This window comes from Nonomuraea sp. B19D2 (assembly GCF_040137845.1).
Classification (GTDB): domain Bacteria; phylum Actinomycetota; class Actinomycetes; order Streptosporangiales; family Streptosporangiaceae; genus Nonomuraea.
Map to the genome: position 1 here is coordinate 56,620 of NZ_JBEFAK010000029.1, position 54,612 is coordinate 111,231.

A 54,612-nucleotide genomic window follows, 5' to 3' on the forward strand; every position below is an offset into this window, starting at 1 on the left:
GTCGCCTTCGCAATCTTGATGATCCGGTCCTGCGCCAGCTCACCCTCGAGCCGGATGCCGCTCAGCTTCGCGTCGAAGGCCTGGTTCGCCAGTTCCTTCGACACTCTTTCCAGGGTCGCGGTGGATTCGCCGATGAGTCTTCGGGCTTCGTCGATCTGTTGGTCGATGTCCTGAAGATCAACATCGTCCCGGCCCATCCACGCGCCCACGACCTCCGAGACCACCTTGTGCAGGTCGTCCCGGACACCGTCGAAGCTGCGGTCGAGCTCGTACTTCTTCGCGGTTTCGTACTGAGCGCGGGCCAGTCTCAGGTACAGGTCCGAGGTGAGAACCGGAAGGCTGTGGGTGGTGTGGCCGTCCCGAGTGACGGGAAGCAACCGGCTCAGCGTGTCGGCGTCCTGGAAAAGCCGGGTCAGGTACGGCGACGGATACGCGGCCCAGCGGACGATCCAGCTCAGGATGGAACGCGCGAGTTCCTGTTCCTCCGCTCGCGGCACGTGTGCGCGCATGAGCCCCGCGGCCAGGTCGAAGCTCGCCGTGAGCACCTGACGGAGCGGGCTGGAGACGTCGAGCAGGTCGATCGCCAGCCTTCCCTGCCGCTCCACCAGGCCGTCGGCGTCGCCGGTGTACGACCGGTAGCGAAGCGGCTCCTCCCTCGGGGGTGCGATCAGGCGCTTTTCGTCCTGCGTCCCGTATGCCCGTACCGTAAACGTCCCCGTGACCTCGTGGGCGAGAATGCGGAGCACAGGTTGCCGGGCCTTTTCCTTGTCGTACTTCAGGATCAGACCGGCGCTGTCTCCCTCGATCTCGATGGACCTGGCCACGATGCTGAGCAGGCCGAGGTCCTTACCCAGTAGGCGCTTTTTGAACGACGCGGGGATCCGGACGATGTCGGCGAAGACGACGAGCGCGGTGGCCTTTTTCTCCTGGGCCTCCGCATAGACGGTCTCGAGATCGACGCACAGGTTTGCGGCTGTCAAGCGGCCGACGACTTTCGAATAACCCGGGCTTGTGATCGGGAACAACCGGTTCTCGTTCTCGAGCATCGACGTCACCCGGGCGTGGACGTCCGATGCGGTGGTGGATGCCGCCATGCTTCCCCTCCTACGCCGCGACCTTGACGCCCGAGGACAGTTCCTCTGCGGTCTCCACCGACTTGGCGACAGCGAAGTTGCGGTAGCGGTCGGCCTGCTGCTCCAGTGCGCGCCACGTCTTCCGGGCGGTCTCCAGGTCCAGCGAAGCGAGGTCCCATTCCTCGGCCAGCGCGTTGTCCTCCGCGTCCTTGAGCAGCTCCTGCCTCAGGTCCTTCAGGTCGCTGGTGAGCGCGTTCCACGCTGCGGCGATCTTCGCGACGAGCGGCTGCACAATGGTGAGGTCCTCCTTGGTCTTCTGGGTCAGGTCCATCCCTGTCTTGTACTCGGCGAAGAACTTCTGCTCGATGCCGAGCTTGCTCCGCACGGCCTCGAGTTTTTTGACCTTCTCCTTGATTCTTTCGACCTGGAGGCCCAGATCGATTCCGACTCCGATCAGTACCCCGGCCATGATGAACGGGCCGAAAACGGGAATGACGAGATACACAGGAGCCGTGGCCAGGACAATGCGCTCGTCCTTGTCCTTCTTCCGCGCGCCGGTCAGGTCCTGGTCGAGCAGCGCGATCTCGCCCTTGATCCTCTCGACTTCCTTCTCGGCGCCGCCGTATCTCTGCCGGTACCGAGTCACGTGAGCTTCGAACTCCCCGGAAGAACGTTCGAGGGCGGCCTTGAAGACTTTCATCTTCTCGTTGAGCTCCAGGGCCCTCTTGGCCCTCTCTTCGGCATCCTTGAGCAGCCGTTCCACGTATTTCTGGAACTTCACCTTGATTTCCGCCGACTCTACAGACGGTGCACCTGTGCCCCATTGCTTCGCCAGCTCGACCAGTTTCGCAGCGATGTCGCGGCCCGGCTCGTGCTCCTCGAGGAGCCGGATGAGACGCTCGTACACCGTGTCCACCCGGCGCTGGTACTGGACGATGTCGCTGGCCAGCTCCACGGTTTTCGGCTGGATCTCGTCCTTGAAGACGGCGCAGTCGGCCTTCAGGGAGGCGTAGATCCCGACCGTGTCCTTGAAGTCCTGCTTCAGCTCGTCGCCGGACTGGAGAGCCAGCGTCGTCCGCATGGCCTCTTCGGTCGCCGGGTTCTTGTTGACGGCCATGTCCGCGAACGCCTGCAACTTGCGCCATTCATCGGTGTTCAGAACACTGATTCCCGCATCGAGCTCTTTCCGCGCGGACAAGGTACTGTTGATGTCCCTTACCGTCTCGTTACCCATGAGCCGCTCCCTTCCGGTAGGCACGCCGAATCAGACGTATCGGCAAACCGGGCCACCGGTTTATGGATACGTCATTACTCAGCGCTGTTTGGGATCTCCCCTCCGCATCTCCCCGTCTGGAGCATGCACCGAGAAAACATCGTCAACAAGGGCAAGAGACCAAGAAAATCCACCCCGGCCAAAATGAGTAGATTTATCACGAAATCAGGGAATTGACCGGATAAGTCCGTCCTACCGCGCCGTAACGCGCACACCTTCTCGGTGGGCTCCCTCTGGCACGCCTGCTCCAGGGCGCAGGCACCGGGGACCACAAGCGCTCCACCCGCCACGGCACCCACTACAATCCGGACAAATCGGACAGTCATGGGGGTAGGCCCAACGCAGTGACGAGCTTACACACGGTTGACTATCGTGACTAAACGGGAATACTGGATTTCCCGTTTGGCCGTCGTTCCATTGAGACCGAGGATGCCCATGTCGCTTGGCCCCGCCGTGCCTCAGGCAGAACCGCACCAGGCACGCAGCTGTGCCGGCGTCGCGGAAGGGCGCGTGCCACGCCGACGCGGTCCCCACCAGCCGCCATGTGAGAACGGCGCGCGCCGATAGCGGGCTCTTCGGCGGTCGACATCTCCCCCGCCGGCTCCCCCCGACCCCAGGACTGTCATGCCGCCAGACTCCTTCAGTGTCCCGATAATGATCGGCGCCGCCGTTCTCGCTCTCGCCCTCGCGGGCGTCCTGATCCTCCACTCGCGCGTACGCCGCGACCTCGCCCAGGTCCGTGGGCAGCTCGTTCAGGCCCGTCAGGCGCACGAGCACCTGACGCGCGAGACCAGCGCCAGGAACCAGCGGCAGATGCAGGTGGAGCGCCAGGCCCAGGAGGGCGCGGAGCTGCTGCGCGAGGCGCGCGCCCAGCAGGACGTCCTGCGGGCCGAGACCGAGCACCTGATCTCGAAGCGGATCCCCGCCCTGCTGTCCCACCTGCGCGCCCCGCACGTGATCGTGCCCGGCGTGCAGAACCCGGCGCTCGCCGGCACGGACATCGACAGGCAGCACCGCGCCATCCTCGAGGCGCTCACCCGCGGCGTCCGCGAGGAAGGCGAGCGCATCGACGAGGCGGCCCAGGCAGTCGTCAGGGGCGCGATGTCCCGCGTTCAGACCCAGGCACTGCGCGCCCAGGACCTGCTCGCCGGCGTGCAGCAGCGCTACAGCGGCGACGAGCACACGGCGCTGCTGCGCGAGGTGCTCGGACTCGACATGTTCAACGAACTGATCATCCGCCGCATGCAGGTCACCGGCATCGCCTGCGGCGCCACGCCCGGCCTGTCGCGTGACGACACCTATCTGGTGGACCTGGTGGTGGGCGCCATCTCCCGGGTGGAGAACTTCGAGCATCGCGTCGAGGGCCCGGCCAACCACCTGCGCCGCCGGATCGGGGTCGCGGCCCGCGCCGCGGAGTCGATCCTGTTCATCACCGCCGAGCTGCTGGCCAACGCGGTCCACCACTCGCACGGCACGCTCAAGGTGACCATCGCGGTGCACGAGACCAACAACGGCGCCGCCATCGTCATCGACGACGCCGGTGTCGGCCTCAACGAGGACCAGTACGCCCGCGCGACCCGCCTGCTGAGCGGCACCCACCCGGTCCGCCTGATCGACCTGGGCAACCCGCCCCACACCGGCTGGGCCGCGATCGGCCGCCAGGCCGCGCACTACGGCATGCAGGTCACGGTCAAGAAGAGCGCCTTCGGCGGCGTCCAGGCCGTGCTGAGCATCCCCACCGCCCTGCTGGTGGAGATGCCGGAGGACAGCCGTCCGTCGGTGCTGGCGCCCGAGCCGGTCCGCGCCGCCGTCCCGGTCTCTGGCGGGTCCCTCCGGCCGGCGCCCGTGGCCGCCGTCCCCACCTCCGGCATGTCTCTCCGGGCGGAGCCCGTGGCCGCCGTCCCGACCGCCTCCGGCATGCCCCTCGGGTCGGAGCCGGTCGCCTCCTCCGTACGGCCCGAGCCTGCGGCGGAGCTCCGCGCTGAACCCGCGACGGCCCCCGAGCAGCGGCGTGTCCCCGCGGAGGAGCTCGCGCCGCTGCCGCAGCGCCGCCGCCAGCCGTCGTCTGCCGCGTCCGGCACCAGGCCCAACCGCGTACCGGGCGGCTCCGGCAGCCCTGACGGATCAGGTGACAAGTTGCTCACCACCCCGGAGGAGGCCCAGAAGCGGTGGGGCGACTTCCAGGTCGGAGCCGAAGCGGGCCGCCGCGAAGCGCTCCCGCCGCAGCAGCACGACATCACCGAAGGGAATTGACCGTTCCATGGACACTCACAGCGCTGCAGGCCGTGTTCAGACCAAAGGTCGCCCGTTGTCCCTCGACGTGTCCTGGGTCCTGTCGCCCCTGCTGGCACTTCCCGGTGTCGCCCGCGGCGTGGTGCTGAGCCGTGACGGGCTCATCCTCGGTGGTTCGGCCGACGTGACCGCCGAGAGCGGCGAGCGCGCCGCCGCGATGACGAGCTCGGTGCTGGGGGCCGCCCGCGCCCTGTGCGACGGCCTCAGCAACGGCGCCGACGGCGAAGTGGTGGACATCGTCATCTCCGCCGGCAGCGGCTACTACTACATCGCCCCGGCCGGCGACCGCGCCGCCATCGTCGTCGCCGCCACCGGGTCGGTCAACATCGGCGCGCTGGCCTACGAGGTGCAGCTCCAGGTGCAGAAGCTGATCAAGACTCTCGACGAGGCCAGCGCGGCCAGGGTGCCGGGCGTCCGGACATGACCTCCGGACGGCAGCGGCGGCGGGTCGTCCCGGACTACATGGCCGCCGCGAGGTTGACCGTGCCCGAGCACATCAACGTCGAGCGCACGACCCTGGTCTACATCGCACCTGACGCCGCCACCAACGGGCTGGACCCTCCGGGGTCGCATCTGCTGGCGCTGCTGCAGGACGGGCCGTTGTCGGTGTACGAGTGCGCCGCGCACCTGGGCCTGCCGTACTGCGTGGTGCGGTTGCTGGTCGCCGGACTGGTCGGCGGCGGAACGCTGCTGACCCGCGATCCGCCGGCCGCCGACCTGCCCGACATCGAGATCTTGGAGTTGGTGCTCAGTGGCCTCCGCGCTCTCTGACAGCCGAATCAGTACGGAACACATCCCGGTCAAGCTGGTCATCGCCGGGCCGTTCGGCGTGGGCAAGACGACCATCGTGAGCGCCCTCTCGGAGATCAAGCCCCTCAACACCGAGGAGGTGCTCACCCAGGCGGGCACGCTGGTCGACGACCTCACCGGCGTGAACGAGAAGACGACCACGACCACCGCCATCGACTTCGGCCGCCTCACCCTGCCGGGCGTGGTGCTCTACCTGTTCGGGGCGCCTGGGCAGACCCGGTTCCAGGTCCTGTGGAACGAGCTCGTCCGCGGCGCGCTGGGAGTGCTGGTGCTGGCCGACACCCGCCGCATCGACGACAGCTTCGCCGTCCTCGACCTGGTGGAGAACGCCGGCATCCGGTACGCGGTGGCCGTCAACCACTTCCCCGACTCGCCGGACTATCCGCCCGATGCCCTGCGCAAGGCGCTCGACCTGGACCCGCGCACGCCGCTGGTGGTGTGCGACGCCCGCGACCCCGCCTCCGCCCGTGCCTCGCTGATCGCGCTGGTGGAGCACATCAGAGAGCTGGTGCTGTCATGACCATGCGCTATCTGCCCGACGCCGGGCGCCTGTACGGGCCGGAGTACGCCAGGGACCCGCAGGCGATCTACGCGGAGCTGCGCCGGCGGCACGGCGCGGTCGCGCCCGTGGAGATCGCCCCGGGCATCGAGGCCCACCTGGTGATCGGCTACCAGGCCGCCGTGGACGTGCTCACCAACGCCGGCGGCGTCTGGCGCAAGAACCCCAGCGACTGGGAGACGCGGCTCCCCGACACCCCGGAGGCGGCGGGGATGATCGCCATGCTCGGCCACCGGCCCAACGCGCTGTTCTCCGACGGCGCCGATCACGCCCGTTACCGGAAGGTGATCTCCGACTGCTTCCAGCTGGTCCAGCCGCACAAGCTGCGCCAGATGGTGAGCGAGGTGTCCGACTCGCTCATCGCTCAGTTCGCCGCGAAGGGCGAGGCTGACCTGGTCGCCGAGTTCGCCGGGCAGATCCCGGCGCGCGTCTTCAACCTGCTCTTCGGGCGGCCCGACGCCGACAGCGCCGGCCTGATCCAGGCCCTGGCGGACCTGATGGAGGCTGACGGCGAGACGGCCGCGCGGGGCAGCGACGCGTTCGTCCGTTACATCGGCGAGCTGATCCAGGCCAAGTACGCCCAGCGGGGCGACGACCTGACCTCCTGGTTCATCGACCATCCGGCCGCGCTGCAGCCCGACGAGCTGGCGCAGAACATCGTGCTCGTGATGGCCGCCAGCTACGAGCCCACGGCCAACCTGATCTCCAACACGATCTCGCGGATGGTCAGCGACGACCGCTACTACAGCTCGCTCACCAACGGCGCGCTCAGCACGTACGACGCCCTGATGGAAGCCCTGCGCGCCGAACCCGCCATGTCGAACTACGGCCCGTACTTCGTGCGCCAGCCCGTGCACTTCCACGGCACCTGGATCCAGCCGGCCGAGCTGGTCCTCGTCTCCTACGCCGCGGCCAACACCGAGCCCACCAACGTGCCCGAGGAGATGCGCTCCGACGGCGGCGCGTACCTGGGCTTCGGCGCCGGGCCGCACCGCTGCCCGGCCAGCGACCCGGCCGTGCTCATCGCCATGACCGCGATCGAGCGCCTGACCTCTCACCTGTGCGACCTGGAACTGACCGTGCCGCGCGACGAGCTCCTGTGGCGGCCCGGCCCGTTCCACCGTGCGCTGGCACACCTGCCGGTGCGCTTCACCCCCATCCGCCCCGATCAGCCGGGAGAATCCCCTTGGGCAGTCCAGCCCCCGTCGCCCTCGACCCCTTCGGAGCGGACCTCCCCGGTGAGGTCCGCCGGCTACGTGACCTCGGCCCCCTGGTCCTCGTAGAGCTCGCGGGAGGCATCCCGGCCTGGGCCGTCACCCGGCACGACCTGCTCAAGCAGCTGATCCTCGACCCGATGGTGAGCAAGGACAAGCGGCACTGGCGGCTGCTGCCCCAGGCGCTCACCGAGCCCGGCTGGACCTGGATCATGACCTGGATCGGCGTGTCGAACATGCTCAGCGCCTATGGCGAGGAGCACCGTCGGCTGCGCAAGCTGATCGCCCCGAGCTTCACCGCGCGCCGCACCAAGGCCATGCAGCCGATCGTCGAGGAGATCGTCGCGGAGCTGCTGGACGCCATGGCCGCGGTGCCGCCGGGCCAGGTCGTCGACCTGCGCAGCGCCTACGCCCACCCGCTGCCGATGCGGGTGATCTGTGAGCTGTTCGGCGTCCCCGCGGACATGCGGGTGGAGATGGCCCAGATGATGGAGGCCATCATGGACACCACCGCCACCCCCGAGCAGGCGGCGGCCACTGCGGCCCAGATCGCCACCGTGCTGCCCGCCTTCGTCGCCTACAAGCGCGAGCACCCGGACGACGACCTGACCACTGAGCTGATCAACGTCCGTGACGGCGGCGACTCCCTCAGCGACGACGAGCTCCGCGACACCCTGCTGCTCCTCATCGCGGCCGGGCACGAGACCACCGTCAACCTGATCGGCAACACCGTGCAAGCCCTGCTCACGCATCCGGACCACCTCCGGCATGTCCTCGCGGGAGAGATCTCCTGGGAGGCGGTGACCGAGGAGACGCTGCGCTGGGCGCCGTCGATCGCCAACCTGCCGCTGCGGTTCGCCATCGAGCCGATCGAGATCGCCGGCGTACGGATCGAGGCGGGCGACGCGATCATCGCCAGCTACCTGGCGGCCGGGCACGACCCGGACCAGCACGGCCAGGACGCCGACCGGTTCGACCCGACCCAGCAACGCGACGAGCACCTGGCCTTCGGCATCGGCGTGCACCGCTGCATCGGGGCTCCGCTCGCCCGCCAGGAGGCGCTCACCGCCCTGCCCGCGCTGTTCGCCCGGTTCCCGGACCTCCGGCTGGCCGTGGACGAGACCGACCTGCCGCATGTCCCGTCCTTCATCGCGCACGGCTGGAGCCGGCTGCCGCTCCTGCTGCACCGCTGACCCGTACGCCACTGTCAGTCCGGGCTTGTCCACCATCACCGCCTGCACCCGGGGAACCGCACGTCACGCAGGTCCTCCGGGACCAGAGCGGGCCACGGGCTCGCCTTGCGGTGGGTGGCCTGGAAGGAGGCGGTGCACACTGCGGTGTCGCCGACGACGGTCCTCACAACCAGCCACGCCCCTTCGCAAGGAGTGCGGCCTGGAAGCGGGTGGCGGCGCCCAGGCGGGCCATCAGGTCGGCGATGTGGGCGCGGAACTTGCGGACGGAGATGTTGAGGGAGCGGGCTGCGGCCTCGTCGGTGTCGTGGCGGGTGAGGGCGTGCAGGACCTGCTGTTCGATCGGGGACAGGGGCAGGTCGTCTAGGTCGCGGGCGCGTTCCCACATGCCGTCGAAGACGTCGGCGAGCATGGCGACCACGCCGGGCTGGCGGATCTGCAGGGCTCCGGCCTTCGGGTCGGCCGGGTCGGCCTGGATGAAGGCGACGGCGCGGTTGACGATGGCCAGGTGCCGGATCGGCTCGGTGGTGGCCCGGTGCAGATCGCCCAGGGCACCCATGCTCCGGGCGAAGAGTTCCTGGGCGGGGTCGTCCAGGGCGCGGGCGGAGAAGAGGGTGCGGCTGCGCAGGCCGCGCCCGAGGAAGCCCTTGAAGGTTGGGGTGGCGTAGCCGGTCTCCGCGTAGAACGCGCGTTCCTTCAGGTGGGCGAACTCGCCGGGATCCTCGTTCATCAGGGTGTGCATGCGCCGGGTGACGGCCTGCCCGTCCGGCAGGTGCTCGACCAGTTGCACGGACCGGCCGCTGCGGTGCTCCTCGGACAGTTCGGTGAGCACGTCCCAGGCCAGGCACATTTCGGCGAGCTGGCGCTGAGTCTGCTGCATACGCCGCCGTACCAGCAGATCCACGGCAGCGACCGGAGGAACCGCGGTGAGCAGGTCGTCGACCAGCTCGAGGGCTTCGAGCTCGGCGAGCACGGCGCGGGCAGCCGGCATGCGCAGGTCGATGGCGGCGCGGTCCATGTCAGAGCGCGGCTCTCGGAGCAGGAAACGGTAGAGCCGCTCCTGCTCAGCGGTCAGCCCCAGGCTGGTCAGGGTCATCGTCGCCGCCCAGGTGGTGCGGGTTCATCGGAGAAGTGCCGCCACGGTGCGGCGGGCGCGTCGTACGCCCCGTAGCAGCCCCGGTCACGCGGGTGATCTTCCGGGGGCGCGGGCTGGACCAGCACGATCGTTCAGTTCGCGTCGAGGAACGCGGCGATGTCGGCGGCGAGCTCGCCGGGGTGTTCGCCGTTGATCGCGTGCGAGGCGCCGGGGTAGACCTTCACCGTCCCCGTGCGAAGCACGCGCTCGGCGACCCGGCGGGAGGCGGCGACCTCGTGCATCACCGAATCGCCCGCCAGGATCGCCAGCACCGGGATCTTCAGGCCGCCCAGCGCGTCTTCGCTGATACGGGTGGGTTGCGGCAGGTGCAGGGTGTAGTTCTTCATCCCGGACTCGATCATGTCCGCCACCGGCACGTTCGCCACCGGCGCGCCTCCGGCGGTATAGGAGTTGAACGAGTCGCGCCAGGACCTGGGCAGCCACGGCACGGAGGCGGGGATGGCGCGGATAGCCGTGCCGGCCGGGATGTCGGAGAAGGTGTACACCGGGTCGATCAGCGTCAGCGTGGCCACGTGTCGTGGCCGGTGGACGGCCAGGTTCGCCGCCGTCCACCCGCCGATCGACAGGCCGACCACGTGGAAGGACTCCTCCGGCAGGTGCGCGAGCACCTGGTCCAGCCACGCCGCCTGGTCCGCGTCGGAGGTGATCGGCACCTCCTGCACGCTCTTGCCCGGCTCGCCCAGCAGGTCGATCGTGTAGACGTCACCGGCCTTCAGCAGGGAGGGCAGGTTGCCGGCCCAGACCGGCGACGCCGACGCCCTGCCGGGCAGGAGCACCAGCGGCTCGGCGCGATCCGGGGAACCTTCGTACCGGTAGGCGCGCACGACGCCGAAGTCGGTGCGCACGTCGATCGACTGGGCGGCCTGTGGCATGGCCGTCATCGCCTTGCCGTAGGCCGCCAGGTAGTCCGCGTGGCCCTGGGCGCTGTTCCAGTGCCCCACCGGTGACGGCGTTCGCAGGGCGAAGGCCAGCGCCACGACCGCGACGGCGACGACGACGCCCGTGATCTTCAGCGCCCGGCGACGGCGGGCCTTGCGGCGGCGCTTGGTGTCTCCCTGCTCGATGTCACCACTCATCGGAACCCCGCTTCTGAACATCGGTCAATTTTTTGACCGTTGTTCAGAAGCATACGTCCGGATGCGATACCGTCGAGCCATGGCAGCAAGGCGCACGGCACCCGGCACCGAGGACAGGCAGCTCAGCCTCATCGAGCAGGCCCGGCGCGATCAGCTCATCCAGATCACCATCGACCTGGTGGCCGAGCATGGATACGCCGCCACGTCGCTGACACGGATCGCGCAGACCGCCGGGATCACCAAGGGCGCCGTGCTGTACCACTTCGCCGCCAAGGACGCGGTCGTGGCGGCGGCGTACGAACGCGTCCTCGGCGAGCTTGTGGCCGAGGTCAAGGCGGCGGTCGACGCGGCGCCGGCTGACCAGGCGCCGGCCGCCTACGTGCGGCGGATGGTCGGGCACCTCGCCGACCGTCCGGACCACACCCGCATGATCGTGGGGGCGATGATCAACGGCGACCCTCCCGATCCGTCGGCCCGCTGGAAACCCCTCGCGTCCCTCCTCCAGGACGCCCGCCAGGCCCGCGGCCTGGCCCCGGGCCCTGACCCGCGCACGCTCGCCGTCATCGTCGGCGGAGCGATCGACGGGATCATCGGCGAGCGGCTGCAGGACGGCGACTACGACGCCCAGGCCGCGGCCGAAGCGCTCATCGCGATGCTGGAAACCGCGCTCTTCGCATGATTCGAGGCTGTGGCCGCTGAAGCGGCACGGGATCACGGTTCGGGCAGTCGCCACCGGCGTCGCGCGCGGGCTCCTTCACGTGCCGTCTGTGCAGGTCATGGCTGCGCTCGCGGTACGGCTCAGCGCAGCTCCTGGATGCGGACCTGGTTGCCCGCGGGATCGCGGAAGGCGCAGTCGCGAACCCCGTACGGCTGCTCGATCGGCTCCTGCATGACCTCGGCGCCGCTGGCCTGCACCCGCTCGAAGGTGCCGTCGAGGTCGGCGGTGGCCAGGAGAATGCCGGCGTAGGTGCCCTTGGCCATCATCTCGGCGATGGTGTGGCGCTCGTCCTCGGTGACGCCGGGGTCGGCCGCCGGCGGCTGCAGGACGATGGACGTGCCGGGCTGGTCAGCGGGGCCGACCGTGATCCAGCGCATCCCGCCGTACCCCACGTCGTCGCGGACCTCGAACCCGAGGGTGTCGCGGTAGAAGGCCAGGGCGGCGTCCGGGTCGTCATGCGGGAGGAAGCACGAGCGAATGGTGATGTCCATGCCGGTCAGGCTAGGGGCGGCTCACTGAGCGGCGCTTCTCGATTCCTGATCGGTCTGGTCACCTGCTTCGCCACGCACGACGGCATCCCCGCCGTCGCCCGCGCCGCCTCGCGCCGATAGACGCTGGGCGGCACGCCGACCAACTCGGTGAAGCGAGTGCTGAAGGTGCCCAGCGACGAGCAACCGACCGCGAAACAGACCTCGGTGACGCTGAGGTCGCCACGACGCAGCAGCGCCATCGCGCGCTCGATCCGCCGCGTCATCAGGTAGCCGTACGGCGACTCGCCATAGGCGAGCCGGAACTGGCGGCTGAGGTGCCCGGCGGACATGTTCACGCCGCGGGCGAGTGCCTCGACGTCCAGCGGCTGCTCGTACTCCCGGTCGATCCGGTCGCGAACACGGCGCAGCCGCGCGAGGTCGCGCAGGTGCTGCGCCTTGGCGGGACTGCTGGTCACCTGCGAAATCGTGCCACGTCGCACCACAGTTGCCAAGCGCGCCGGCGTCCCACCCCTTCCAGCCCCACCTGCGAACTCAGCCGACGGCGGCGCCGAACCACCGAGGCAGCTGGTTGAGCAGATCCTGCTGATCGTCACCGACCCACGCCACGTGGCCGTCCGGCCGCAGCAGCACGGCGGGCACGTCCAGTTCCTCGCTGACGTCGACGACATGGTCGACCCGATCCGCCCATCCCGCGACCGAGAGCCGGCCGCTCTGGTCGAGCAGTAGCCCGCGGCCGCCGTGCATCCGCTCGTAGAGGCGCCCCCGCTTCAGCCCCACGTCCCGCAGCCGCCGGCCGAGCAGTTCATGCCCGTCACCGAAGTCGTAGCGGACCCCGATCGCAGTGAGCTTCTCGATCAGGTACCGGTTCACGTCCTCGAAGTCCATCAGTTCTGACACCAGCCGGCGCACTGACTGGGGCCCCGGCTCGGTGGACAGCAGCTCCATCTGCGCGCGGGTGTTGTCCAGCACGGCGGCGGCCACCGGGTGCCGTTCGGTGTGGTAGCTGTCCAGCAGCCCCTCCGGTGCCCAGCCGTGGACCTCGGCGGCCAGTTTCCAGCCAAGGTTGAACGCGTCCTGGATGCCGAGGTTGAGTCCCTGCCCGCCGGTCGGCGGGTGGATGTGCGCCGCGTCGCCGGCCAGCAGCACCCGGCCGACCCGGTAGCGCTCGGCCAGGCGGGTGCCGTCGCCGAACCGGGAGAGCCAGCGCGGTGAGTGCGCGCCGAAGTCGGTGCCGGCGAACACCCGCAGCTGCTGCTTGAACTCCTCGAGGGTCGGCGGGACCGTGCGATCCTCGGCCACCCCCTCGGCGGGCACGCCGACGCGGTACACCCCGTCCTCGAGGGGCATGGCACCGAACCGCAGTTGGGTCTTGCGCACTTCCGCGACGATGGCGGCAACCGTCGCCGGATCCTCGGTCACCTCCATCTCGCCCAGCAGCGTCTCGACCTTGGAGGGCTCACCGGGGAAGCCGACGCCGAGCAGCTTGCGCACCGTGCTGCGGCCGCCGTCGCAGCCGACGAGGTAGCGCGAGCGCAGCGCTGGTCCATCACCTCGATGCTGCGCACGTGCAGGCCGAGCCCGCGGACCACCCTGGTCGGCTCCGCGTCCTTCTCCAGCACGAGCACGTGCACATCGTGCAGCCGCAACTCGCCGGCCAGCATCAAGCCGGTCGGTCCGCCCCCTGCAATGATCACGTCAAACATGAGCCGCCCATTCACTGAGGTTGCATTTCGGCCAGCTGCTCCGCGCGGTCCTGCGGCGCACACCCGCGAGCACACGTACGTCGCGATCCCTGATTTCCGCAGATTCTGGCTCCGGCCGTAGATTCTGCGGCACGACCCGGATCTTGCCGCAAGGCCCCCAGCGCGCTATAGGTTGAAAGTGGCAGGCGGTTACCATTCTTCTTGTCATTTGCGAGCGGGCTCTTCTCGAAGTGGTGACGCACCACGCACGGCGATGCCGGCGACCAGGAGAACTTCACGAGCCTTCGGGTGAAGGCGCGGAACGAGAGATTCCCCGTGCCAGCCGTGGTTACCGTCCTAGCCCCACCGGGCCACTAGCCAATCTCGCCACCCTTGCAGGCCTGGGCCTCCGTGGCGCCGCGCGTGCCGACCGTATCCCGTCCAGGAACACCCTGCTCGGCTGATCGAGACCATGGTCAGACGCATTCCTCGGTGATGTCGGCCGCGGCTGACCAGTGGGCGGCAGACATCACCGAGGGCGTTCCGCTTGTTCAGACGGTGTTTGAATGGGTTCAGCTACCGCAGTAGTACATCGCCCATTGCCCCTTGTAGCCGTTTGTGCACCGAAGCTGCCGGAACTGCGTCAGCACCGAATTGCTCGATAGAGTGGGCTTGCACTTCGTCTTCCAGCACTTCTACGCGTAACCGCACTCCGCCGCGGTGGCGTTCCGCTCAGGCGTGACGAGCGACAGAATGCGGTCGGAAAGTGTCCCGACGGCTGGCATTTTTCCCTTTCGTTATGCGCTGGAACCTGTGTTTCAGCAGCACCTGGAGCCGATGGCTCGTACCCAGCAATAGGGGACGCCGACCTTGCAAACGCAGGTGACCATGTTCCGGACCTTCCCGCTGGCACACCTGGAACTGGGCCGGCACGTGCCGTCCGGCCAGACCCTGCCGCGCATGCCCGAAGGGCATTTTCTGACGGCATGGGCCGTGTCCTCGGGAAGAGCCAGGCCGAGCATGCCGTCGGCCGCTTTTTCGATCAGTTGGAGCAGCATTTACTTACACCCACTCTCGACTCAGAAAAACCGGACTCGGCACTTTTTCTTCTTGTAGAGCCAGCAGTCTCTGCCCTGGCCGTCGTTGCAGCACCGGTAGACGAGGCGAGTCGTCCCATAGCATGGGGACTGGACGTACCAGCAGGTGCCGGAGGCGCTTGCCTTCTCCTCGGGGAGAATTCGGCCGAGTGCGTGGTCGGCCAGCATTCCGATTAATTTCATCTACCCCTCCTATTCTTTTCCGGGCATCATTTTTCTGATGGTGATGGCGTGGATATCGGACATCTGGAAAAAGCCGTGGTCGCGGGAGTCGAAGCTGGCGTTCGTGTTGTCGCCGAGCAGGACCAGGCGGCCGGCGGGCACCCGGTCCACCGCGCTGGCGGCCCTCGCCGCCTCGGGCACGAGATCTCCGGGGAGCGCGGCGATGCGTTTGATGAGGAACCGTTCGCCGATCTCCAAGGGGTTGGTGACGACCGCTATCTGGCCGCGCCGCAGGTCAGACGGGGAGGCCTTGCGGGCCAGGAGGCGGTCGCCGTCGACCAGGGTGGGCGCCATGCTGTAGCCGTCGACGCGGATGATCGAGTATGTACGGCGCAGCCATACGACCAGGGCGGGGAGCAGTCCGGCGGCGAGCAGCCAGAACCTCATGCGACCACCGCCTCGTCGGGATCCACATAGCCCTTGGCCTGCATGCGGAAGAGCCGGGCGTAGCGGCCGCGGGTTGCCATGAGTTCGGGGTGTGTCCCTGCCTCCACGATGACCCCGTTCTCCAGCACGACGATGCGGTCGGCGTCGCGCACGGTGTTGAGCCGGTGGGAGATGAGCACGCTGGTGGCGCCCTCGCGCTGGTGGCGCGTCCTGGCGTGCACGTCTGCCTCGGCTTCGGGATCCAGCCCCGCCGAGGGTTCGTCGAGGATCATGAGGTCGCGGTAGCCGCGGAACATGGCCCTTGCCAGGGCGGTTCGCTGCCACTGACCGCCGGAGAGCAGCACGCCGGTCTCGGGGTCGTCCTTTTCGTCCTCGTCGAAGAACATGCGGGTCAGAAGGGTGTCGTAACCCCGGGGAAGTGAGGAGAACTTGTCATCGACGCCTGCCCGCTGGGCCGCGGCCCGGATCCGGGCTCGGTCTTCCCTGGCGGCGACGAAGCCGATGGAGACGTTGTCGGCCGCCGACATGTCGTAGGCCATGTAGTCCTGGAAGAGTCCGGTGATGCGATTGCGCAGGTCCTCGGGGCGCACGGCGCGGATGTCGACGCCGTCCCAAGTGATGGACCCGTGCTGCGGGTCATAGAACCTGCACAGCAGCTTGACGAGCGTGCTCTTGCCCGCGCCGTTCAGGCCGACGACCGCGATCGCCTCGCCGGCGGGAATGAACAGGTCCACGCCGCGCAGGATCCAGGGATGGTCGTCGCTGTAGCGAAACCAGACGTTCCTGAACTGGATGCCGTGCCGCAGGCTGGCAAGAGGGACGGGGTTAGCCGGAACCGGCAGGTCGGGCTCGGCGCGGGTAACCGCCACATAGTGGCCGAACATGATCAGGTCCTGGTGCAGGGACGCGATGGCCTGGATCAGTCCGGTGAGCGCGCCCTGGACGGCGGCGACGGCCGCGACCAGCAAGGACACATCGCCCACGCTCAACATGCCCGACCGGGCGGCGAGCACGGCCCAGATCAGCCCGCCTCCGGCGACCACGGCTCCCAGCAAGGTGAGCGCGCCTTCGACGGAAAGCTCCTTCAGATCCATCCGGCGGTGCGCCGCGTTGGAGATCTGGAGCTCCGCCATCATGCGTCCGCGCAGGAACTTGCCGCTGTTGAAGAGCCGGATCTCCTTGGCCGCCTCGACCGTGCCCAGGAGGCTGCCGTAGAACAGCTGACGCCGTTCCGCCGGGCCGATCTCCCACAGCATCGACGCCCGCCGCTGCGACAGGCGGAGCTGGGCGATCAGCGCGGGTACCCCGGTCACCAGGACGATCGCCGTCAGAACCGGACTGATCACCAGGAGCGAGCCCACCATGCCCAGAAGGGTGATCGCCGACTGGACCGCCCCGAACGAGCCGGTGACGACCGCCTGGCCGGTCTGCAGGCTGCTCTGCGCCAGCCGCAGCCGGTCGTGGAAGTCCGGATCCTCGAAGTACCGCAATCCAGCGAAACGCAAGGTCGCCGTGAAGAGCCGAGCCGTGGTCCGCGCCGTGAACACTCGGCCCATCTGGTTCCCGAGATACTGGCTGACCTGCGGCAGCGCCGCGATCGTCACCCCTGCGGCTGCCAGTGCCACCGCCATCGTGACCAGGTCGGCCCCCGGCTTTCCGGCGGCCAGGTCGTCCACTACCAGCTTGGTCAACCAGGCGACCGCGACCGGTGCCACCGCCTCGACCAGCATCACCAGGATGTAGACGACCATCAGGCCGGGCGACGTCCGTAAGGCGATTCCCGCCGCCAAGCGTGCCGTACCGATCATGCGTGGACCGTGTCCGGAAGGTCGACGTCGCTGCTGATCACCATGCCCGCCGCATCGGTCGTGATCACGGTCGGGTACCCGTTGACGTTGAGCGCTGTCTGGATCGGCCCCAGGGGTTCCTCCCGTACGACACGCGCCACCTTCGCCAGGCGAGCAACGTCCATGGCGGCCTCCTCCGCCGAATCGGAGACGACCACGGCCAGCACGGGATCCGAGAGCCGACTGGCCCGCTCGGCGAACTTCGGCAGCAGATCCCGGCAGGGTTCGCAGGTCGGGGAAAAGACCCCGATCAGGGCCGGACCGCCCAGCAGTTCCGCGGAGATCGGTTCACCGTCGATGGTCGTGGCGACGAACTCGGGAAGTCTCTCCCCGACCGCGGGACCGTCCAGCATCGCTGGCGGAACGGACGGGTGCGCGGCCTGCCTGCGCAGTCGGCGGATCACACCGATGATCAGCAGCAGGTTGAGCAGGCCCAGCAGGCCGACCAGCACGACAGCGGCAATCAGATACGGCATCACACGCCCCCTGAGGGTTCCATGAACAAGCTGACGATGTCGTCGAAAGCGATCATGATGATCGCGCCGACCAGCCCGGCCGAGACGGCCAGCGTCATTCCGGCGGCCGACGGCGGGTCCGCCGGACCGATGTCGGCAGCCGCCCAACCGAATACGGCGAAAGCCAGCAGAAGGCTGTTGCGCGCCAGGTGCACGGGCCCGAGCGTGGACGCGGCGAAGCCGAAACACCGGCAGGTCAACCGCAGGCCTCGCCGGATCGAGACGGCGATCACAACGCTGAACACACCCAGCAGGACCCCGCCCAGCGGCAGCCCCACCTGCGGTATCACCACAAGGACGGCCACCGCCGCCTCCGCGGCGGCCACAGAGACGGCGGCGGGAAAGCGGACGCGCGCCGGCAGCATCGCCAGGGACGATGCGAACGAACGCAGAGCCGTACGGCTGCGCAGCTTGGTGAACGCGGACACCGCGAACACCACTCCAATCAGCACCTGGCATCCGGCGAGCAGCAATTCCATGCCAGGCTATGTTGCACAGCCCCGCTAGCCCACCGCTAGCGCGCTCTTAGCGCAGGTCTGCTGTAGGGGTTGCTGTCTAGACCGAACATGAGTATGAGTCGCTTGCGCACGTGGCTACCGTACGCACCCTTCGAGTAGGGCCTGCCACGTGGCATGCCCCTCTCGCGTGCTCATACGGTGGGTCTCGAAGGCCTTTCCGGAGTCTGGGTCGGTACGCCTAAGGAACGCTTGGCCACCACTGGCGCACAGTTCGTAGATGACGCCATCGCAGTGGCAGGTCCAGAGGAGTGTCCTGCGCCGTGGCTCTTTGCGGACGGTGAGCCATACGAGCCGTGTGCAGTTCGGTTGCGGCTCGGGCAGGTGGGAAGACAGGCAGTCGTTCATGCGGCTTGGCCAGCGAGGGCGAGCGGGATGAGGGCCCAGACGGTGCGGCCGGCTGCGTCTCCATGAACGCCCCAACGCGTGGTCAGGGTCTCCACCAGGTGGAGGCCGCGTCCGCTCCGGTCGTCGTTTTCGGCTTGGCGTAGATGCGGGGCGGTGGGGCCGCCTTCGTCGAGGACGGCGGCGATCAGCAGAGTGCTGCCTGCGTGGAGGGTGACGCCGAATCGGCCACCGGGAAGTCCACTTCGGGTGTGGCGGATGGCATTGGTGGCCAGCTCGGACACGACCAGTTGGGCGGTGTCGGTCTCGGGGCGGTCTCCCAGGTAGCTCGTGACGAACTGGCGTGCCTCGCGGATCTGGGCTCTGGTGCCGGGGAAGTTGCGACACCACCGGTGGATCTCTTTGGGGCTGTTCAGCGCTGGGGACATCGCCGTTTCCTTGCGTTCATGCAGGTCGAAGCACTGCCGTCGCTTATCCGCACTTAAAGTACTAGTGCTATACTTCAAGTACAAGAGACTTGATGTACTTGCGCCGCACAATAAGTACTGGTCGAGTAGAGACATCGAGATCCCAGACCGTGACGGCGAGCCAGGAGGGCGTACATGTTCGGACTAATGGTTCGATTCACCTGCAAGGACGAGGACAGCGCGGCGGCGTTCGACACCCTCGTCGGTGAGACAATCGAGGCGATCCGCCAGCACGAGCCGGGAACGATCGTGTACGCCTCGCACCAGGTGGACGGCCAGCCGCTCCAGCGGATCTTCTACGAGCTGTACCGAGACCGGGACGCCTTCGACGCCCACGAGCAGACCGAGCACACCAGGCGTTTCCTGGCGGCCCGGGAGCAGCTGTTGGCCTCGGTCGAGGTCGACTGGCTGAGACTGCAGAGCGGGAAGGGCACGACATCGTGAGCATGGAGTATCAGCGGGCGCTCGGACGGCGTATCGCCCAGGAACGCAAACGGCGTGGCCTGTCGCAGGCCGAGCTGGCCCGGCTGGTGGATCGGTCGGTGGCGTGGATCTCGCAGGTGGAGCGGGGCGTGCGCAAGGTCGATCGCATGTCCGTACTGGAGAAGGTCGCCGAGACGCTGGATGTGCCGCTGTCAGAGCTGGCCGCCGAAGCGCCCGTGGTCGCCGCCACCAATGAGGAGATGCCTGGGACGGCGGGGTTGCGGCTGGTGTTGTCGGGCGCCCATTCGCTGCAGGCCATGTTGCACGCCACGCCGGTGCCTGCCACCGATCAGCTCAAGCCGCGGGTGGATCACGCGTGGGAGCTGGCGCATGAGAGCCGCTACGTCGAGCTGACGGAGCTGTTGCGCGGGCTCGTGCCGACCCTGGAGAGCGCGGCGCGGTCCGCACCCGCAGACCGGCAGGCTGAGCTGTTCGAGCTACTGGCGGTGACCTATCAGGCGTGCTCGGCGTCGCTGGCCAAGCTGGGCGAACCGGAAGCAGCGTGGATCGCGGCCGATCGGGCTATCGGTGCGGCCGAGCGGGCAGGCAATCCGTTGATGATGGCGGCCGGGGCGTTCCGGCTGGGCTTCGTCTTCTTGGGAGCGCGTCACTTCGATCAGGTTGAGGAGACGGCGCGCACGGCCGCTGAGGCGCTGTGGTTCCTGACCGATCAGGGCAATGTGGAGGCGATGTCGCTGTGGGGTGGGCTCACCTTGCAGCGGGCGGTGGCGGCCTCGCGACTGAATCAGGCCGACGTGGCGTACGAGCACCTGTCGCGGGCCGGTGAGATGGCGGCGCGGGTTGGCGACGGGCGCAACGACTACAACACCGAGTTCGGGCCGGCCAACGTGGCGCTGCATGAGGTGGCCGTGGCGGTGGAAGTCGGCGACGCCGGACATGCGCTGCGCGTCGGTGCCGCAGTGGACACCTCGACGCTGTCGTCGGAACGGCGGGCGCGGCTGGCGGTGGATCTCGCACGGGCACATGCGCAGCGCCGTCAGGTGGATGAGGCGATGGCTCAGCTGCTGGAGGCCGAGAGCATCACGCCTGAGCAGGTTCGCAACCATCGGGTTGTGCGGCAGCTCGTGTCCGACCTGCTGTCGATGCAGGATCCGACGTCGTCTGAGCTGCGGGAACTGGCCGATCGAGTGGGGGCGTAGAAAAAGTACGTCTACACGTACTCTAAGTACTAGCGATTACTCTCAGTATCAGGTAGCGTTCGTGTTGTAGCTGGAACTCTCTGTAGTCGGAGGGTGGCGGCCCGGCACGAACGCTCTTCGCGTTTCAGGGGTAGATCACGGAGGTCCGCTCACGGAAGCCGGACAACCTACGGCGAAGCTGGGGAACCATCCGCAAGGCCGCCGGCCTCGGCGAGATGCGCTTGTACTTCGGTCACACCTGCGTGACACTCCTGCTCAACCTCGGCGTCCCGCCCCAGGTCGTCCGCGACATTGTCGGCCACAGCGAAGTGACCATGACCATCTACGCCCACGCCTCTCTCGACGACAAGCGCAATGCTCTGCGCAAGCTGGGGGATGCTCTCGGCTAACGCGCGTTTAAGTCACGAGGGCAGTCGGCCTGAACCGGCTGCCCTCCTGTCTTACCCCTACGCAGCTGATCGAAGGCTGAGACCACCGGCGGTTCCATCAGGGCGGCAATGATCAGCTTGGCGACATCCGCAGGTTTCTGGACGGAAGTGTCCACCTCCAGGTCATAGCAGCCATGCGTATGGACCGGCTCATCGAGTTGCGGCGCCGACGTCATCCTGTCGGGTCGCCCTCTCTCACGCCGTTCTACCTCCTCCAGAGGACATCGAATTCCGACGAACAGCACCGGAATCCCCTCGAACAGAGCGAGGTAGTGATCCAACATCTGCGGTGTGATCACCGCCTCCGAGATCACGTCATGGCCAAGCAGTGTGAGACTGCGCAGCATGTGCAGGTAGCCATCGAGCACTCTACGGAAAAGCACGCCTCCGTAGTCCTGCCGCCAGTATCGACCCTGGTAACCACCGCGCAACTCGTCCAATGAATGGTGAAAGAACGGCTCAGCCAACTCCTCTTGCAGTGCCTTCGCCACGGTTGTCTTCCCTGAGCTTGGAGTCCCGTTGAGGAAGACCAGTCGCCCGACTCGCTCGGGGACGGGACCAAGAAGGCTGCCCGGGTGAAAGTCCATGACTCACGGTAGGACGGCAGCGCCCACGTGATCCACTGGATTGATGCGCGACGTTGCTATCAGCGTTGCTGTCACAGACACGAAAACGCCCCGGAGCAGTCTTCTTCGCTTCGGGGCATCTTGGCTGTTCAATGCTGGTGGTCAGGGGCAGGGTCGAACTGCCGACCTTCCGCTTTTCAGGCAAGCCGAGCACCCGTTCCCGCCAGGCTCATGACGGCGCTGACCAGGCCCCGACCATCCCCAAGCGTCCGTCAACGTCCGTGATCGTCTGCCGCGGTTGTCACTCAGTTTGTCACTCAGTCACTCCACCAAAGAGGGTAAGCATTCACCGCCTGACGTTCCGGAGCCGGTCGTACCGTTGCACACCTCTGATCGATCACACAGCGCGATCAACAGAACCCGAAACGTACAGGCCGTGAATGCTGCCCCATGGTGACCAGCTTGCCGTGTCACCGCGACACCCTCGCCTCTATTTTATCGTTTCGTAAATCCCCTTCGCCGTCATAGACGGCACCGGCCGACCGGACGCCGCCTCAGCGGCGAAATCAAACCTGCTCAGCTCCGCAGTTCCCGTCCCCGCCTGGTAAGACAGCAGATAACACTTACCGTACAGCTCGAACGGAGCCAGCGTCGTCCACCCCGTCGCCCAGTTCTGCTGCCACACATTGCTGTACGAGCCGTCCTGGTCGAACTTGTCAAGACTCGCTTCGCCCGACCCGTTCTTGTACGACAGGAGGTAATACTCGCCGTACGCCTTGAAGGGGACGAGTGTCGTCCACCCCGTCGTCCACCCCTGCTGCCATATCCCGCCGTATGAGCCGTCCTTATGGAATTTACTGAGGTCCGCGTTTCCCGACCCGTTCTTGTACGACAGGAGGTACGGCTCGCCGTATAGCTCGAACGGAGTGAGTGTCGTCCACCCCGTCGTCCACCCCTGCTGCCACACCCCGCTGTATGAGCCGTCCTTGTGGAATTTACTGAGGTCCGCGTTTCCCGACCCGTTCTTGTACGACAGGAGGTACGGCTCGCCGTATAGCTCGAACGGAGTGAGCGTTGTCCAGCCTATCGTCCACTGTTCTTCCCAAACTTGGGTTATTTGCATAATGGGAGTCTTACTTGATGGTCGGACGGGTGTCAACCGGCATGAGCGATCGGCATGGTCCGCCTTTCCCGGTCGACGGCATGGTCCGCCTTTCCCGGTCGAGTGAATCCGATGTAAGCATTCACGTCGTGCACAGGCCCGCGGAGGAGGTCTGTGACTCCCCAACGCCACCCGGCCGTGCTCACCAGTTGTGATCACGACCGGGTGGCCTGACCGTATTTGTCATCGTCTAGTAGCACGAACACGTGATCAATGCCCTCCGCTCGGGCCAGTGCGATGAGCCGCACTGCGTCGAGCAGCAAAGCGCGTCTCGTGACACTGCGGACTGTCCGGGTGTAAACCTGCTGCAACACCGGGGGACCCCCCGGGGTGTTACAGCCGGTCTCCCGCGCGTAGCGCACTCAGAAAGGCGTGCGAAGCACCATTGACTGGTCGGAGCATGGTTGAGAGCGGCTGTTCTGGTTGAGGTCGTCACCATCTCATGGACAGCAGGGACGGCCTTCCCAAGAGGCCTGTCCCTCGCCTTGGACTGCGTTAGTGCTGGTCGCAGCAGGCTCAGGGACAGTAGGGACGGCAGGGACACTGACTGTCGACGTCGCATGTGACCCATCTAGGGGCCCACGGGCTTCATGCCATGGAGTTCCAGCACCTGGGCGACGGCCAGCGTGCGAGGGTGGTACCGGGGCGCGTCCCATGGAACGAAGACGCTCCGAATGCCAGTACTGCCGAAACGGTTGGGATGCCTCCCGCGAGAAGCCGGCGTGCTGCGCTCTGAGGAGCGGGCAGTGTTGCGAGTCCCGCCTGTCCACCCGCATGGTCCAGTCCATACATGCGGTCCTGCAGAACGCTCTGGAGTGCGCCGTACGAGAGGAGATCATCGCTCGCAACGTCGCGAAGCTCGTCAAGGTCCCGGTGCCCAAATACAAGGTCAATCGCGGCCTGACCGTCCCGCAGGCCCGTGCCGTCCTCAAGGCCGCTCGCGACCATCGCCTATACGCGCTGTACGTCCTTGCGCTCTGCCTCGGCCTGCGCCGTGGGGAGCTCCTCGGGCTCCGCTGGACAGACGTCGACCTTGAGGCCGGCAAGCTGGAAGTGGTCCAGAGCCTCCAGCGGGTCGCGGGCCGTCTCCAGTTCGTCCGCCCCAAGACCTCAGACTCCGAACGAACCGTCCCGCTACCGCCCATCTGCGTAGAGGCCCTGCGAGAGCACCGAAGGAAGCAGTTCGCTGAACGCTCGGACCGCTGGGAGGAGTGGACGGAACGCGGCCGCGTCTTCCCCTCGCGCTGTGGGACCCCCATGGAGCCGGACAACCTACGGAGAAGCTGGGGAGCGATCCGCAAGGCCGCTGGCCTCGGCGGGATGAGGTTCCACGACCTCCGCCACACCTGCGTGACGCTCCTGCTCAACCTCGGCGTCCCGCCCCAGGTCGTCCGCGACATCGTAGGCCACAGCGACATCGAGGTCACCATGACGATCTACGCCCACGCCTCCCTCGACGACAAGCGCACCGCCCTGCGCAAGCTGGGCGATGCCCTCGGATAGCCAACCCCTTTCACGGCTGGGTCAGCACGCTCGGTGACGCCGTTATCGGGCGTGCTTCCATTTGGTCCGATCTCGGAGAACACGAACATAGTCGAACCCCTGATCTTCTAGCTGCCGCACGACCCACTGAGCAGCACGATCGTCGGGATCAAGTTCCCGCAAGTGGAATCGGAGGCTCTCGATAGCGTGCCGCTCACGAGTCTTGCGCCTCTTGGGGGAGAGATCCTGCGGAAGGTTGTGGCACACGTCCGCGATCATGCGCATGTGCTCCAGTTGCGTCAGTGCCGTGTCCGTTTCCCCCGCGGCCAACGCGCGCTTCACGAAGTGAGTGCCGGCTCGCAGCTCAATGAACCCCATGGCCATCAATACTCTGATGGCCTCCTGCGCCGACCCGCGTTCCAATCCGGCCGGCCGGTCACGTGCTGTCCGCATGTCTTCCAGAAAAGTGAAGCAGGAGCAATGGCCTTCACGTTTTTCGATGCAGTGTGGGTGCTGGCAACTGTGGTCGTGCCGGTGATCACGGGACCACACATGGAAGTCCCGCCTTATGTTCCTGGCGCGCCGCGCTGTCTGATACTCCTCCCATCGTGACAGCGTCTTGGGAAGCTGCTGGAAACGCGGCATCGGTACAGACCTGTTAAGACCGCTCTTGATGAGCGCACCGTCGTTCATTCTGAGCACCATGGCCGCAGAGATGCAGCCTTCTACGGGCACATCCCACGACCTACATGGCCAAGGAATCACATAGTGGGTTCCATCCGGAGCAAGGTGAGCAGCCAGAAGCTCGATGGCCTGCGGCTTGGCAGAGCGTGAGGTCTCACGCAGCAATTCGATCATCGTGGCAGTGTCGACGGCACGAACTGTCCGAAGCGCCCTGGGCAACACCGTGCCGTGATCCGGATCTTTCGCCAGAGGCCAAGGAAGTAACCACACGAGCATCAGCCTGCCACGGACGGGCCCAGCAGCGGAGGCGGCGACGTTGCTGTCAGAGGAGATCAAAAAGCCCCGAACGATAATCCGTTCGGGGCATTCTTGCTGGTAAACAATGGTGGTCAGGGGCAGGGTCGAACTGCCGACCTTCCGCTTTTCAGGCGGACGCTCGTACCAACTGAGCTACCTGACCCAGAGCGGTCCTGACGGGACTTGAACCCGCGACCTCCACCTTGACAGGGTGGCGAGCACTCCAAACTGCTCTACAGGACCTTGCGTTTCTTGCGGTTTGCGCTCGCTTAGCTTACCAGGTCTTCGGTGGTCTTCGACCAGCCGTTTTCCGGTGCGCCAAGCGCTCGCAGTGCCCCCAACGGGATTCGAACCCGTGCCGCCGCCTTGAAAGGGCGGTGTCCTAGGCCGCTAGACGATGGGGGCTCAGGATTCCCTGTCGCCTTCCGTCGGAGACCTCTGAAGCATAGGGGACGATTGCCCTTGATGCCAAAGCGGCGGACCGTTGGTCGGCGTTCGTGTGCCAGTGACCGATCCCGTTGGCGACGGGGCGCTCGTTGGCTCCGGAGAAATCATACGTTGTGGGTCGGGCTCCACGTGACGCTGGATGTACACCGACTGCTCCCCCAGGCCGCCCAGCGTGATGTCGTCCCATGCCTGCATGCGCTTGGTCTCCCTGTCGAAGTACAGGACCGAGGCCTGCATGGGGGTGGGCTGGGCGTGTTCGAGGGCGCGCAGGCCGGCGCCGCCGGTCGAGCCCTGGATGAGCATGCGGGTGCCCGAAGGGAGCAGGGTCGTCTTGCGGACGTGGGTGTGGCCGGCGAGGATCATGGGCGCCGCGCCGGAGAAGCCCTTGCCGACGTCCGGGTCGTGTACGGCGATCACGTCCGGCCGGCCGACCTTGGCGAGGTGGGAGCGGGCGAACTCGCCGAGTACGGCGGGATCTGAGTTGACCGCTACGGATTTGTCCGGGGTGAAGCGAGGATCCCCCAGGCCGTAGATCTTCAGGCCCGCCACCGTCTCCGTCTTGTTGTCGAGGACTATGGTGTTCTTCTGCTTCTCGACCGCTTTCTGGGTGACCATCGAGTCGTGGTTGCCGCGTACGTACACGTACGGAACCCCAAGACGGCCGATCTCATCCATGAACTTGTTCTCGGCCTTGGTGCCATGGTCGGAAATGTCGCCCGTGTCGATGATCATGTCCACCCCGAACTGGTCCTTGAGGGAGCGGATGACGTTCCAGGCGATGGGGTTTATATGGATATCGGAGACATGGAGGACTCGGATGGTCTTGGGGTCGGTGTCGTACAAGGGCAGGGTGGAGACGGTGTCGTAGAGCTTGGAGACGTTCGTGACGAGCTTGGTGAGTTGCGCCCTGTACGACTCGAAGCGGGTCACGATCGACTCGGCGCTGCCCACCAGTGACGGCGCGGCGGCGACGAGCCCCGAGTAGCGGGGCTCGACGAGCGAGCTCGGACGGAACGTGAGCGCGGCGAGGGCTCCCGTGCCCGCCAGGCCCACGGCGGCGGCCAGGAGGCCCAGGAAGGCCACTCTGGGCCGCCTGAAGACCATCAGGACCGCGATCAGCGCCCCCGCCCCCGCGCACAGGAGAGAGCGGATCACAAGCGCGCGCACGCCGTCCAGCAGGTCGCTCTCGATGAGGCCGGGCAGGCGGTCGGCCAGACGCGGGTCCTCTATGAAGGCTTTGGCGCGGTCCTGGTCGATGTTCTCGAGCGTGATGCGCAATCGCAGCGGCGCGTCGTGCGTGCGGAACGTGAGCGTGCCGAGCGGGCTGGCGTCCACGACCGTCTCGCCGTGCCAGGCCGGGCGGAGTGACATTCCGGTCTCCACCGGACCGACCTGGGCGCGTACGGTGCCGCTGAGGAAGATCCCCATCCAGGCACCCACGGCCGCGACGAGGAGCACCGCCGCCGCTCTCGCCGTCCTGGAGTTGATGATTGCCTTTGTCCTGTGAGCGAACTTCATACAGTCTCTTGCCTACCCGGGTGACGAGGCAGAATGGCAAGCGTGATCGAGGTTACGCGGGAGAAGTTCGAAGAGCTCGTGTCCGAGGCATTGGACACAATTCCTCCTGACCTCACCCGCGCCATGAGCAATGTCGTCGTGACGGTCGTCGATGACCCGCCGGAGCCCCACCTGCTCGGCCTGTACACCGGTGTCCCCCTCACCGAACGCGGCGACTGGTACTCAGCAGTCCTGCCCGACCGGATCGAGATCTACCGCAACGCGATATGCCAGATTTGCGATACGGAGGAGGACGTGGTGGACGAAGTGCGCATCACGGTCATCCACGAGGTCGGGCACCACTTCGGCATCGACGACGCGAGACTTCACGAGCTTGGCTGGTAACCCTTTGCTTTTGGTTCGCTGCTTTGGGTTGCGGCTTGCCATAATGATCGGGCACCTTAGGTAACACACCGAGCACCGTAAGTCAGGCACAGCGGAGTCCAATGGGGGCCATGCGGGCGCGACGGCCGCAGGGACGGCATCGCCGTGCCGAGGACCAAGCCACATACCGAGAAGTCATTGCCATCAGGGAGTTCAGGGCGCTCTGGTACGGCCAGGGCCTTTCGCTCCTGGGCGACCAGCTCGCGCAGGTGGCACTCGCCGTACTCGTCTACGAGCGCACGCGCTCCCCGCTGGCCACGGCCGCGGTGTACGCGCTGACGTACCTCCCGTCGATCGTGGGCGGGCCACTGCTGGCCGGCCTGGCGGACCGGTTCGCGCGCAGGGGCGTCATGCTCACGTGCGACCTGATCAGGGCCGTGCTGGTGGGCGTGATGGCGGTGCCCGGCATGCCGTTCTGGGCGCTGTGCGCGCTGGTGTTCCTGGTGGTGCTGCTCAGCGCGCCGTTCTCGGCCGCGCGCGCCGCGCTGCTGCCCGAAGTGCTCGAAGGCGACCGGTACGTCATCGGCTCGGCCCTCCAGAACATGACGAACCAGGCCGTGCAGATGCTCGGTTTCGCGGCGGGCGGAGCGGTCATCGCGACCTTGGGCCCCTACCGGGCGCTCGCTCTGGACGCCGCGACGTTCCTCGGCTCCGCGTTGATCCTGATCTCGGGGGTACGGCGCCGCCCCGCCGCGAACCACGACGGCACGAAACCGTCCATGTGGACCATGACCATGGCGGGAGCCCGGCTCGTGTTCGGGTCGCGGCAACTGCGGACGCTTGTCCTGTTCGCGTGGTTGTGCGGCTTCTACATCCTGCCTGAGGGCATCGCGGTGCCGTACGCGGCCAAGCTCGCCACGGGGACGCTGCCGGTTCCCATGATCACCGGGCTGCTGATGGCGGCGATGCCGACCGGAACGGTCGTGGGGGCGTTCCTTTTCAGCAGGTTCGTGGGGCCGGAGCGGCGGATGCGGCTTATGGGGTGGATGGCCATACTGAGCTGCGCGCCGCTGATCGTGACGGCACTCCGGCCGCCGCTCGCCGTGGTGCTCGCGGCGTGGGTTCTGTCGGGGATCGGTGGGGCGTACCAGCTCGCGGCCAATGCCGCCTTCGTCCAGAACGTTCCGGCCGAACGGCGCGGCCAGGCGTTCGGCCTCGTGCAGTCGGGCCTGATGGCCGTACAGGGGATCGGGATCTTGGCCGGCGGGTTCGCGGCGGAGAGACTCGGTCCAGAGCCGGTGGTCGCGCTGGCCGGGATAGCCGGGGTGATCTGCGCGACCGTGCTCGCCCTGGTCTGGACCGGGTCCCGGGAACGCGTGCCCGCCGCGGCCTGATCACGGCTGCGGCTTGTGCTCGCCGCTCCAGTCCGTTCTGCTGCGGTCCTGCTGCTTGTTGATCAGGTCCTGCACGATCGAGGTGTCGCTGTCCTCGTCGGGCATGAGGAGCCAGCCGATCGCGTACACGCCGACGCCCAGTCCGCCGAAGAGCGTCGCGATCGCCAGCGCGATGCGCACCAGGTTGGCGTCGATCCCGACGTACTCGCCGATGCCGGAGCAGACGCCCGCGACGATCCTGCCCTTGTGAGTCCGGCGCAGCTTCTTGACGTTGTATTCGCTCATGCCCCAAGACTGCCCGTCCGCCCGGTGTTCGCACATCAGGATTCCCCCTGGTAGAACCCTGGTAGCCCCCTATGTGAGGAAGGGACCCGCGATGGACGACCTGCTTCGCCTGGACGACCGGCTCGACGCCGACCAGCGGCTTATCCGCGACACGGTCAAATCATTCGTTTCCGACCGCATCCTGCCGTACGTGGGCGACTGGTTCGAGAAGGCTGTCTTCCCGGCGCGCGAGCTCGCGCCCGAGCTCGGCTCGCTCGGCCTGCTGGGGATGCACCTGGAGGGATACGGCTGCGCGGGAACGGACGCGGTGTCGTACGGGGTGGCCTGCCGCGAGCTGGAGGCCGGCGACTCGGGCCTGCGCTCCTTCGTGTCGGTCCAGGGCTCGCTGGCCATGTTCCCCATCTGGCGATATGGCTCGGATGAGCAGAAGGAGGAGTGGCTGCCCCGGATGGCCGCCGGGACGGCGATCGGCTGCTTCGGCCTGACGGAGCCGGACCATGGCTCCGATCCCGCCAACATGCGGACTTATGCCAAGAAAGACGGATCCGACTGGATCCTGAACGGCTCCAAGATGTGGATCACCAACGGCTCCATCGCCGACGTGGCCGTGGTGTGGGCGCAGACCGACGAAGGCATCCGCGGCTTCGTCGTACCGACCTCCACCCCCGGCTTCTCCGCCCCTGAGATCCACAAGAAGCTGTCCCTGAGGGCCTCGGTCACCTCGTCCCTCTACTTCGACGACGTCCGCCTGCCCGCCTCCGCCGTCCTCCCGGGCGTCGTCGGCCTCCGCGGCCCTCTCTCCTGCCTCTCGGAGGCCCGCTTCGGCATCGTCTGGGGCGTCGTGGGCGCCGCCCGCGCCTGCCTGGAGGCGGCGGTGGAGTACGCGAAGACGCGCGTCCAGTTCGACAAGCCGATCGGGGCGTTCCAGCTGACCCAGGAGAAGCTCGCCTGGATGTACGTCGGCGCCGCCCAGGCGGGACTCACCGCCCTCCATCTGGGTGCGCTGAAGGACGCGGGGCAACTGGAGCCGCGGCAGATCAGCTTCGGCAAGCTGGCCAACGTACGCGCCGCCCTGGACATCGCCCGCCAGGCCCGCTCCATCTTGGGCGGGAACGGGATCACGCTGGAGTACCCTGTGATCAGGCACATGAACAACCTGGAGTCAGTGCTGACGTACGAGGGGACGCAGGAGATCCACACGCTGGTGCTGGGGGAGGCGCTGACGGGCCTGGCCGCTTACCGGTGATTTAGGCGTCGCGGGCAGGGCGGTAATCTCTGTACCCTTGCTGTTGCGAGGGGCGTTAGCTCAATTGGCAGAGCTGCGGACTTTTAATCCGTAGGTTCCGGGTTCGAGCCCCGGGCGCCCTACCACCAACGACCTGGGCGGACTCCCCGATCTCCATGATCCGGAAGCCCGCCCAGTTGCATTTCCAGTTGCAGTTAGCCCCAGAGAGCCCGGCCCATGCGAGCTGCTGCTTCGGTTGAGAGTGTCGCTGTGATGTGGGTGTAGCGCTTGGTCGTGGTCAGTTGTGAGTGACCGAGGATTTCCTGAACGACGCTGATGTCCACGCCCTGTTCGATGAGGAGAGTCGCGGCGGTGTGGCGAGCGTCGTGGACACGGGCGTCGTTCTCGACTTCGGCCAGGCGGAGGAGTTCCTTCCATTCGTCCCAGTCCTGGCCGGCGTCTATTGGGCGTCCGTCCTCGTGGCACCAGACGAGGTCATAGTCCTGCCACCGCTCCCCCGCGGATTCTCGTTCGGCCTGCTGGGTCTGCTGGTGAAGCTTGAGGAGCGGGATCAGCGGGGGCGGGATCATGATGGTTCGCTTGCTCTTGCCCTTGGGCTTCACGAAGGCCCAGCCGCCTACCCGCTCAGGGCAGGAGGGCGCGTGCTTGGCGCAATCCGGAGCGCAGAACTTCTGTCCTTCCTTGTTGCATATGTGCTTCCGGCCGGAAGTGCGCTTGGCCTTGGGACAGTCTTCCGGGCAGGGGTAGTGGTGGAGCCTTTGGCCGCAGGCGTGCGGGTCCTTGCAGCCGTGGCGGTAACGCTGGTGCTTGATCTGCCAGAAGACGCGGATGACGCCTCGCTTGAGGTCCACGTACTTCCAGCGCAGGCCGAGCGCTTCACATTGCCGAAGACCGAGCGCGAGCGCCACGGACCAACGGGTTCCGTTCCTCCGGTGATTGGCCGCATCGAGGACGTCTCGGGCCTCGTCGGCGTCCAGCGGTTCGATCTCGACGTCCTCAGCGGTAGGTGCGTCGATGAGCGTGCAGACGTTGCGGGCGACCTTCTCTCTGCGCACCGCGATCTTGAGCGCGCGAGAGAGGATCCGATGGATCTGCACGATCGTGTTCTGGGCGAGGCCCTGTTGTGCGAGGTAGGCGTAGAAGGCGTCCAAGTGCTCCGGCCGTAGCCGGTCGAGGCGATGGGCGCCGAGGCGCGGGATGATCCAGTGTTCGGTTTTGGGCCGGTAGGTGCTCTGTAGGGTGTGCTCGCTGACCTTGAGAGGCGCGATCTCATCCAGGTACGTACGCATCCACTCGGCGACGGTGGGAGCGAGCCCCGGCTTGTCGGACCTGCCGGAGTCCCGTTTCTGCTCCAACTCGCGGACCTTGCGAGTCACCTCGGTTTCGGTGTCGCCGATCCGATGGCGGCGATCGGGTGTGCCGTCGTCCTTGACGCCCATGGTCACGTAGCCGTGCCACTTGCCGTCCTTACCGAGGAAGATCGAAGAACGGCCGTTGGGCTTGCGCGCCATCACGCCGCCTCCTTGCTTTCCAGGTCACGGGCGAAGTCCAGCAGGGCGGCAGCAGGGATCAGGCGGTATCCGTCACGCTTGATCGACCGGAGTTCGCCGGTCTTGATCAGTCGGAAGATGGCCGTACGGCTCATGCCCAGGACCGTGGCCGCGTCGTTCGGCCGGTAGAAGAGTCGTTCCATCACGCCGCCCTCCCTTCCGTTGCCGAAAGATCTTGACCGTCGGCTCTGGCCTGGAGTTCGGCCATGTGAGCGCGCCAGCGTTGCCGCTCACGGACGGATCGCAGAAGCCGTACCGCGAGTGGGGCCACGTTGGCATCACCGGCTGGGACGGGCTTCCAGACGTAGCGGTGCGGGTCTATGGGCTCGTCGGCCTTGCCGAGGGCTTCCAGGACCCAGGTACGGCGGTCCTGCTTGTGCTCGGCCAGGGTCTTGTTCGACCACTTGCGGGACACCAGGACGCGGCGGCCTGCGTAGCCGAGGTGTTCGGGCTTGTGAGCCTTGGACCGGCACCGGCCGGGGGCCATCCCGGCTTTGGCGCCTTTGGGCTGGACTCCGTAGCGCAGCCAGTTCGGGCAGGTCGGCGAGCAGGGCTCGTAACGCAGGGCATCGACGAAGCGAGCCGCGTGCTCCTGCCGGGCCTGGCCGTTGAGTCCATCGCCGAGACTCTTGGTCAGGTATTTGGACAGGTATCGGATGCACTGGTCGGCGTCCTTTGTGCCCGCGAGCACGCCCTTGACGTCGACCTGCTCACCGAAGCGGATCACATGCAGCGGCTCGGCGTCCTCATCGGTGTCCAGTTCGTCGAGGGCCTCGTCCCACGTGGGCAGGACTTCGCCGGTGTCCGGGTCGAGGTAGCCGGCCCCGTCCTGCCAAACGGGCATGTGCTCACCCTCGAACTGCACTTCGTCCACGGAGGGCCACCACACCTGGTGATAAGTGGCCGCCGCGATCTGCTTGATCTCCGCTCGCGGCAGCGTCCCGCGGATAGCCATGTGCAGATGCGGCGCGAGCCGCTTCTGCGGCTCCACGGTGGCGAAGTACTGCACGTCGAAGCCCGCCACGCGGCGCAGGTTCTGCACGAACCGATCCACCAGCTTGGAGAAGTGCAGGGCATCGCGAGCTGCCCGCGCGTAGTCGTACGTGTCTGGATCGACCGGCGCACCATCACAGACCTTGCCATACGAGGGCAAGGTGAGCGTGACGAACAGCGAGGGCCGATAGGTCCTCCCGTCCGGGGCCTGGAAGGTCCGGCCCAACGTCGTGTGCGCCATCCTCCGCTTGGGCAAGTCCGGAGCGTCCTGCCGCCGCCGAGTCGAGCGCGAGCGCTTGGAGGTCGTCGCCCGACCCAGCACGCTCCCCCGCATGCCCGCCGCGTTGATCTCCTGATCCAAGCCCTTGATCACCGCGTCCAAGTCGGTCGTGTCACCGCCGTCTCGATCGGTGTCGTCGCGCTGGGCCTGGATGTCAGCACGGAACTCGACCAGCCAGCGCTGTTCCTCGCTCGGCTCGTCCGGGGTGATCGTCGGTTCCTCGTCCAGGTGCCAGCCCTCGCGGCATTGGGCCTTACGCAGTTGCTTGTTGCGCTTGGCGCACGGCGGACACTTGTCCTCTATCGGCGAGCCGCACGGGACATCAATGATCTCCCACTGACCGGTGTGAGTGTCGAGTCGCTTCAAGGCGATCGGGCGGACGCACACCCCGTACTGGATGGCGACTTGCTCGGCCACCTCACGCGCGAGAGGTTGTGCCATGCGCACAGCCCGAGGCGTGGCGCGGGATGGCGCTGCGACCGCCGGCCGCTCCGTTTGCGTCATTGATCCTCCTCCTCGCCGATCTCGGGAAAGATCAGCGCCGACTGTCCGCACTCACGGCACTCGACCAGCGCCCGGGACGGGTCGAGCCAGAGCATGTTGAGGGTCTTGCAGGTCGAGCAACGCAGACCATCCAGGACGTGGGCCAGAGTCATCGAGCCTCACCGCCCTGTGTGGCGAAGCTGGCGACCATGGCGCGGACGTCGGTGTCGGAGACGTAGGCCGCGCGGACCCGTACCGGGTCGGGACTGGTTTCCAGTCGGACGTAGCCGACGCCCGCGCCCAGAGCGGGATTCGAGGAGATCCGGTCAGCCAGCGCGCCACGGTCGCGTGCGCCGTCGCCGAGGACCATGTCCACCTGTTCGGACTCGTCCAGCCGGAGGGCTATCTTGTCGGGGAACAGGTTGCGGATGGTCATGACCTCCTTGCGAGGGTCCTGGAGTGCCGCCAGGACGCCGACGCCGACCGCACGGCCCTGGGTGGTCAGGGTGGCCAGTGCTGCCGAGACGCGGCGCTTGAGGTCCCTGTCGGATTGGTACGCGGTCAGGAACGCGACCTCATCGACGATGACCAGGATGAACGGATCAGCCACTGTGGGAGCGTGGGAGCGCTGGACGCCGCCGAAGCGCGCGGCCCGCTCCTGCATGACCTTGACGGCCTGCTCCAGCAGGTCGGCGCACTCCTCTGGAGTGGCGGCGTAATGAGGGCCGAACAGGGCACGCCCGAACGAGAGCTCCATCAGCTTGGGGTCTAGCGCCCAGATCTCGACCAAGCCCGCCCGTAGCGCAGGAAGTAGCGCGCGGATGGTGGACCAGATGATGGAGCCTTTGCCCGCTCCGGTGGCGCCGGCCACCAGCACGTGTGTGCCGAGGATCTTCAGCAGCCAAGGGGAACCGTCCTCTTGCCTGCCGATCTCGACCGGTCCGACGGTCGGCGCGGTGGGGATGGGGAGCGCCTGTATCGGCGTGGCCAGTGGATCACGGCGGGGGAAGGTCAGCACCAGTCGACCCGCCTTGACGACCTGGACACGGCAGGAGGGTGCGCCGAAGCCGTGTGCGAGGTGGTCGGTGCGGTCGGCCCAGTCCTTGACGGCTTGCCCGTCGAGCATTCGTATGGTGACGGTGTCGGCCCAGGCGTTGCAGGTGACCTTGCCGAGTCGGGGCAGGTAGTCACGGCCTCGTAGGTGTCGACCTAGCCCAGAGATGATCATGACGGGTTGCCAGTAGCGGCGGTAGACCCAGATGAGCCGCCACCAGGCCAGCAGTCGCCAGCCGACCCAGTGAGTGAACGAAGCGCGATCGATGACGGCCCAGGTGATGAGCCCTACTGGGACCGGCGCGACGAGAAGGAGCGCGGTTTGCCAGCCGTACAGCCAGCACAGCGCGGACGGCACCGCCAGGACCACGGCGACAATGGGGTGCCGAGAGATCGTACGGACGAGCCCAGCGAGCACCCGCCAGGTGAGGATGACGATGGTGACGATGGCGGGGGTTGTGACGACGGCCGGGCGGAAGACGACGGCCGTGTCCGGGGTGGTGGAGACGAGGTTGCGCGCCTCGTCGCCGGGAAGCCTGCGGAACATAAGCTTGGTGCCTCTCGTGATGTGGAGTCGTGGGAGAACCGAGGGGCCGCCGGAAGTTGGCGCTTCTGGCGGCCCCGCCTTGCGTGGTCAGGCCGCCGTGTCGGTGGCGGTCTTGCCGGTGGCCGACTGGTCGGTGTGCAGACGCTCGCAGTCGGCCAGGTAGCGAGCGGCAGCGTTGAAGATCTCGCGGGCGGTGGCCAGGTCGGCGTCAGTGACCCGTCCGGCGCCGGTGGTGGAGATGTGCACGTTGGCCTCGTGCGAGGTGAACTCCAGGAACGGGCCGGGTTGCTGAGCAGCAGCCCGGAGCTGACGCGCAGCTTGGGCGTGTAGAACGAAACACCCAGATGCGGGGCGTCGTCCGGTCGCATGGACAGCGTGATATAGGTGTACGGACCGAGGTTGCTCATGCGGCCCTCCCCCTGGCAGTCGCCTCACGGGTGCCGTCCAGGGCGAGCAAGGAGCGCTCGACCGATCGGGCGTAGCGGGTGGCCTCGTGGGCGAGTTGGCGCGCGAACGTCAGGTCCTCTGCGGTCACCGGACCTGCGGTGGTGACCAGGACGCAGGTGGCTCCGAAGTCGAGCGCCAGCATGGGCTCACGGTGGCCGTAGGGGTGGAGCAGGGTCCGGGCGGTCCGGCCGGTGGTCAGCCGGATCACGCTGGTTCGAGGGGTACGGCGACGGGTCATCAGGCGGCGTCCTTTCCGGCTTTGTTCGGGGTGCTCTGGCGGGGAGCGTGCATCTCGCGGACCTTGATCGAGTAGGCGAGCCGGCCGGCGGCGTTGACGTACGGGGTGATGGACATGCCGTCGAACTCGACCGGCGTGAACGGCAGGCCCGGCATCGGCTGCGGAGGTACCGGCTGGACCGGAGCGAGGATCTTGACCGCCACGGTCTTCTGGGCGGGCTTGAGGGTCGGGTCGCCGTCCATGACCGCGACCTGCCAGACCAGCTCTGCGGTCTGCTTGTCGCGGGCCTGCACGAACCGGCCGTTGGACGAGGCGTCGAAGTCCTTGACGGGCTCGACCTCGCCGACGATGTAGCAGCCGTGCGGGAAGACCATGGCGAAGGTGACGGGGATGGGACCTTGCAGAGCCATGACGGCCCCTTTCTTGGATGTCAGGCACTTGACCTATCAAGTGATGCTCTGAAGATACGACTCGCAAACTTGCTACGTCAAGTTACCTAGCTGGAGTGACACACCTCTTACCGATCCGGTAGACACAGGCCCTCACGATCAAGGAGGAGCCGCAGGTGTACGTGAGGTTTCAAAGCCCCAGCCCCAACGCGCGAGGGGTCCATCCCGGCGTGTTCGGCCTCATCAACGGCCTTGCCAAACGAGGGCGGCTCTCACCCGAGGAAGAGCGCTTCAAGACTGAGAGCCACGCTTGGTATCACGCGAACCTGATCGACCCCAGCGACGTGGACCCCGACATCTACAACCGGGACCGCAACCCAGGAGCCACCGCCTGGTTCAAGCTGTCGGCCGGCCATCTCATCGACCGGGTCTCCGGCTACCTAGAGATTCTTGCCGTACACGAGGTGGCATGCGTACGCGTCGAGATGGCCGACCCCGGCAACGTGATCTACGAGGACGCGCACCAAGTCATCGTCGTGCCCTACCGAACCGGGTAGGCGTCTTCCAACTCGTGACGGTCGGCCGGAAGGAGCACCTCCACCACGACCAGGGGACGACCGGAGGCATCCCGGACAGCCCCGAAGACCGCCAGGAGCGGCACGTTCTTGGGCATGCCGAGCTGCTTGACCTCCTGAGCGGTGGGCATGCGGGCGGTGATCTGCTCCACGATGTGATCGAAGCGGACCCCCTTGCGGGACTGGAGATGCTGCCGGATGCCCTGCGGCAACGGCTCGCCGCTCGTCAGGTCAGTGCCCTCCGACAATTCCAAGGGCAGCCACAGCGAGACCAACTCGCTCGGCTCGCCATCACGGGCGACCAGACGTCGACGCAGGAACGCCTTGCTCTTAGGCTGCGCCTCCAGCAACGCCGCCACCCGATTGGGCAGCGCGACGGCACCGGCCTCGACCAGCTCACCGGGAGCATTGGTCTCTGGATTGGTCAAGTACGCCTGCCCGGGGCGGTTGGGCTCCACGGCCGCCATCGCAGGACGGCCACGCACGAAACGCCCCTTGCCCTGCTGCGACTCGATCCAGCCCTGCTCACGCAGCACCCGCAACGCGGCGACAACTGTGGGGCGCGAGACGCCGAACTCCTGGATGAGCTGGTGTTCGCTGGGGAGGAGAGAGCCGGGCGGGTAGGTCCCCGACTCGATACGCCGTTGAAGCGCCTGCACAAGCTGCGCATACTTCGGAGGCACGGACTCTAGCGACATTCTGACCGTCCAACACCCGACAGGTTGTTTTACCAAGTTTGAGCGTATCCTGGCGTAGGCCGTGTGTCCACGCTGGTTGCTGACGCTGCCCCAGCCTGGGTGAACGATGAGACGCGACGAGCCAGGGAAAAGCGCACCCAGCCCCGCCGGCCAGCGCTCTGTCACTGCCTCGCCGCGCCTGTCTCAGCAACCCTTGATGTACTCGGCCAGGATCGAGGCCGCGCCCTGCGGATCGTTGGCCGGGTGCCGCTTGTTCGCGTCCTGCCAGGAGTAGTAGGCGCCGCCGCGCCCGACGAACACCGACACCGGCAACCCTGGATCGGGCCGGGCAACCATCAGTGCGCTGTTGTTGTCGCGTAGTTCCGCATTCACACCGAGGGCGGTGAGCTCATCACGCAGCCGCACAAGCTTGCGCTCCGCGTCCCATCGCATGACATCCGCCGCCAGTTCGGCCGCGATCGGCTTCATCTCCCGCTCCCTTCGGCCTGGCCTCTTCCGAGGCAGTCGAGACACTCCCGCTCCCCAATCCGTTCGGGCTCCTCCCCGTCGTTGCCGATCAGGAGATCGCGGCGTGAGCTCTTCAGCTTGTAACCGCGCCCCCGACACGCAGGGCAGAGCCTTGCCTCGCTGTTCTCGTCTGGCCGGGTCACCGTCGCCATCTCCTTGCGAGTCGTTCGGTACTCCCTGTGGCGGAAGTCCGCTTGACGTACCGTGGTTGATTGATGGCAAGTCCACCGGCAAATCAGAATCAGGGGACCCGCTAAGAGGCCCCCCTCTTAACCCCTTTTCGATCCACCATCGGAAAGCAGGCCAGGTATGCCCGAGGCAACACCCAATGTGCTACTTCGGAACTGGCGACAGCAGGCCGATTTGTCCCGCGCCGAAATGGCGAAAATGGTCAACCTCACCAAGAGCGGGATCAAGTACAACCTCGCCTGTGACGAGGAGCGCATACGCCGCTGGGAGGCGGGCGAGGTCACATGGCCGCGCGAGCCGTACCGACTGGCCTTGACCGAGGTCACCCACCTGAACCCGGAAGACCTGGGCTTCGTGCCCACGAAGCGCACCCGCGCGCACGTGGATTCCCGCAAAACGGTTGATACCCTTGCAAATGCACCACGCGCTGTGAATCTCGTCGAAACAGGAGAGGACGAGAACGTGCGACGCCGCGAATTCGTCGGCCTCACCGGGGCCGCCCTGTTCAGCTCAGTAATCGGACAGCCCAGCCCCACCGAGGACACCGGCCTCAATATCGAAAGTCTCGCCGCCGCACTCGTCGATTACTCCACTCCCGCAGACGACCCGATCGATCTCGACGCACTCGCCGCCGCAGTAAGCACCGCCAAGCGCAACTACCAGGCATGCCGATACGCCCAGGTGACCGCCAAACTGCCGGCCCTGCTCAGCAAACTCCGCGCAGCCTGCACCACGCTGTACGGCGACGACCGGCTACGCGCACACATGCTGTGCGCCGAGGCGTACCACGTGACCGCCTCCATCCTGATCAAGCAGGAGGACAAGGGCCTCGCCTGGCTCGCCGCAGACCGCAGCGTCCAAGCCGCGCACGCCAGCCAGAGCCCTCTCATGATCGGCTCAAGCTCCCGCATCATCACCCATGCCCTGATGGACGGAGGCCACCACCGCGCCGCCACCGACGCCGCCCGCAGCGCGGCCCAACGTATGGACGCCGACCTCACCACCCCGTCTCCCGACGACCTGTCGATCTACGGGTCTCTGCTGCTCCGCGGAGCGGTCGCCGCAGCCAACGCCGGTGACCGGCACAACACCGTCGAACTCCTCGACGAAGCCGCCGAAGCAGGCACACGACTCGGCCACGACGCCAACCACATGTGGACCGCATTCGGCCCGAACAACGTCCTGTGCCACCGCGCCAACGTCGCGCTCCGCCTGGGAGACGCCGGCACCGCCATCGACTACGCCCGCCAGGTCGAGCTGGACCAGCTCCCGATCAACGAACGCAAGGCCACGCTGCTACTCGACACCTCCCGCGCGTTCCTCATGTGGAATCAGCACGCCAAGGCGTTGTACATCTTGCGCGCCGCAGGCGAGATCGCCCCCGAGGAAATCACCGGTCGTCCCGCGGCGCTCCGGCTGGTACGTGACATCCTGGCAACCGCCCCTATCAGCGTCCGCCGTGAAGCCCGCGAGTACGCGGCCACCCTGGGAGTCATCGCGTGACCCAACCCGGCAAGGTCCTCTACATCATCGTCTGCGCCGCAGGACCCGCCCCCCACGTCGGCCGCCTCGTCACCCTCGCCCAAGAGCAAGACTGGACCGTCCAGATCATCGCCACCCCGCCAGCCCTCAACTTCATCGACATCCCCGCGCTGGAGAAGCAGACCGGGCACCCCGTCCGCAGCCAATACCGCAAGCCGGACGAGCCGAAATCACCTCGCGCCGACGCGATCATCGTCGCCCCCGCCACGTACAACACGATCAACAAGTTCGCCCAAGGCATCGCCGACACCTACGCCCTAGGAGTTCTCTCCGAAGCCCCAGGCTTGGGCATCCCGGTTGTCATCTTGCCGTTCGTCAACAGCGCCCTTGCCTCCCGCACACCGTTCCGCCGCAGCATCGGGGACCTACGCACCGATGGTGTGCGCGTCCTGCTCGGCCCAGATCAGTTCGAGCCGCATCCGCCGAGTTCGGGAGGCGACCTCATCGACGCCTACCCCTGGAAGCGCGCACTCACAGAACTTGCCGAATTGATCTCATAGGGATCAAGGCGGCGGCGCGGCGCGCCGCCGTACCCCCGGCCCTCCGCCCGCCCGCCGTCCGGGCGTGCGGCCTGGGGGCCGGTCCCGGACGGCGGCGGGACACCGGGCCGGCCGCCGCACGCCAGCCGCGCCGCACCGACCGAACGCACTGGCAGGAGTTGCCGCACCGCCGCACAGATACAGCCCTCACGATCGCCACGGCAGGGCTGATCGCCGGACATGGCTGGGGGCGATCGAAGATCCAGGGTTCGTTCCTCACCCTGGATCACCGGGGAACAGGGCTGATCACCGTGGTCAATCCGTTCGTAGGTTGCTGAGGAGGCGTTGGATCTTGCCTCCGACTGTGGTTCTCCCAACCAGCCATGTCCCTACTACCGGTACGGTCCTAAAGCGCGGCCAGCCATACTTGAGTCGATGTCCCAGTCACCGCAGGAACGAGCTCTTCGCCATGTCGCAGCCCTGTCGTCAGGAATACCGCTCGACGATCAGGCGCGTGTAACGCTGAACTTTCACCCCGATCGTCATGTAGGCGGACGGCACATTCTGGTCAAGCTGGCGGACGACGGCGTCTACCATTCCCAGTTCGTCACTGGCACCAGCAACGGTGGATTGACAGCTCATCCCGGAGGTGACCGCTGGCGCTGGGAGAGCCGGATCTTCGGCGGCGCATACGACCGTGCTCCCGCTCACGAGCGGCCCGTCTACGGCGCACTGAACTTTCGGCGCAAGGCCGTCGGTGCCGCCCCGCGGTTTGGATCCGCCCACTTCAGGTTGAGTGCCGAGACTCTTTCACGAGCCACCTTCTGCTACCCGGACAGCGCCCTCGAACCAACGGCGTTCGGCGTCGCAACCCACATGGCGCTCATCGAATTGGCCGAGGCCGACAGCCAAGACGCGCTGGATGACTACATCGAAGCCCAGGTACACGGGCGAGTCCGGCTCGACCGTGATGTGGAGGCACTGGTCTTAGACCCAAGCTTTCGCGGCACGGCCGTGGAAGACGCCGCTCATCGGCTCGGCTGTCCGATTGAATGGCACGCCGGATTCCGGGTCACCATTGAGCAACTGCGACGCTACCCGGATTACCGCGGACAGGAGTACGTCGATCTAGGCGCCGAAATCGCCGTAGAAGGGCAGCTCGATCCCCGCATCATCGGCGAGGCAGCCAGCACCGGCCGGTACGACGCTCAGGCGCTCAAGAAAGTCTGGCACTACCTGGCGCGTTTCGGATCCCCACTTGGAAGAGACGGGGAGACGTTGGACGTGATCAGCACTTGATCACCTTATACAGCGAGGTTGCGGTTTGGGTTGCAATACGAGGCCGTCCAGAGCGGTTCAAGGTGGACCGCGCAGGCCCGCTGACCTGCATTGAACTGTCTGGAACCATGATCGGCCGAGCTTTTAATCCGTAGGTTCCGGGTTCGAGCCCCGGGCGCCCTACCATCATTCACCACCCCTGACCAGGGGCGTTACTTCGCCCCCGGAATCCGTAGCACCGCCGGTCACCTCTTGGGAGACCGAAGGGAGACCGCCAGTTTTGGACGCCCCCCGAGGAACGAGCGCGGCGGACGCCTCCGCGGCCTCGTGGGCGAGTTCCGGGAGCACCGTCGTGTAGACGTCGTCAGCGAGCCGGGTCGTGCTGTGGCGCAGCATCGCGGCGACCATCTTCGTGTCGGAGCCGGCGGCGTACAGGAGCGTGGCCGCGCAGTGCCGGAGGTCGTGCAGCCGGATCGGCGGCAGGTCGGCCTTGAACGCCAGGATCGAGAACAGCTCGCTGACCCACGCCGGGTGCAGCTCGGCGCCGTTCTCCTGCGTGAAGATGCGGCCCGTGTTGATCCACGCCTCGCCCCATTCCAGGTTGTAGGGCGCCAAAAAGCGTGCGAGGCGTTGAGCTGGGGTTTCTCCGACAAGCTATGCGGCTCGACGGTACTCGTTGATCACCCCTCCGAGTACCTTGTACCGTTCGATTCGGCCTTCCATCGGCACCATCTCATGCTCATCGTTATCAGGAGGTCGTTGTCCACGAGCCTGATGCGGCCGATGCGCGTTGTAGTGATCGCGATACTCGTTCAGGACCGAGCGAACGTGACGTTCGCCGTAGATCAACATGCGATCGGCGGACTCAGCGCGCACCGTACGGATCCAGCGCTCGGCATAGCAGTTCGCCCTTGGCGTCCGCGGAGGAGTCTTCAACACCGTGATGCCCACGGCGGCGAACACCTCGTCGAAGGCGGCGGTGAATTTGGCGTCCCGATCGCGGATGAGGAAGCGGAACGCTTCTGCGCGCTCTCCGAGGTCGATCAGAAGGTTGCGGGCCTGCTGAGCGGTCCACGCGCTGGTCGGGTGGCAGGTCACGCCCAAGACGTGCACGTGTCGCGTGCGGACCTCCATCACGAACAACACGTACAAGCGCTTCAGAAAGATCGTGTCAACATGGAAGAAGTCGCAGGCCAGGAGGCCTTCGGCCTGCGATCGCAAGAAGCTCCGCCAGGAGGTGTCGAGATGTCGGGGCGCAGGTCGGAAACGGTAGGAGCGCAGGATGCGGCGCACGGTCGCCTCGCTGACTTGGATGCCAAGCCGCACCACCTCGCCGTGCACTCGTCGATGGCCCCACCCTGGGTTCTCCCGCGCCAGGCGAATGATCAGGTCCCTACTCTCCTGGCTCGTTCGTGGGCGTCCGGGCCTATGCGGGTAGGTCCAGGCCTGGCGCAGCAGACGGCGATGCCACGCCAGTAAGGTCGCCGGGGTGACCAGCCGATGGGCGCGCGGTATCGCCGGCAACCATCGGGCCAGCGCCGCGAGAACGGCCCGATCGGCCCAGTCCGGCTTCGGCCGTCCGATCTGACGGCGCAGCACCGCCACCTCGTGACGCAACACCATGATCTCCGTGTCCTTCGACGCCTGGCTGCGGCCCAGCAACATCAGCCAACCGAAGACCCGGAGCGCGATCAGATAGACCAGGCGGACAAACACAAGACGCGATCTTGTCTACAGAGACGGACCCCGTCAAACCACAGGTCAGAGCCATCGTGACTGCGTTTTGACGCGGTACAGGCTGCTTCGCCTACGCTCTCGCCAAGGACCTCGACCAGCCCTTGCTCTTCAAAGGCGAGGACTTCCCGCACACCGATGTCACCCCGGCACAGCCCTGACGGGCAACAATCCCCTTGCCCGAGGGTGATCACAGGGGTTCCTTGCGGGAGTATCGTGTGCTGCTGTGGCTCGCCGACTCCCTGACGATCATCTGGATGAGCTGATCGAGCAGGCGATTGTGGACGCCTACACCGATGATGAGCAGCTCTCCGGCTTCCAGGTGATGATCGGCGACAACCTGGCGGTGCCGTTCGAGACGACCGTGCTCGGCCTGCAGGTCACCGTCACCGCGATCGACTTCCTGGTCGGGAGCGGTATCGTGGCGATCTGCCGACATGGCAAGCACAAGCAGGCGATCGGCATCCTCGACCTGCCACTGCCCGTTCCGCCACCGGCCGGAGCCGAATGGATTCAGGCGTTCCGGCGCTGGGCCGGGTGAGAGCGTGAGCGGGTACCAGTACTACGAATTCCTAGCCATCGACCGGCCGCTCACCGACCAGCAGCAGGCCGAGGTTCGTGCCCTGTCCACCCGGGCCCACATCACCGCCACCAGCTTCACCAACGAGTACCACTGGGACGACTTCCACGGCGATCCGCGGCGCATGATGGAGCGCCACTACGACGCGCACCTGTATCTGGCCAACTGGGGCACCCACCGGGTCATGCTCCGCCTCCCCGAGGCCGTGCTGAAACCCAAGCAGGCCGAACGCTACTGCGTAGGCGAACAGGTCAGCGCCTGGACCAGCAGCGAACACCTCATCCTCGACTTCACCAGCGAGGCAGAGGAGGAGTACTGGGAAGACGACGTCGAACGCTCGCTGTCGGCGATCGTCGGCATCCGCGCCGAGCTGGCCGCCGGCGACCTGCGTCCGCTCTATCCTGCCTGGCTGTCGGCGTACGGGACACGGGAACGTGACGAGGACGCCTACGACTACGAGGAAGAGGACGAACTGGCGCCGCCCGTCCCGCCCGGGCCGGGTTCGCTCAGCGCGCCGCAACGTGCCCTGGCCGACTTCCTGCGCCTGGACGACGACCTGCTCACGGCCGCCGCCGCGGCCAGCCGGCCGGCGCAACCCGTACAGCACGATCGAAAGGCCCTGGCCGCCTGGATCGGCGCTCTGCCCGCCAAGCGCAAGGACGCGCTGCTGCTGCGGGTGGTCGAGGATGACGCCGCGAGGGTTCGCTGGGAACTGCTGGGCGAGTTCGGGGGCGAAACCACCGACCAGGAGGTGGAGACGGGGCGAACGGTCGCCGAACTGCTGGACACCGCCGCCGCCCGCCGCCACGCCCGCGAGCAACAGGAGTCGGCCCGGCGCGCCGAAGAACAGGCCCGTCTGGAACAGGAGCGACGGCGAGCCCGGGAACTCCATCTGAACCGACTCGCCCACGACCTCGACGCAGCGTGGGACCGGGTGGAGGCCTCCATCGGCACCAAGAAGCCCCGCGAGTACGACCAAGCCGTCGATCTCCGCCGCGACCTGCACGCCCTGGCGATCCGCGACGAGCATGTCGGCAGCTTCGCCCAGCGCCTCACCCACCTCCGGGACCGGCACCAGGGCAAGCCCAGCCTCATCAAGCGACTCAACGACGCGGGCCTCATCGCCGAGTGACCGGCGACTTCCAGGCCTGGCAATCAGCGATCCGCGCCACCGAGATTCACGTAGCCACTGCCCGACCATTCGAGGACAAGCCAAAGGAGTACACCAGCGATCAGGCCATACTCATCGTCGCCGTCATGGGCCATATCCGACACGCCACACAGAGCAGTCGGGTTATGACGCGAGCGGCTGGATCACGCATCCCGGCCAGCCAATAGAATGAGAATGCGCATGGTCAAGGGATGCCATCCGTCCCATGGTTGCTCGTTGGATGCTCGTCGGCACCTGATACGGCATAGCACCGGGCGGCATTCTCGGACATTTCGAGTGCGGGCAACCCATGACACCGCGGCACAATGAGACACGATTTGATAGTGGGCGGCATTGAGAACTGCGGCTTTTAATCCGTAGGTTCCGGGTTCGAGCCCCGGGCGCCCTACCATCCTCCGCCTCGAATCCTGCTTCTGAGCTGGGGTTTCGCCGTAGGGCGGCTCGTGCCCCGTAGGCAGTCGCAGGCCGCCCGGAGCAGTCGTATGCCACCCTTCCCGGAATATACGCGGAATGGATCTTGGCGTGTCTCCCCAGGTCGAGATAGCAATTCGGATGCGCTCTTCGGAGATTCCGCGACAATGGCGAAGGACCCCCGAGGTGTCCCGAGGTCCTTCTGTGCGAGGTCCTGCTACGCGGTATCAAGCGGCGGCGCGGTGCGAAGGGAGAGCTGACGGACAGCCTTCCCCGTGGGAGCCGATCAGCAAGTCAGGTCTGTGTCGCGTTCAACGAGGTAGACGTTCGTCAGCTCAGGCAGAACTCGTTGCCCTCGATGTCCTGCATCACGAGGCACGACTCGTTTTCTTCATCGGCGGGCAGGAGCCGCACGCGTTTCGCGCCGAGAGGGATCAATCGTGCGCATTCGGCCTCGAGGGTTGCCAGGCGCTCTGCACCGACGAGTCCGGTGCCGACCCGCACGTCAAGGTGCAGCCGATTCTTGACGACCTTGCCTTCGGGGACGCGCTGGAAGTACAGCCGCGGACCGACACCCGAGGGGTCGCTGCATGCGAACCATGAGTCCCGCTGCTCGGGCGGCAGCGTGCGATTGAAGTCGTCCCAACTGGCGAACCCCTCAGGCGGTGCCGGCGCGGCATACCCCAACACCTCGCACCAGAAGCGACCGACACGCTCAGGTGAAGCGCAATCGAAGGCGACTTGAATCTGCTTAACGGATACCATGGGAAAATCCTTCCATAGATCACTATGCATACCGTAATCGCCCACCGTGCACCCCGGCCGGATTGGCGAAGTCCTGAAAAGATCCACAGCGCCAGTCTGAACGCCTCGCCCGTCGAAGGTTGCGAGATAACCTTCGTTATCTGGCAAGACCAAGATCGAAATGGCCATGGTGAGCAGGGAATCATCCCTCGCCTTGCGCGATCCTGACGCCGACGACTCCGACGACGAGGATTGATGGGGATGCCCCCGCGCCGGGTCCCGAACATCTCCGCGCCCAGGGGGTGCCCGTCAAGGACGAGGACGTATGGGCAGTTCCATCAGGGTCGGGTGCGCGCTGAAGGCGGTCGTCCAGGTAAGCAAGATCCGGAACATGTGCGGATTGTGACCAGCAGTCGACCAGGACTACGGCACGAAACCCAAGGTCATAGCCACAGCGGCCCGAAGATGGACCTTCCACTTTTAATCCGTAGGTTCCGGGTTCGAGCCTCCGACCTGGGGTTTCTCGATCTTCTCAGGCCTCCGCGCGAGAAGATGATCTCGGCTGGTTTCTCTGATGTTGCTTGCGTGCACGGACTGCGCTCGCGCGTCGGGCACGGTAGATCGTTTCGCCGCCTAATGCATGGACAGGCCTCTCGGACGGTCAAGGGAAGGCCAGCTTAGAAGGGTCGAGACAGCCGCTGCTCCATGCACACGTGTGGCTGTGACCTTTATTCTTTGGCGAGAACATGATCCACCATTACGGGTGCTTCTTCGTCTTCCCGACCCCGTTCGCTTCCTTAGAAGACCGACCGTCACCTCACGAGATCATCCAACTTGATCAACTATTAACCGAGCCCGGCGAACTGCGAAGAGCCAGTAAACCACCCAAGTTTCACGCTTGTTCGGGTGCGCTGGTTCCGTGCAGATGGCCGTACAGGAACGCGTGGACTCCAGCGGTGACCGTCTCGGTGATCTCTTCGGCGGACAGGGTGGCCTGATGCGTCGGCAACCCGGCCGATACGAGCAGCATGAGGTGGAGCGCCGCGCGATCAGGGTGGTCGATGCGCAGCACCCCTTGCTCCGCCAACCGGCGCAAGTGTCCGGCCAGCTCGCCGCGGACCCGCCGCGGCCCGGTCTCCTGCCAGGCGTCGATCGCTTCCTGGGGGATGTGGCCCACTTCAGCGTTGATCTGCCTGATCAGGGAGAAATGGGCGGCGCTGTTAGGTCTTGGCGTCACCCAGTCCCGCCCGAACTCGATGAGGTCGGCCTCCACGTCGGTGACCTTGCGCAGGTGGCGCTCGATGGTGGCGATCTGGACGTCGGCCGCCCGGGTGGCGCTCTCCTGAATGACAGCCAGGAACAGCTCGGCCTTGTCGGCGAAGTGGTTGTAGATGGTCCGCGTGGACACCCCGGCCTCGGCAGAGATCGCGTCGATGCTGGCACGGGTGTAGCCATCGCGGGCGAACACCGTCAGAGCGCCGTCCAGGATCGCCTGCCGCTTGCCGGACAGCCCCTTGCGAGGGCGAGTCGTCGTCGCGTTTTCCCTGGTCATCCTAGGTCCTCCCGCATAATTACAGTCATCGTTTTACTTTTTGCCATATACGTTGTACTTTACCTCATGTCGCAGTCTCGCGGCACACCATGAGGAGAGACACGCATGATCAGGATTGCTATCGTCATCGGCAGCACCCGCCCCCGCCGCCGGACCGCGGTCGTGGCCCGCTGGGTCGCCGAGGTCGCCGCCCGCCACGCCGCCGTCACCGCGGGAGAGGCCACCTTCGAGGTCGTCGATCTGGCCGAATACGGCCTGTCGGTGCTGGACGAGCCCCTGCCCGCCCTGTTCGGCGACTACCACCACGCGCACACCAACCAGTGGGCCCAAACCATCGAGTCCTTCGACGGCTTCGTCTTCGTCACCCCCGAGTACAACCACTCGGCCGCCGCCGCGCTGAAGAACGCAATCGACTTCCTGTTCGCCGAATGGAACAACAAGGCAGCCGGTTTCGTCAGTCATGGCGTCCACGGCGGCGTACGCGCCGTCGAGCACCTGCGGCAGGTCATGACCGAACTGCAGGTGGCCAACGTGCGCACCCAGGTCGCGTTGTCCGCCTTCACCGACTTCGAGATCATCGACCCGGCCGAGCCGGGCACCATCGCCCCAGGCCCGCACCAGGAGCCGACCCTGAACGAACTGCTCGACGAGGTCATCGCCTGGTCCCGGGTGCTCAAGCCGCTGCGTGAGACGGCCGGTCGGACGGTGGCGGCATGAGCATGCGATACCGGCTGCTGGGCCGTACCGGACTGCGGGTCTCCGAGGTCTTCCTCGGCGCGATGACCTTCGGCGAGGAGCGGATCGGCGCCTCGCACCAGGAGGCCCGCCGCATCCTGGACCTGTACGCCGAGGCCGGAGGCAACGTCGTCGACACGGCCAACTTCTACGGCGGCGGGCAGAGCGAGAGCATGCTCGGCGAATTCCTGCAGGGCCGCCGTGACCGGTTCGTCGTCGCCACCAAGTACACCGTCTCGCGCGACGGCAGCGACCCGAACGCCGCCGGCAGCCACCGCAAGAACCTCACGCTCTCCCTGGAGGAGAGCCTGCGGCGGCTGCGTACCGACTACCTCGACCTCTACTGGGTCAACCTGTGGGACCGGCACACTCCGATCGAGGAGACGATGCGGGCGCTGGACGACGCCGTACGCGCCGGAAAGATCCTTTATATCGGCATTTCCGACGCACCCGCCTGGGTCGTGGCCCATGCCAACACGCTGGCCGACTCGCGCGGCTGGACGCCGTTCGCGGCCGTACAGGCGCCATACAGCCTGCTCGACCGCGACATCGAACGCGAGCTGCTGCCCATGGCCGAGTCCTTCGGCATGACGGTCGCCGCCTGGGGGCCGCTTGCCCACGGCGTCCTGTCCGGCGCGTTCACCCGCCCCGGCGACCCGAAGGCGAGGACCCGGGTCGCGCCCGACTCCCTCGGCCCGCGCGAGCACGCCGCCGCGCAAGCGGTCCAGAAGGTCGCCGAAGACCTGGGCGCCACTCCCGCCCAGGTAGCGATCGCCTGGACCCGGGCGCGCTCGCGGGCCGTGCACCCGATCGTGGGCGCCAGGACAGCGGAGCAGCTCCACGACACCCTCGGCGCCCTCGACCTCACCCTCCCGGCCGACGCGGTGCGCCTGCTGGAGGAGAGCACCGACTTCACCCTGGGTTTCCCCGGCGACTTCCTCGCCCAGGCCGCCTCGGTGTTCGGCGAGGTCGCCGCCCGGGTCGACGGCAGGCGGCCATGACGGAGGAGCGCCGTCGCTCGGCCCGACGGCTGGCGGCGGCCGTGACATGGGAAAGGCGCGGGCATCCGGCGGTGACACTGGCCACGGTGCTGCTCGGCTTCCTCGTCCTGCCGATGCTGATGTCCGGCACGACGGTCGCGCTGCCGCGCATCGGCGCCGACCTCGGCGCTTCCGGCGCCGCGCTCCAATGGGTGGTCATCGGCTACTTCCTGGCCGCCGCATCGGTGATGCTGGTGGCCGGCTCGCTGGGCGACCTGTTCGGCCGTCGCCGCGTCTTCGCCTTCGGCGCCGTCACCTACGCCGCGGGCGCCCTGGCCAGTGCGACGGCCACCGACATCTTGCTGCTGGACGTGGCGCGCACACTGTCGGGCCTCGGCGCCGCCGGGGTGATGGCCGGCGGCGGCGCGATCCTGGGCGCAACTTTCACCGGGCGCTCCCGGACCCGGGCGTTCGGGGCGATGGGCACCACGGCCGGAGTGGGCATGGCGATCGGCCCGACGCTTTCCGGCTGGCTGGTGGGCTCGTTCGGCTGGCGTGCCACCTTCGCCGTCTTCGCCGTCGTCGGCCTGCTGCTGTGGGGCGGCACCGCGTTCATGGCCGAATCGCGCGCCGCCACCAGGCCCCGGATGGACCTCGCCGGGTCGGCCACGCTCGTCGGAGCGCTCGCGCTGGTGATGTTCGGCCTGAACCAGGCGGCGCAGGCGGGCTGGTGGAGCGTCACGGTGTTCGGTCCGCTCGTCGCCGGCCTGGCCCTGCTGGCGGCGTTCGTGTTCGTCGAGCGCCGCAACCCGCACCCCGTGCTGGACCTGGGCCTGCTGCGGGACCGGCGCTTCATGGCCTGGTGCCTGGCCTGCCTCTTCGTCGCGGCCGGGGCCGCCGGGGTGACGGCGTTCCTGCCCACCTACCTACAGGGCGTCAACGGCGTGTCCGCCCAGGGCGCCGGGCTCACCATGCTGATGCTGACCGCGCCGGTCCTGCTCATGCCGCAGGCAGGCGCGCTGCTGGTGAACCGCGGCCTGCCGCCCCGGGCCCTCATCACCGTCAGCCTGCTCCTGATCGCGGCCGGGAACGCCTGGCTCACCGTGATCCACCCCGGCATCGGCCCGCTCGCCGTGCTGGGCCCGCTGGCCACGATGGGCGCCGGCATGGGACTGGTGATCGGCACCACCGACGGCCAGGCCATGGACCAGGTGCCGCCCGAACGGATCGGCATGGCCACGGGCCTGCTCAACACCATCCGCGCCGGCGGGGCCACGCTGGTCACCACCCTGTTCGGCACCGCGCTGACCAACCTGCTCCAGGCCCGGACCGGCACGGCCGCGGCCAGGATCGCCGCCGGAGACCTCGCGGGGCCGGACCGTCTGCACCACGCCCTGCACTTCACCGACGCCTGGCACCTCACGTTGTGGGGGGTGGCGGGCATCTGCGCCGTCACCGCCGTCGTCGTGTGGGCCATGCTCGCCCCGTCCCGCCAGCCGACCGTCACGACAGCTCACGCATCGTCCGCAGCGGTGAGGTGACCACCCACAGGAAGGCCAGGCCTCCGACGGACGCCGCGACCAGGATCGTGGGCCTGATCCCGATCGTCTCCGCCAGCACACCGCCCAGCAGCCCGCCCATCGGCAGCGTCCCCCACACGAGGAAGCGCATGGTGGCGTTCACCCGGCCGAGCAGCGGCGCGGGCGTGACGGCCTGGCGGAAGCTGAGCTGGGTGATGTTGAACACCACCGTCCCGATCCCGAAGACCAGCTCCCACAGCACGTACACCCCCAGCCGCCAGTCGGCCTGCGCCCACGGCAGCGCGAACATCAGCGGGACCGGCAGGGCGATGGACAGCCAGATCGCCGGGCCGTGCCCGACGCGCCGCACGACGGCCGCGTTGACCAGCGCGCCGGCCAGGCCGCCCAGCCCGCTCGCGGCCATGATCGGACCGATTGTCCCGGCAGCCAAGCCAAGCTCCCTGGCCAGCAGCATCAGCAGCACCGGCCGCGCCATCGAGGTGAACAGGTTCAGCGTCGCCGTGCCCCCGGCGATCCTGCGCAGCAGAGGGTGCCCGAGCACGAACGCGAGACCTTCCAGGATCTCGCCGCCGAGTCGGCTTCGAGGACCGCGTTCCAGCCTGGGCTCGGCCGTGCGGATCTGGCCCAGCCATAGGGCCGACCAGGCAAAGCCGAGAACCGTGGCGATCAGCGCGAACGGCGCGGTGAGGAGTTGGACGAGGTATCCGCCCGCGCTCGGGCCGCCCAGCCGCGCCACGGTGTGCACCGCCTCCAGCGCGGAGTTGGCCTGGACGAGCCGGCCACGGCCGGCCAGGTGCGGGATGTAGCTCTGGTACGCCACGTCGAAGAACACGGTGAACCCGCCGAGCACCAGCGCCACGCCGTACAACTGGCCGATGGTCAGCAGGTCCAGCCACCAGGCGAGCGGGATCGAGCCGACGGCCAGCATGCGACCCCAGCCGGCCACGATCATCACGTTCCGCTTGCGCAGCCGGTCCACGACCGCCCCGGCGGGTAACCCGATGACCAGGAACGCCAGGGTCTGGCACATGGCCAGCACGCCGACCTGCAACGGCGAGGCACGCAGCGCCAGGACGGCGATAAGCGGCAGGGCCAGGGCGAGGACCTGGGTGCCCGCCTGGACGGCGACGTGGGCGGTGAAGAGCCTGCGGAAGTCGGGGTCACGCAGAAGTGCGAATCGGGTCACGGATGGAAGGTCGCATGACCGATTGAAAAAGTCAATCAGTGGGGAAGTAGAGTGACATGCCATGAGCACCACTCGCCGCGCGGCGACCAAAGCAGAGGCACGTGCCCTGGCCTCGACCGTACGCCTGCGCATCCTGCGGCTCTGCCGCGACCAGGCGCTCACCAACAAGGAGATCGCCCACCGGCTGGGGGCCAACCCGGCCACGACCCTGCACCACGTACGCACCTTGGTGGAGACCGGCTTCCTGGCCGCCGAGCCGAGTCGGCCCGGACCGCGCGGCTCCACCGAGATCCCCTACCGCGCCACCGGCAAGTCCTGGCCCCTGGATACACGCGAAGCCGGCGTACCCGGATCCAACGCGGCGATCTTCGAGGCGTTCCTGCAGGAGATCAAGCCCGTGGACGTCGAGGAGTCCTGGCTGGGCAGGGTGGCGCTGCGGCTCACCGACGAGGAGCACGCCGAGTTCCAGGCGCGGCTGCTGGAACTGTTCGATGAGTTCCGAGCCCGCAACTCCACCGGCCGGCCGTACTCGCTTTTCGTCGCCCTCCACCGGGACACATTCAGGGACGGCTGGAGCTCTGCTGACCACTGATTAACGACGGGCTTTTATCCCAGGTCGCCCTGCCCGGTAAGGGAGTTTCTGCGGAAGCCGCTGCGCCTTACCTGCAGGCTGCAGCCCGGGTGCTGAGCTGGTCAGACAGAGTGCGGAAAGCAGTCGTGTCAGGCTGATCGGGCAGGTCCGACACCTTCCTGGCAGCCCGGGCGGCGTGTTTGCGTGCCTCGGAGCATTTCCCGCCTTCACCTCATGGGCGTGTGCTCACGGTCGTCGACCCCGTTCTCGCAGGCCCTGCACCAGCGGGGTGACGACGGTGCCCATGGCCCCAGTGACGACGATCATTGCGGAGTCGCTCTGTTCCTTCGGAGGAAGACCCGGCCGGCCAGGCCGGCTTCGTTCGCGCTGGTCTCGACTCGGCGAGGAGTGTGTCGGGGACGCGGCCGGGGCTCCCGACGGGCTCGTGGGCTTCCTGCCGCTGGAACCCGTCGTGGCCTCAGGAGAGTGTCCGGCGGGGGCCCCTGCTCATGGTGGGGTTCCTTCGGCGATCCATCGGGCGAAGAGGTCGACCTGCTCAGCGGGCCAGGCGCCGTCGCAGGGCATGCCGCCCTGGCGGAGCCGGTGCAGGATGGCGTCGGCGTGCTGGGCGACGTCGTCATGCGACCACAGGTCGAAGGCGAAGCTCATCGACTTGCGGTCCACCTCGCGGAACAGCGGCTTGATGTGGTCGGCGAAACCGACCGGCTCATCGGGTGCCGGTAGCCGCACCTGCTCTCGTTGCGCGGGTGGCGCCAGGGCGGAGACGCGGGAGCCTGGCTTGGCCTCGCACACCCACCACCATTGGGGCACCGGCATGTGCGGTGGCGGTGTGGCGCCGGGCTGGGAGTTCTCCAGCGCGATCCTGGATCCCCATTCGACATAGCCGGCGAACGCGGCCCGGAACTCCGGGTCGGTGGGCAGTCCGGCGTCGTCGGCGGCCAGGCTGATGAGCTGCGCCCAGCGGGCTCGCCATTGCTCGGTCAGCGCCTTACCGGCGTGCTCGGCGACCATGTGGTCGTAGCCGCCGTACTGCTCGGTGTAAAGCTTGGGGCCGCCGAACGTCTCGGCGAGCCATGCTGCGACGCGTTCTGGATGGTCCGGCGACATCCGGGCGAACAACGGGCCGAGCAGGTCGTCCTGCGGGACGTACTTTTCGTAGAAGATGTGCGTCATCCGCTTCAGCGCCGGCAGACCGCCAGCCCACTCGAAGAGTGTGGGGTCCTGCGACAGCGGTGGGTCGGCGAAGCCGACGTAGTAGTGCATGCCGCTGCAGAGCGGCTTGTTCCGTGAGTGGCCGCACCGGCACAGGCTGTAGTGCTCTCGGGAGGCGTCGCCGCCGAGCGGGATACCGCCGGTGATCCGGTAGGGACCGTCCTTGGACACCTCGATCGCAGGTTCGCGTTGCGGGTCGGGGACCTTGTGACCGTCGTTCGTGGCGCCGAGTGCACCGGATGGGCAGGCACGCACGGCCCGGACGATCTCGTCGGCCCGGCCGCCGCTGGGCGCCGCGAACGGTTCTTCACCTGCCCGGAACACGGTGGGCAGCCGATCGGTGCAGAATCCGGAGTGTGCGCACACGCCGCGGTTGTCCAGCACCGTGACCTGCACGCCTTCGTAGGAATCGAGCCGGTCGGGCACCCTGGCCGGGTCCTTTGCGCCGCTGAACGCGATGCGGGCATGGCTGCCGTCACACA

The 54,612-nt window shown here is 67.1% G+C and carries 57 protein-coding genes, 5 tRNA genes and 1 pseudogene (2 of these 63 cut by a window edge); 25 read left to right on the plus strand and 38 right to left on the minus strand.

Annotated features, from left to right (window positions below):
• On the minus strand, positions 1 to 1,094 hold the beginning of the coding sequence (locus ABN273_RS39020) for a hypothetical protein (protein WP_349454268.1). Its footprint begins 1,333 nt before the window's first position; only the first 1,094 of its 2,427 coding nucleotides appear in the window; the start codon lies at positions 1,092 to 1,094; the stop codon falls past the left edge of the window.
• A 10-nt stretch (positions 1,095 to 1,104) separates the two neighbouring features.
• Positions 1,105 to 2,307, minus strand: coding sequence for a hypothetical protein (locus tag ABN273_RS39025; protein WP_349454269.1), 1,203 nt, complete (start codon positions 2,305 to 2,307; stop codon positions 1,105 to 1,107).
• Between the two features lie 693 nt (positions 2,308 to 3,000).
• Here ABN273_RS39025 and ABN273_RS39030 point away from each other — a divergent pair.
• From ABN273_RS39030 to ABN273_RS39055, 6 genes are read left to right on the plus strand one after another with little or no spacing between them, the layout of a single operon-like run.
• Positions 3,001 to 4,599, plus strand: coding sequence for an ATP-binding protein (locus ABN273_RS39030; RefSeq protein ID WP_349454270.1), 1,599 nt, complete (start codon positions 3,001 to 3,003; stop codon positions 4,597 to 4,599).
• Between the two features lie 55 nt (positions 4,600 to 4,654).
• Positions 4,655 to 5,062 (plus strand): roadblock/LC7 domain-containing protein, encoded by a 408-nt coding sequence (locus ABN273_RS39035; RefSeq protein WP_349454272.1) that lies wholly within the window; start codon positions 4,655 to 4,657, stop codon positions 5,060 to 5,062.
• Entirely contained in the window at positions 5,059 to 5,409 is a 351-nt protein-coding gene (locus ABN273_RS39040) for a DUF742 domain-containing protein (RefSeq protein ID WP_349454273.1), read from the plus strand. The genes ABN273_RS39035 and ABN273_RS39040 overlap by 4 nt, the downstream gene beginning before the upstream one ends.
• Positions 5,390 to 5,968: a GTP-binding protein gene (locus ABN273_RS39045; protein WP_349454274.1), complete on the plus strand. Its 579-nt coding sequence runs from the start codon at positions 5,390 to 5,392 to the stop codon at positions 5,966 to 5,968. Before ABN273_RS39040 ends, ABN273_RS39045 begins: the two co-directional genes overlap by 20 nt.
• Positions 5,965 to 7,290, plus strand: a complete 1,326-nt coding sequence (locus tag ABN273_RS39050) for a cytochrome P450 family protein (protein ID WP_349454275.1) — start codon at positions 5,965 to 5,967, stop codon at positions 7,288 to 7,290. The genes ABN273_RS39045 and ABN273_RS39050 overlap by 4 nt, the downstream gene beginning before the upstream one ends.
• Positions 7,194 to 8,414, plus strand: coding sequence for a cytochrome P450 family protein (locus tag ABN273_RS39055; RefSeq protein ID WP_349454277.1), 1,221 nt, complete (start codon positions 7,194 to 7,196; stop codon positions 8,412 to 8,414). Before ABN273_RS39050 ends, ABN273_RS39055 begins: the two co-directional genes overlap by 97 nt.
• A gap of 35 nt (positions 8,415 to 8,449) precedes the next feature.
• On the opposite strand, the gene ABN273_RS39060 is transcribed toward ABN273_RS39055, so the two are convergent.
• The 3 genes from ABN273_RS39060 to ABN273_RS39070 form a co-directional block, all read right to left on the minus strand.
• On the minus strand, positions 8,450 to 8,581 hold the full coding sequence (locus tag ABN273_RS39060; RefSeq protein ID WP_349454278.1) for a hypothetical protein: 132 nt from the start codon (positions 8,579 to 8,581) through the stop codon (positions 8,450 to 8,452).
• Positions 8,578 to 9,507, minus strand: a complete 930-nt coding sequence (locus tag ABN273_RS39065) for a helix-turn-helix transcriptional regulator (RefSeq protein ID WP_349454279.1) — start codon at positions 9,505 to 9,507, stop codon at positions 8,578 to 8,580. The genes ABN273_RS39060 and ABN273_RS39065 overlap by 4 nt, the downstream gene beginning before the upstream one ends.
• 131 nt (positions 9,508 to 9,638) lie before the next feature.
• Complete coding sequence (locus ABN273_RS39070; protein WP_349454280.1) at positions 9,639 to 10,643, minus strand: alpha/beta fold hydrolase; 1,005 nt, start codon at positions 10,641 to 10,643, stop codon at positions 9,639 to 9,641.
• A gap of 79 nt (positions 10,644 to 10,722) precedes the next feature.
• On the opposite strand from ABN273_RS39070, the gene ABN273_RS39075 reads away from it, so the two are divergent.
• On the plus strand, positions 10,723 to 11,322 hold the full coding sequence (locus tag ABN273_RS39075) for a TetR/AcrR family transcriptional regulator (RefSeq protein WP_349454281.1): 600 nt from the start codon (positions 10,723 to 10,725) through the stop codon (positions 11,320 to 11,322).
• 119 nt (positions 11,323 to 11,441) lie between these two features.
• On the opposite strand, the gene ABN273_RS39080 is transcribed toward ABN273_RS39075, so the two are convergent.
• From ABN273_RS39080 to ABN273_RS39115, 8 genes and pseudogenes are all read right to left on the minus strand, one after another.
• Entirely contained in the window at positions 11,442 to 11,852 is a 411-nt protein-coding gene (locus ABN273_RS39080) for a VOC family protein (RefSeq protein WP_349454282.1), read from the minus strand.
• Between the two features lie 5 nt (positions 11,853 to 11,857).
• Positions 11,858 to 12,307: a helix-turn-helix transcriptional regulator gene (locus ABN273_RS39085; RefSeq protein ID WP_349454283.1), complete on the minus strand. Its 450-nt coding sequence runs from the start codon at positions 12,305 to 12,307 to the stop codon at positions 11,858 to 11,860.
• A 76-nt stretch (positions 12,308 to 12,383) separates the two neighbouring features.
• Positions 12,384 to 13,555: pseudogene (locus ABN273_RS39090) on the minus strand (FAD-dependent monooxygenase).
• A 1,268-nt stretch (positions 13,556 to 14,823) separates the two neighbouring features.
• The gene (locus tag ABN273_RS39095) at positions 14,824 to 15,240 is read right to left on the minus strand and encodes a S26 family signal peptidase (protein ID WP_349454284.1); all 417 of its coding nucleotides are present in this window, start codon (positions 15,238 to 15,240) and stop codon (positions 14,824 to 14,826) included.
• A complete protein-coding gene (locus ABN273_RS39100; RefSeq protein ID WP_349454286.1) occupies positions 15,237 to 17,048 on the minus strand; it encodes an ABC transporter ATP-binding protein in 1,812 nt (603 codons plus the stop codon). The genes ABN273_RS39095 and ABN273_RS39100 overlap by 4 nt, the downstream gene beginning before the upstream one ends.
• Complete coding sequence (locus ABN273_RS39105; protein WP_349454288.1) at positions 17,045 to 17,563, minus strand: TlpA family protein disulfide reductase; 519 nt, start codon at positions 17,561 to 17,563, stop codon at positions 17,045 to 17,047. Before ABN273_RS39105 ends, ABN273_RS39100 begins: the two co-directional genes overlap by 4 nt.
• Complete coding sequence (locus ABN273_RS39110) at positions 17,563 to 18,081, minus strand: MauE/DoxX family redox-associated membrane protein (protein WP_349454290.1); 519 nt, start codon at positions 18,079 to 18,081, stop codon at positions 17,563 to 17,565. Before ABN273_RS39110 ends, ABN273_RS39105 begins: the two co-directional genes overlap by 1 nt.
• A gap of 380 nt (positions 18,082 to 18,461) precedes the next feature.
• The gene (locus tag ABN273_RS39115; protein ID WP_349454291.1) at positions 18,462 to 18,890 is read right to left on the minus strand and encodes an ATP-binding protein; all 429 of its coding nucleotides are present in this window, start codon (positions 18,888 to 18,890) and stop codon (positions 18,462 to 18,464) included.
• Between the two features lie 186 nt (positions 18,891 to 19,076).
• Here ABN273_RS39115 and ABN273_RS39120 point away from each other — a divergent pair, with 186 nt between their 5' ends.
• The 3 genes from ABN273_RS39120 (at position 19,077) to ABN273_RS39130 (ending at position 20,961) form a co-directional block, all read left to right on the plus strand.
• Positions 19,077 to 19,373 carry a putative quinol monooxygenase gene (locus tag ABN273_RS39120; RefSeq protein ID WP_349454292.1) on the plus strand — a complete coding sequence of 99 codons (297 nt, stop codon included), beginning with the start codon at positions 19,077 to 19,079 and terminating at the stop codon, positions 19,371 to 19,373.
• 2 nt (positions 19,374 to 19,375) lie between these two features.
• The gene (locus ABN273_RS39125) at positions 19,376 to 20,572 is read left to right on the plus strand and encodes a helix-turn-helix domain-containing protein (RefSeq protein WP_349454294.1); all 1,197 of its coding nucleotides are present in this window, start codon (positions 19,376 to 19,378) and stop codon (positions 20,570 to 20,572) included.
• A gap of 215 nt (positions 20,573 to 20,787) precedes the next feature.
• Positions 20,788 to 20,961 (plus strand): hypothetical protein, encoded by a 174-nt coding sequence (locus ABN273_RS39130; protein ID WP_349454295.1) that lies wholly within the window; start codon positions 20,788 to 20,790, stop codon positions 20,959 to 20,961.
• Here ABN273_RS39130 and ABN273_RS39135 read toward each other — a convergent pair.
• The 3 genes from ABN273_RS39135 to ABN273_RS39145 form a co-directional block, all read right to left on the minus strand.
• Positions 20,958 to 21,587, minus strand: coding sequence for a phosphotransferase-like protein (locus ABN273_RS39135; protein ID WP_349454296.1), 630 nt, complete (start codon positions 21,585 to 21,587; stop codon positions 20,958 to 20,960). The two genes, ABN273_RS39130 and ABN273_RS39135, sit on opposite strands and share 4 nt — an antisense overlap.
• Before the next feature lie 135 nt (positions 21,588 to 21,722).
• A tRNA-Phe gene (locus ABN273_RS39140) sits at positions 21,723 to 21,812 on the minus strand.
• Between the two features lie 244 nt (positions 21,813 to 22,056).
• Positions 22,057 to 22,689, minus strand: a complete 633-nt coding sequence (locus tag ABN273_RS39145) for a hypothetical protein (protein ID WP_349454297.1) — start codon at positions 22,687 to 22,689, stop codon at positions 22,057 to 22,059.
• Positions 22,690 to 23,502: 813 nt separating this feature from the next.
• On the opposite strand from ABN273_RS39145, the gene ABN273_RS39150 reads away from it, so the two are divergent.
• On the plus strand, positions 23,503 to 24,231 hold the full coding sequence (locus tag ABN273_RS39150) for a tyrosine-type recombinase/integrase (protein WP_349454298.1): 729 nt from the start codon (positions 23,503 to 23,505) through the stop codon (positions 24,229 to 24,231).
• Between the two features lie 42 nt (positions 24,232 to 24,273).
• Here the strand turns inward: ABN273_RS39150 and ABN273_RS39155 are convergent, their stop codons facing one another.
• The 5 genes from ABN273_RS39155 to ABN273_RS39175 form a co-directional block, all read right to left on the minus strand.
• Positions 24,274 to 25,068: a hypothetical protein gene (locus ABN273_RS39155; protein WP_349454300.1), complete on the minus strand. Its 795-nt coding sequence runs from the start codon at positions 25,066 to 25,068 to the stop codon at positions 24,274 to 24,276.
• Between the two features lie 209 nt (positions 25,069 to 25,277).
• Positions 25,278 to 25,354 (minus strand) — tRNA-Phe (locus ABN273_RS39160).
• Between the two features lie 5 nt (positions 25,355 to 25,359).
• Positions 25,360 to 25,434: transfer RNA gene (locus ABN273_RS39165), tRNA-Asp, on the minus strand.
• A gap of 89 nt (positions 25,435 to 25,523) precedes the next feature.
• Positions 25,524 to 25,596 (minus strand) — tRNA-Glu (locus ABN273_RS39170).
• On the minus strand, positions 25,597 to 27,156 hold the full coding sequence (locus tag ABN273_RS39175) for a metallophosphoesterase family protein (RefSeq protein WP_349454301.1): 1,560 nt from the start codon (positions 27,154 to 27,156) through the stop codon (positions 25,597 to 25,599). It abuts the tRNA gene before it with no gap.
• A 33-nt stretch (positions 27,157 to 27,189) separates the two neighbouring features.
• Between ABN273_RS39175 and ABN273_RS39180 the strand changes: the two genes are divergently transcribed.
• Both ABN273_RS39180 and ABN273_RS39185 read left to right on the plus strand, forming a co-directional pair.
• Positions 27,190 to 27,540: a metallopeptidase family protein gene (locus tag ABN273_RS39180; protein WP_397146389.1), complete on the plus strand. Its 351-nt coding sequence runs from the start codon at positions 27,190 to 27,192 to the stop codon at positions 27,538 to 27,540.
• Positions 27,541 to 27,650: 110 nt separating this feature from the next.
• Positions 27,651 to 28,913, plus strand: coding sequence for an MFS transporter (locus ABN273_RS39185; RefSeq protein WP_349454304.1), 1,263 nt, complete (start codon positions 27,651 to 27,653; stop codon positions 28,911 to 28,913).
• Here the strand turns inward: ABN273_RS39185 and ABN273_RS39190 are convergent, their stop codons facing one another.
• Positions 28,914 to 29,198 (minus strand): PspC domain-containing protein, encoded by a 285-nt coding sequence (locus ABN273_RS39190; protein ID WP_349454306.1) that lies wholly within the window; start codon positions 29,196 to 29,198, stop codon positions 28,914 to 28,916.
• 91 nt (positions 29,199 to 29,289) lie between these two features.
• Here ABN273_RS39190 and ABN273_RS39195 point away from each other — a divergent pair, with 91 nt between their 5' ends.
• Both ABN273_RS39195 and ABN273_RS39200 read left to right on the plus strand, forming a co-directional pair.
• On the plus strand, positions 29,290 to 30,444 hold the full coding sequence (locus ABN273_RS39195; RefSeq protein ID WP_349454307.1) for an acyl-CoA dehydrogenase family protein: 1,155 nt from the start codon (positions 29,290 to 29,292) through the stop codon (positions 30,442 to 30,444).
• Between the two features lie 49 nt (positions 30,445 to 30,493).
• A tRNA-Lys gene (locus ABN273_RS39200) sits at positions 30,494 to 30,569 on the plus strand.
• Between the two features lie 69 nt (positions 30,570 to 30,638).
• Here ABN273_RS39200 and ABN273_RS39205 read toward each other — a convergent pair.
• The 8 genes from ABN273_RS39205 to ABN273_RS39240 all read right to left on the minus strand — a co-directional run bounded on the left by ABN273_RS39205 (position 30,639) and on the right by ABN273_RS39240 (position 36,445).
• A complete protein-coding gene (locus ABN273_RS39205) occupies positions 30,639 to 31,955 on the minus strand; it encodes a tyrosine-type recombinase/integrase (protein ID WP_349454366.1) in 1,317 nt (438 codons plus the stop codon).
• Positions 31,955 to 32,137 (minus strand): helix-turn-helix domain-containing protein, encoded by a 183-nt coding sequence (locus ABN273_RS39210; protein WP_349454367.1) that lies wholly within the window; start codon positions 32,135 to 32,137, stop codon positions 31,955 to 31,957. Before ABN273_RS39210 ends, ABN273_RS39205 begins: the two co-directional genes overlap by 1 nt.
• On the minus strand, positions 32,137 to 33,708 hold the full coding sequence (locus ABN273_RS39215) for a replication initiator (RefSeq protein WP_349454308.1): 1,572 nt from the start codon (positions 33,706 to 33,708) through the stop codon (positions 32,137 to 32,139). The genes ABN273_RS39210 and ABN273_RS39215 overlap by 1 nt, the downstream gene beginning before the upstream one ends.
• 59 nt (positions 33,709 to 33,767) lie before the next feature.
• Positions 33,768 to 33,923 carry a hypothetical protein gene (locus ABN273_RS39220; protein ID WP_349454309.1) on the minus strand — a complete coding sequence of 52 codons (156 nt, stop codon included), beginning with the start codon at positions 33,921 to 33,923 and terminating at the stop codon, positions 33,768 to 33,770.
• A complete protein-coding gene (locus tag ABN273_RS39225) occupies positions 33,920 to 35,350 on the minus strand; it encodes an FtsK/SpoIIIE domain-containing protein (protein WP_349454311.1) in 1,431 nt (476 codons plus the stop codon). Before ABN273_RS39225 ends, ABN273_RS39220 begins: the two co-directional genes overlap by 4 nt.
• Positions 35,351 to 35,437: 87 nt before the next feature.
• A complete protein-coding gene (locus ABN273_RS39230) occupies positions 35,438 to 35,596 on the minus strand; it encodes a hypothetical protein (protein WP_349454313.1) in 159 nt (52 codons plus the stop codon).
• 157 nt (positions 35,597 to 35,753) lie between these two features.
• Positions 35,754 to 36,035: a hypothetical protein gene (locus tag ABN273_RS39235; RefSeq protein WP_349454314.1), complete on the minus strand. Its 282-nt coding sequence runs from the start codon at positions 36,033 to 36,035 to the stop codon at positions 35,754 to 35,756.
• Complete coding sequence (locus ABN273_RS39240) at positions 36,035 to 36,445, minus strand: plasmid replication, integration and excision activator (RefSeq protein WP_349454315.1); 411 nt, start codon at positions 36,443 to 36,445, stop codon at positions 36,035 to 36,037. Before ABN273_RS39240 ends, ABN273_RS39235 begins: the two co-directional genes overlap by 1 nt.
• Before the next feature lie 161 nt (positions 36,446 to 36,606).
• On the opposite strand from ABN273_RS39240, the gene ABN273_RS39245 reads away from it, so the two are divergent.
• Positions 36,607 to 36,981, plus strand: coding sequence for a hypothetical protein (locus tag ABN273_RS39245; protein ID WP_349454316.1), 375 nt, complete (start codon positions 36,607 to 36,609; stop codon positions 36,979 to 36,981).
• Here the strand turns inward: ABN273_RS39245 and ABN273_RS39250 are convergent.
• Together ABN273_RS39250 and ABN273_RS39255 are read right to left on the minus strand one after the other, a co-directional pair.
• Entirely contained in the window at positions 36,966 to 37,658 is a 693-nt protein-coding gene (locus tag ABN273_RS39250) for a GntR family transcriptional regulator (RefSeq protein WP_349454318.1), read from the minus strand. The genes ABN273_RS39245 and ABN273_RS39250 overlap by 16 nt on opposite strands.
• 222 nt (positions 37,659 to 37,880) lie before the next feature.
• Positions 37,881 to 38,165, minus strand: coding sequence for a hypothetical protein (locus ABN273_RS39255; RefSeq protein WP_349454320.1), 285 nt, complete (start codon positions 38,163 to 38,165; stop codon positions 37,881 to 37,883).
• 348 nt (positions 38,166 to 38,513) lie between these two features.
• Between ABN273_RS39255 and ABN273_RS39260 the strand changes: the two genes are divergently transcribed.
• From ABN273_RS39260 to ABN273_RS39270, 3 genes are all read left to right on the plus strand, one after another.
• Positions 38,514 to 39,896 carry an NsdA family TPR-like regulatory protein gene (locus ABN273_RS39260; RefSeq protein ID WP_502911193.1) on the plus strand — a complete coding sequence of 461 codons (1,383 nt, stop codon included), beginning with the start codon at positions 38,514 to 38,516 and terminating at the stop codon, positions 39,894 to 39,896.
• On the plus strand, positions 39,893 to 40,435 hold the full coding sequence (locus ABN273_RS39265; RefSeq protein WP_349454323.1) for a flavoprotein: 543 nt from the start codon (positions 39,893 to 39,895) through the stop codon (positions 40,433 to 40,435). The genes ABN273_RS39260 and ABN273_RS39265 overlap by 4 nt, the downstream gene beginning before the upstream one ends.
• Positions 40,436 to 40,849: 414 nt before the next feature.
• Positions 40,850 to 41,713 (plus strand): DUF3626 domain-containing protein, encoded by an 864-nt coding sequence (locus ABN273_RS39270; RefSeq protein ID WP_349454325.1) that lies wholly within the window; start codon positions 40,850 to 40,852, stop codon positions 41,711 to 41,713.
• Positions 41,714 to 41,878: 165 nt separating this feature from the next.
• On the opposite strand, the gene ABN273_RS39275 is transcribed toward ABN273_RS39270, so the two are convergent.
• Both ABN273_RS39275 and ABN273_RS39280 read right to left on the minus strand, forming a co-directional pair.
• Positions 41,879 to 42,307, minus strand: a complete 429-nt coding sequence (locus ABN273_RS39275; RefSeq protein ID WP_349454326.1) for a tyrosine-type recombinase/integrase — start codon at positions 42,305 to 42,307, stop codon at positions 41,879 to 41,881.
• Between the two features lie 39 nt (positions 42,308 to 42,346).
• Positions 42,347 to 43,408 carry an integrase core domain-containing protein gene (locus ABN273_RS39280; protein ID WP_349454327.1) on the minus strand — a complete coding sequence of 354 codons (1,062 nt, stop codon included), beginning with the start codon at positions 43,406 to 43,408 and terminating at the stop codon, positions 42,347 to 42,349.
• A gap of 244 nt (positions 43,409 to 43,652) precedes the next feature.
• On the opposite strand from ABN273_RS39280, the gene ABN273_RS39285 reads away from it, so the two are divergent.
• A complete protein-coding gene (locus ABN273_RS39285; RefSeq protein ID WP_349454328.1) occupies positions 43,653 to 43,967 on the plus strand; it encodes a hypothetical protein in 315 nt (104 codons plus the stop codon).
• Positions 43,968 to 43,971: 4 nt separating this feature from the next.
• Entirely contained in the window at positions 43,972 to 45,138 is a 1,167-nt protein-coding gene (locus ABN273_RS39290; protein ID WP_349454329.1) for a hypothetical protein, read from the plus strand.
• A gap of 780 nt (positions 45,139 to 45,918) precedes the next feature.
• Here the strand turns inward: ABN273_RS39290 and ABN273_RS39295 are convergent.
• Both ABN273_RS39295 and ABN273_RS39300 read right to left on the minus strand, forming a co-directional pair.
• Positions 45,919 to 46,521, minus strand: coding sequence for a VOC family protein (locus ABN273_RS39295; protein WP_502911194.1), 603 nt, complete (start codon positions 46,519 to 46,521; stop codon positions 45,919 to 45,921).
• A gap of 703 nt (positions 46,522 to 47,224) precedes the next feature.
• The gene (locus tag ABN273_RS39300) at positions 47,225 to 47,884 is read right to left on the minus strand and encodes a TetR/AcrR family transcriptional regulator (RefSeq protein ID WP_349454331.1); all 660 of its coding nucleotides are present in this window, start codon (positions 47,882 to 47,884) and stop codon (positions 47,225 to 47,227) included.
• A 105-nt stretch (positions 47,885 to 47,989) separates the two neighbouring features.
• Between ABN273_RS39300 and ABN273_RS39305 the strand changes: the two genes are divergently transcribed.
• The 3 genes from ABN273_RS39305 to ABN273_RS39315 are packed head-to-tail and all read left to right on the plus strand — an operon-like array spanning position 47,990 to position 51,140.
• Complete coding sequence (locus tag ABN273_RS39305) at positions 47,990 to 48,601, plus strand: NADPH-dependent FMN reductase (RefSeq protein WP_349454332.1); 612 nt, start codon at positions 47,990 to 47,992, stop codon at positions 48,599 to 48,601.
• A 2-nt stretch (positions 48,602 to 48,603) separates the two neighbouring features.
• Positions 48,604 to 49,620: an aldo/keto reductase gene (locus ABN273_RS39310; protein WP_349454370.1), complete on the plus strand. Its 1,017-nt coding sequence runs from the start codon at positions 48,604 to 48,606 to the stop codon at positions 49,618 to 49,620.
• Positions 49,617 to 51,140, plus strand: a complete 1,524-nt coding sequence (locus tag ABN273_RS39315; RefSeq protein ID WP_349454334.1) for an MFS transporter — start codon at positions 49,617 to 49,619, stop codon at positions 51,138 to 51,140. Before ABN273_RS39310 ends, ABN273_RS39315 begins: the two co-directional genes overlap by 4 nt.
• Here the strand turns inward: ABN273_RS39315 and ABN273_RS39320 are convergent.
• On the minus strand, positions 51,103 to 52,326 hold the full coding sequence (locus ABN273_RS39320) for an MFS transporter (RefSeq protein ID WP_349454335.1): 1,224 nt from the start codon (positions 52,324 to 52,326) through the stop codon (positions 51,103 to 51,105). The genes ABN273_RS39315 and ABN273_RS39320 overlap by 38 nt on opposite strands.
• Positions 52,327 to 52,387: 61 nt before the next feature.
• Between ABN273_RS39320 and ABN273_RS39325 the strand changes: the two genes are divergently transcribed.
• Positions 52,388 to 52,918 carry an ArsR/SmtB family transcription factor gene (locus ABN273_RS39325; protein WP_349454336.1) on the plus strand — a complete coding sequence of 177 codons (531 nt, stop codon included), beginning with the start codon at positions 52,388 to 52,390 and terminating at the stop codon, positions 52,916 to 52,918.
• Positions 52,919 to 53,404: 486 nt separating this feature from the next.
• On the opposite strand, the gene ABN273_RS39330 is transcribed toward ABN273_RS39325, so the two are convergent.
• Positions 53,405 to 54,612, minus strand: the 3' portion of a protein-coding gene (locus tag ABN273_RS39330; protein WP_349454337.1) for a CDGSH iron-sulfur domain-containing protein. The gene runs 460 nt beyond the window's last position; 1,208 of the gene's 1,668 nt are visible here — the last part of the coding sequence; its start codon lies off the right edge, out of view; it ends in the stop codon at positions 53,405 to 53,407.

Bases quoted from the DNA above. Each gene is read 5' to 3' on its own strand.
- ABN273_RS39025 (WP_349454269.1), bottom strand. From the start codon at position 2,307: ATGGGTAACGAGACGGTAAGGGACATCAACAGTACCTTGTCCGCGCGG.
- ABN273_RS39030 (WP_349454270.1), top strand. From the start codon at position 3,001: ATGATCGGCGCCGCCGTTCTCGCTCTCGCCCTCGCGGGCGTCCTGATC.
- ABN273_RS39040 (WP_349454273.1), top strand. From the start codon at position 5,059: ATGACCTCCGGACGGCAGCGGCGGCGGGTCGTCCCGGACTACATGGCC.
- ABN273_RS39050 (WP_349454275.1), top strand. From the start codon at position 5,965: ATGACCATGCGCTATCTGCCCGACGCCGGGCGCCTGTACGGGCCGGAG.
- ABN273_RS39065 (WP_349454279.1), bottom strand. From the start codon at position 9,507: ATGACCCTGACCAGCCTGGGGCTGACCGCTGAGCAGGAGCGGCTCTAC.
- ABN273_RS39070 (WP_349454280.1), bottom strand. From the start codon at position 10,643: ATGAGTGGTGACATCGAGCAGGGAGACACCAAGCGCCGCCGCAAGGCC.
- ABN273_RS39075 (WP_349454281.1), top strand. From the start codon at position 10,723: ATGGCAGCAAGGCGCACGGCACCCGGCACCGAGGACAGGCAGCTCAGC.
- ABN273_RS39080 (WP_349454282.1), bottom strand. From the start codon at position 11,852: ATGGACATCACCATTCGCTCGTGCTTCCTCCCGCATGACGACCCGGAC.
- ABN273_RS39095 (WP_349454284.1), bottom strand. From the start codon at position 15,240: ATGAGGTTCTGGCTGCTCGCCGCCGGACTGCTCCCCGCCCTGGTCGTA.
- ABN273_RS39100 (WP_349454286.1), bottom strand. From the start codon at position 17,048: ATGATCGGTACGGCACGCTTGGCGGCGGGAATCGCCTTACGGACGTCG.
- ABN273_RS39105 (WP_349454288.1), bottom strand. From the start codon at position 17,563: ATGCCGTATCTGATTGCCGCTGTCGTGCTGGTCGGCCTGCTGGGCCTG.
- ABN273_RS39110 (WP_349454290.1), bottom strand. From the start codon at position 18,081: ATGGAATTGCTGCTCGCCGGATGCCAGGTGCTGATTGGAGTGGTGTTC.
- ABN273_RS39115 (WP_349454291.1), bottom strand. From the start codon at position 18,890: ATGTCCCCAGCGCTGAACAGCCCCAAAGAGATCCACCGGTGGTGTCGC.
- ABN273_RS39120 (WP_349454292.1), top strand. From the start codon at position 19,077: ATGGTTCGATTCACCTGCAAGGACGAGGACAGCGCGGCGGCGTTCGAC.
- ABN273_RS39125 (WP_349454294.1), top strand. From the start codon at position 19,376: ATGGAGTATCAGCGGGCGCTCGGACGGCGTATCGCCCAGGAACGCAAA.
- ABN273_RS39130 (WP_349454295.1), top strand. From the start codon at position 20,788: ATGCGCTTGTACTTCGGTCACACCTGCGTGACACTCCTGCTCAACCTC.
- ABN273_RS39135 (WP_349454296.1), bottom strand. From the start codon at position 21,587: ATGGACTTTCACCCGGGCAGCCTTCTTGGTCCCGTCCCCGAGCGAGTC.
- ABN273_RS39145 (WP_349454297.1), bottom strand. From the start codon at position 22,689: ATGCAAATAACCCAAGTTTGGGAAGAACAGTGGACGATAGGCTGGACA.
- ABN273_RS39150 (WP_349454298.1), top strand. From the start codon at position 23,503: ATGGTCCAGTCCATACATGCGGTCCTGCAGAACGCTCTGGAGTGCGCC.
- ABN273_RS39155 (WP_349454300.1), bottom strand. From the start codon at position 25,068: ATGATCGAATTGCTGCGTGAGACCTCACGCTCTGCCAAGCCGCAGGCC.
- ABN273_RS39175 (WP_349454301.1), bottom strand. From the start codon at position 27,156: ATGAAGTTCGCTCACAGGACAAAGGCAATCATCAACTCCAGGACGGCG.
- ABN273_RS39180 (WP_397146389.1), top strand. From the start codon at position 27,190: ATGGCAAGCGTGATCGAGGTTACGCGGGAGAAGTTCGAAGAGCTCGTG.
- ABN273_RS39185 (WP_349454304.1), top strand. From the start codon at position 27,651: ATGCGGGCGCGACGGCCGCAGGGACGGCATCGCCGTGCCGAGGACCAA.
- ABN273_RS39190 (WP_349454306.1), bottom strand. From the start codon at position 29,198: ATGAGCGAATACAACGTCAAGAAGCTGCGCCGGACTCACAAGGGCAGG.
- ABN273_RS39195 (WP_349454307.1), top strand. From the start codon at position 29,290: ATGGACGACCTGCTTCGCCTGGACGACCGGCTCGACGCCGACCAGCGG.
- ABN273_RS39205 (WP_349454366.1), bottom strand. From the start codon at position 31,955: ATGGCGCGCAAGCCCAACGGCCGTTCTTCGATCTTCCTCGGTAAGGAC.
- ABN273_RS39210 (WP_349454367.1), bottom strand. From the start codon at position 32,137: ATGGAACGACTCTTCTACCGGCCGAACGACGCGGCCACGGTCCTGGGC.
- ABN273_RS39215 (WP_349454308.1), bottom strand. From the start codon at position 33,708: ATGGCACAACCTCTCGCGCGTGAGGTGGCCGAGCAAGTCGCCATCCAG.
- ABN273_RS39220 (WP_349454309.1), bottom strand. From the start codon at position 33,923: ATGACTCTGGCCCACGTCCTGGATGGTCTGCGTTGCTCGACCTGCAAG.
- ABN273_RS39225 (WP_349454311.1), bottom strand. From the start codon at position 35,350: ATGTTCCGCAGGCTTCCCGGCGACGAGGCGCGCAACCTCGTCTCCACC.
- ABN273_RS39235 (WP_349454314.1), bottom strand. From the start codon at position 36,035: ATGACCCGTCGCCGTACCCCTCGAACCAGCGTGATCCGGCTGACCACC.
- ABN273_RS39240 (WP_349454315.1), bottom strand. From the start codon at position 36,445: ATGGCTCTGCAAGGTCCCATCCCCGTCACCTTCGCCATGGTCTTCCCG.
- ABN273_RS39255 (WP_349454320.1), bottom strand. From the start codon at position 38,165: ATGAAGCCGATCGCGGCCGAACTGGCGGCGGATGTCATGCGATGGGAC.
- ABN273_RS39260 (WP_502911193.1), top strand. From the start codon at position 38,514: ATGCCCGAGGCAACACCCAATGTGCTACTTCGGAACTGGCGACAGCAG.
- ABN273_RS39270 (WP_349454325.1), top strand. From the start codon at position 40,850: ATGTCCCAGTCACCGCAGGAACGAGCTCTTCGCCATGTCGCAGCCCTG.
- ABN273_RS39295 (WP_502911194.1), bottom strand. From the start codon at position 46,521: ATGGCCATTTCGATCTTGGTCTTGCCAGATAACGAAGGTTATCTCGCA.
- ABN273_RS39300 (WP_349454331.1), bottom strand. From the start codon at position 47,884: ATGACCAGGGAAAACGCGACGACGACTCGCCCTCGCAAGGGGCTGTCC.
- ABN273_RS39305 (WP_349454332.1), top strand. From the start codon at position 47,990: ATGATCAGGATTGCTATCGTCATCGGCAGCACCCGCCCCCGCCGCCGG.
- ABN273_RS39310 (WP_349454370.1), top strand. From the start codon at position 48,604: ATGCGATACCGGCTGCTGGGCCGTACCGGACTGCGGGTCTCCGAGGTC.
- ABN273_RS39315 (WP_349454334.1), top strand. From the start codon at position 49,617: ATGACGGAGGAGCGCCGTCGCTCGGCCCGACGGCTGGCGGCGGCCGTG.
- ABN273_RS39325 (WP_349454336.1), top strand. From the start codon at position 52,388: ATGAGCACCACTCGCCGCGCGGCGACCAAAGCAGAGGCACGTGCCCTG.